The organism is Hydrogenophaga aquatica (genome assembly GCF_054780915.1).
In genome coordinates, this window is record NZ_BAAGVK010000003.1 from 53352 (window position 1) to 109720 (window position 56369).

General features: G+C 66.7%; 49 protein-coding genes (2 of these 49 cut by a window edge). 26 read left to right on the forward strand and 23 right to left on the reverse strand.

The annotated features are described in order from the left end of the window. The 6 genes in view from ACYVHH_RS03600 to garD are tightly spaced (at most 58 nt apart) and all read left to right on the forward strand, a layout consistent with a single transcriptional unit that may run on beyond the window. Positions 1–915, forward strand: partial view of a TRAP transporter large permease gene (locus ACYVHH_RS03600; protein WP_460563687.1) — the 3' portion only. Its footprint begins 369 nt before the window's first position; the window shows 915 of its 1284 coding nt (coding positions 370–1284); its start codon lies off the left edge, out of view; it ends in the stop codon at positions 913–915. Between the two features lie 7 nt (positions 916–922). After that, positions 923–2215 (forward strand): glucarate dehydratase family protein, encoded by a 1293-nt coding sequence (locus ACYVHH_RS03605; RefSeq protein WP_460563688.1) that lies wholly within the window; start codon positions 923–925, stop codon positions 2213–2215. A gap of 58 nt (positions 2216–2273) precedes the next feature. Next, the gene (locus ACYVHH_RS03610; protein ID WP_460563689.1) at positions 2274–3272 is read left to right on the forward strand and encodes a Bug family tripartite tricarboxylate transporter substrate binding protein; all 999 of its coding nucleotides are present in this window, start codon (positions 2274–2276) and stop codon (positions 3270–3272) included. A 31-nt stretch (positions 3273–3303) separates the two neighbouring features. Then, a complete protein-coding gene (gene kdgD, locus ACYVHH_RS03615; RefSeq protein ID WP_460563690.1) occupies positions 3304–4215 on the forward strand; it encodes a 5-dehydro-4-deoxyglucarate dehydratase in 912 nt (303 codons plus the stop codon). Then, positions 4215–5549, forward strand: coding sequence for a glucarate dehydratase (gene gudD / locus ACYVHH_RS03620; protein ID WP_460563691.1), 1335 nt, complete (start codon positions 4215–4217; stop codon positions 5547–5549). The genes kdgD and gudD overlap by 1 nt, the downstream gene beginning before the upstream one ends. A gap of 26 nt (positions 5550–5575) precedes the next feature. After that, positions 5576–7126, forward strand: coding sequence for a galactarate dehydratase (garD, locus tag ACYVHH_RS03625; protein ID WP_460563692.1), 1551 nt, complete (start codon positions 5576–5578; stop codon positions 7124–7126). A 361-nt stretch (positions 7127–7487) separates the two neighbouring features. On the opposite strand, the gene ACYVHH_RS03630 is transcribed toward garD, so the two are convergent. Next, complete coding sequence (locus ACYVHH_RS03630) at positions 7488–9050, reverse strand: methyl-accepting chemotaxis protein (RefSeq protein WP_460563693.1); 1563 nt, start codon at positions 9048–9050, stop codon at positions 7488–7490. A gap of 147 nt (positions 9051–9197) precedes the next feature. Here ACYVHH_RS03630 and ACYVHH_RS03635 point away from each other — a divergent pair, with 147 nt between their 5' ends. Further along, positions 9198–10202, forward strand: a complete 1005-nt coding sequence (locus ACYVHH_RS03635) for an aldose epimerase family protein (RefSeq protein ID WP_460563694.1) — start codon at positions 9198–9200, stop codon at positions 10200–10202. Between the two features lie 28 nt (positions 10203–10230). Further along, positions 10231–10833, forward strand: coding sequence for a DJ-1/PfpI family protein (locus ACYVHH_RS03640; RefSeq protein WP_460563695.1), 603 nt, complete (start codon positions 10231–10233; stop codon positions 10831–10833). Between the two features lie 17 nt (positions 10834–10850). On the opposite strand, the gene ACYVHH_RS03645 is transcribed toward ACYVHH_RS03640, so the two are convergent. Continuing rightward, entirely contained in the window at positions 10851–11381 is a 531-nt protein-coding gene (locus ACYVHH_RS03645) for a hypothetical protein (RefSeq protein ID WP_460563696.1), read from the reverse strand. A gap of 177 nt (positions 11382–11558) precedes the next feature. Between ACYVHH_RS03645 and fumC the strand changes: the two genes are divergently transcribed. Together fumC and ACYVHH_RS03655 are read left to right on the forward strand one after the other, a co-directional pair. Further along, positions 11559–12947, forward strand: coding sequence for a class II fumarate hydratase (gene fumC / locus ACYVHH_RS03650; protein WP_460563697.1), 1389 nt, complete (start codon positions 11559–11561; stop codon positions 12945–12947). An 82-nt stretch (positions 12948–13029) separates the two neighbouring features. Further along, on the forward strand, positions 13030–13824 hold the full coding sequence (locus ACYVHH_RS03655; RefSeq protein ID WP_460563699.1) for a glutathione S-transferase family protein: 795 nt from the start codon (positions 13030–13032) through the stop codon (positions 13822–13824). A gap of 24 nt (positions 13825–13848) precedes the next feature. Here ACYVHH_RS03655 and ACYVHH_RS03660 read toward each other — a convergent pair whose 3' ends face one another. Then, entirely contained in the window at positions 13849–16212 is a 2364-nt protein-coding gene (locus ACYVHH_RS03660; RefSeq protein ID WP_460563700.1) for a bifunctional diguanylate cyclase/phosphodiesterase, read from the reverse strand. Positions 16213–16439: 227 nt separating this feature from the next. Between ACYVHH_RS03660 and ACYVHH_RS03665 the strand changes: the two genes are divergently transcribed. Then, positions 16440–18398, forward strand: coding sequence for a sensor domain-containing diguanylate cyclase (locus tag ACYVHH_RS03665; RefSeq protein WP_460563701.1), 1959 nt, complete (start codon positions 16440–16442; stop codon positions 18396–18398). A gap of 87 nt (positions 18399–18485) precedes the next feature. Next, positions 18486–19364 carry a methylated-DNA--[protein]-cysteine S-methyltransferase gene (locus ACYVHH_RS03670; protein ID WP_460563703.1) on the forward strand — a complete coding sequence of 293 codons (879 nt, stop codon included), beginning with the start codon at positions 18486–18488 and terminating at the stop codon, positions 19362–19364. A gap of 6 nt (positions 19365–19370) precedes the next feature. Here the strand turns inward: ACYVHH_RS03670 and ACYVHH_RS03675 are convergent, their stop codons facing one another. The 7 genes from ACYVHH_RS03675 to purE all read right to left on the reverse strand — a co-directional run bounded on the left by ACYVHH_RS03675 (position 19371) and on the right by purE (position 25825). Then, positions 19371–20111, reverse strand: a complete 741-nt coding sequence (locus ACYVHH_RS03675; protein WP_460563704.1) for an ABC transporter ATP-binding protein — start codon at positions 20109–20111, stop codon at positions 19371–19373. Between the two features lie 11 nt (positions 20112–20122). Beyond that, on the reverse strand, positions 20123–21355 hold the full coding sequence (locus ACYVHH_RS03680) for an ABC transporter permease (protein ID WP_460563705.1): 1233 nt from the start codon (positions 21353–21355) through the stop codon (positions 20123–20125). A gap of 4 nt (positions 21356–21359) precedes the next feature. After that, a complete protein-coding gene (locus ACYVHH_RS03685; RefSeq protein WP_460563706.1) occupies positions 21360–22499 on the reverse strand; it encodes an efflux RND transporter periplasmic adaptor subunit in 1140 nt (379 codons plus the stop codon). A 65-nt stretch (positions 22500–22564) separates the two neighbouring features. Next, a complete protein-coding gene (locus ACYVHH_RS03690) occupies positions 22565–23041 on the reverse strand; it encodes an SAM-dependent methyltransferase (RefSeq protein WP_460563707.1) in 477 nt (158 codons plus the stop codon). A 26-nt stretch (positions 23042–23067) separates the two neighbouring features. After that, positions 23068–24114: an L-threonylcarbamoyladenylate synthase gene (locus tag ACYVHH_RS03695; RefSeq protein WP_460563708.1), complete on the reverse strand. Its 1047-nt coding sequence runs from the start codon at positions 24112–24114 to the stop codon at positions 23068–23070. Further along, on the reverse strand, positions 24105–25325 hold the full coding sequence (locus tag ACYVHH_RS03700; RefSeq protein ID WP_460563709.1) for a 5-(carboxyamino)imidazole ribonucleotide synthase: 1221 nt from the start codon (positions 25323–25325) through the stop codon (positions 24105–24107). Before ACYVHH_RS03700 ends, ACYVHH_RS03695 begins: the two co-directional genes overlap by 10 nt. Next, positions 25322–25825, reverse strand: coding sequence for a 5-(carboxyamino)imidazole ribonucleotide mutase (gene purE / locus ACYVHH_RS03705; RefSeq protein ID WP_460563710.1), 504 nt, complete (start codon positions 25823–25825; stop codon positions 25322–25324). The genes ACYVHH_RS03700 and purE overlap by 4 nt, the downstream gene beginning before the upstream one ends. Before the next feature lie 118 nt (positions 25826–25943). Here purE and trxA point away from each other — a divergent pair, with 118 nt between their 5' ends. Next, positions 25944–26888 (forward strand): thioredoxin, encoded by a 945-nt coding sequence (gene trxA / locus ACYVHH_RS03710; RefSeq protein WP_460563711.1) that lies wholly within the window; start codon positions 25944–25946, stop codon positions 26886–26888. Positions 26889–26913: 25 nt separating this feature from the next. Here the strand turns inward: trxA and ACYVHH_RS03715 are convergent, their stop codons facing one another. Then, a complete protein-coding gene (locus ACYVHH_RS03715; protein WP_460563712.1) occupies positions 26914–28560 on the reverse strand; it encodes a methyl-accepting chemotaxis protein in 1647 nt (548 codons plus the stop codon). A 68-nt stretch (positions 28561–28628) separates the two neighbouring features. Continuing rightward, a complete protein-coding gene (locus ACYVHH_RS03720; RefSeq protein WP_460563713.1) occupies positions 28629–30152 on the reverse strand; it encodes a CoA-acylating methylmalonate-semialdehyde dehydrogenase in 1524 nt (507 codons plus the stop codon). Between the two features lie 106 nt (positions 30153–30258). On the opposite strand from ACYVHH_RS03720, the gene ACYVHH_RS03725 reads away from it, so the two are divergent. Next, a complete protein-coding gene (locus ACYVHH_RS03725) occupies positions 30259–31209 on the forward strand; it encodes a LysR family transcriptional regulator (protein WP_460563714.1) in 951 nt (316 codons plus the stop codon). Here ACYVHH_RS03725 and ACYVHH_RS03730 read toward each other — a convergent pair. The 5 genes from ACYVHH_RS03730 to ACYVHH_RS03750 are packed head-to-tail and all read right to left on the reverse strand — an operon-like array spanning position 31200 to position 35492. Next, the gene (locus tag ACYVHH_RS03730) at positions 31200–33467 is read right to left on the reverse strand and encodes an autotransporter outer membrane beta-barrel domain-containing protein (RefSeq protein WP_460563715.1); all 2268 of its coding nucleotides are present in this window, start codon (positions 33465–33467) and stop codon (positions 31200–31202) included. The two genes, ACYVHH_RS03725 and ACYVHH_RS03730, sit on opposite strands and share 10 nt — an antisense overlap. Continuing rightward, on the reverse strand, positions 33443–34171 hold the full coding sequence (locus ACYVHH_RS03735; RefSeq protein ID WP_460563716.1) for a PilW family protein: 729 nt from the start codon (positions 34169–34171) through the stop codon (positions 33443–33445). Before ACYVHH_RS03735 ends, ACYVHH_RS03730 begins: the two co-directional genes overlap by 25 nt. Beyond that, positions 34168–34599 carry a hypothetical protein gene (locus ACYVHH_RS03740; protein ID WP_460563717.1) on the reverse strand — a complete coding sequence of 144 codons (432 nt, stop codon included), beginning with the start codon at positions 34597–34599 and terminating at the stop codon, positions 34168–34170. The genes ACYVHH_RS03735 and ACYVHH_RS03740 overlap by 4 nt, the downstream gene beginning before the upstream one ends. Further along, positions 34568–35029: a pilus assembly FimT family protein gene (locus ACYVHH_RS03745; protein WP_460563718.1), complete on the reverse strand. Its 462-nt coding sequence runs from the start codon at positions 35027–35029 to the stop codon at positions 34568–34570. Before ACYVHH_RS03745 ends, ACYVHH_RS03740 begins: the two co-directional genes overlap by 32 nt. A 28-nt stretch (positions 35030–35057) precedes the next feature. Continuing rightward, entirely contained in the window at positions 35058–35492 is a 435-nt protein-coding gene (locus ACYVHH_RS03750) for a type IV pilin protein (RefSeq protein WP_460563719.1), read from the reverse strand. A gap of 385 nt (positions 35493–35877) precedes the next feature. Here ACYVHH_RS03750 and ACYVHH_RS03755 point away from each other — a divergent pair, with 385 nt between their 5' ends. Then, the gene (locus tag ACYVHH_RS03755) at positions 35878–37068 is read left to right on the forward strand and encodes an MFS transporter (RefSeq protein ID WP_460563720.1); all 1191 of its coding nucleotides are present in this window, start codon (positions 35878–35880) and stop codon (positions 37066–37068) included. Here ACYVHH_RS03755 and ACYVHH_RS03760 read toward each other — a convergent pair. From ACYVHH_RS03760 to ACYVHH_RS03770, 3 genes are all read right to left on the reverse strand, one after another. Then, positions 37049–37957 carry a phosphoribosylaminoimidazolesuccinocarboxamide synthase gene (locus ACYVHH_RS03760; protein WP_460563721.1) on the reverse strand — a complete coding sequence of 303 codons (909 nt, stop codon included), beginning with the start codon at positions 37955–37957 and terminating at the stop codon, positions 37049–37051. The genes ACYVHH_RS03755 and ACYVHH_RS03760 overlap by 20 nt on opposite strands. 74 nt (positions 37958–38031) lie before the next feature. Beyond that, on the reverse strand, positions 38032–38949 hold the full coding sequence (locus tag ACYVHH_RS03765; RefSeq protein WP_460563723.1) for an aldose 1-epimerase: 918 nt from the start codon (positions 38947–38949) through the stop codon (positions 38032–38034). 4 nt (positions 38950–38953) lie between these two features. Further along, the gene (locus ACYVHH_RS03770; protein ID WP_460563724.1) at positions 38954–39877 is read right to left on the reverse strand and encodes an SMP-30/gluconolactonase/LRE family protein; all 924 of its coding nucleotides are present in this window, start codon (positions 39875–39877) and stop codon (positions 38954–38956) included. Between the two features lie 146 nt (positions 39878–40023). Here ACYVHH_RS03770 and ACYVHH_RS03775 point away from each other — a divergent pair, with 146 nt between their 5' ends. Beyond that, complete coding sequence (locus tag ACYVHH_RS03775) at positions 40024–40827, forward strand: SDR family NAD(P)-dependent oxidoreductase (protein ID WP_460563725.1); 804 nt, start codon at positions 40024–40026, stop codon at positions 40825–40827. A 30-nt stretch (positions 40828–40857) separates the two neighbouring features. Here ACYVHH_RS03775 and ACYVHH_RS03780 read toward each other — a convergent pair whose 3' ends face one another. Beyond that, on the reverse strand, positions 40858–41829 hold the full coding sequence (locus tag ACYVHH_RS03780) for a LysR substrate-binding domain-containing protein (RefSeq protein ID WP_460563726.1): 972 nt from the start codon (positions 41827–41829) through the stop codon (positions 40858–40860). A 112-nt stretch (positions 41830–41941) separates the two neighbouring features. Here ACYVHH_RS03780 and ACYVHH_RS03785 point away from each other — a divergent pair, with 112 nt between their 5' ends. The 9 genes from ACYVHH_RS03785 to dgoD all read left to right on the forward strand — a co-directional run bounded on the left by ACYVHH_RS03785 (position 41942) and on the right by dgoD (position 53562). Beyond that, positions 41942–43387 (forward strand): aldehyde dehydrogenase family protein, encoded by a 1446-nt coding sequence (locus ACYVHH_RS03785; protein ID WP_460563727.1) that lies wholly within the window; start codon positions 41942–41944, stop codon positions 43385–43387. Positions 43388–43489: 102 nt separating this feature from the next. Then, on the forward strand, positions 43490–44551 hold the full coding sequence (gene chvE, locus ACYVHH_RS03790; protein WP_460563728.1) for a multiple monosaccharide ABC transporter substrate-binding protein: 1062 nt from the start codon (positions 43490–43492) through the stop codon (positions 44549–44551). Between the two features lie 82 nt (positions 44552–44633). Continuing rightward, entirely contained in the window at positions 44634–46145 is a 1512-nt protein-coding gene (gene mmsA / locus ACYVHH_RS03795) for a multiple monosaccharide ABC transporter ATP-binding protein (RefSeq protein WP_460563800.1), read from the forward strand. Positions 46146–46174: 29 nt separating this feature from the next. Beyond that, entirely contained in the window at positions 46175–47329 is a 1155-nt protein-coding gene (gene mmsB / locus ACYVHH_RS03800) for a multiple monosaccharide ABC transporter permease (protein ID WP_460563729.1), read from the forward strand. 30 nt (positions 47330–47359) lie between these two features. Continuing rightward, the gene (locus ACYVHH_RS03805) at positions 47360–49096 is read left to right on the forward strand and encodes an IlvD/Edd family dehydratase (protein WP_460563730.1); all 1737 of its coding nucleotides are present in this window, start codon (positions 47360–47362) and stop codon (positions 49094–49096) included. A 63-nt stretch (positions 49097–49159) separates the two neighbouring features. Then, the gene (locus tag ACYVHH_RS03810; RefSeq protein WP_460563731.1) at positions 49160–50095 is read left to right on the forward strand and encodes a dihydrodipicolinate synthase family protein; all 936 of its coding nucleotides are present in this window, start codon (positions 49160–49162) and stop codon (positions 50093–50095) included. Positions 50096–50725: 630 nt separating this feature from the next. Continuing rightward, on the forward strand, positions 50726–51682 hold the full coding sequence (locus tag ACYVHH_RS03815; protein ID WP_460563732.1) for a 2-dehydro-3-deoxygalactonokinase: 957 nt from the start codon (positions 50726–50728) through the stop codon (positions 51680–51682). 24 nt (positions 51683–51706) lie between these two features. Continuing rightward, a complete protein-coding gene (locus ACYVHH_RS03820) occupies positions 51707–52363 on the forward strand; it encodes a 2-dehydro-3-deoxy-6-phosphogalactonate aldolase (protein WP_460563733.1) in 657 nt (218 codons plus the stop codon). A 50-nt stretch (positions 52364–52413) separates the two neighbouring features. Then, complete coding sequence (gene dgoD / locus ACYVHH_RS03825; RefSeq protein WP_460563734.1) at positions 52414–53562, forward strand: galactonate dehydratase; 1149 nt, start codon at positions 52414–52416, stop codon at positions 53560–53562. Positions 53563–53574: 12 nt separating this feature from the next. Here the strand turns inward: dgoD and ACYVHH_RS03830 are convergent, their stop codons facing one another. Together ACYVHH_RS03830 and gntR are read right to left on the reverse strand one after the other, a co-directional pair. Next, positions 53575–54666, reverse strand: coding sequence for a diguanylate cyclase domain-containing protein (locus ACYVHH_RS03830; protein ID WP_460563735.1), 1092 nt, complete (start codon positions 54664–54666; stop codon positions 53575–53577). A gap of 57 nt (positions 54667–54723) precedes the next feature. Further along, positions 54724–55749, reverse strand: coding sequence for an HTH-type transcriptional regulator GntR (gntR, locus tag ACYVHH_RS03835; protein WP_460563736.1), 1026 nt, complete (start codon positions 55747–55749; stop codon positions 54724–54726). A 146-nt stretch (positions 55750–55895) separates the two neighbouring features. On the opposite strand from gntR, the gene ACYVHH_RS03840 reads away from it, so the two are divergent. Further along, positions 55896–56369 carry the 5' portion of a gluconokinase gene (locus ACYVHH_RS03840; RefSeq protein ID WP_460563737.1) on the forward strand. It continues 75 nt past the right edge of the window, so only the first 474 of its 549 coding nucleotides appear in the window; the start codon lies at positions 55896–55898; the stop codon falls past the right edge of the window.

Consider the following 56369-nt stretch of genomic DNA (forward strand, 5'->3'; position numbering starts at 1 on the left):
GAGATGGAGAAGAAGGGCTACCCGCGCGACTTTGCCACGGCGGTCACGGTATCGGGTTCGGTGCAGGCCATCCTCATCCCGCCCAGTCACAACGCGGTCATCTATTCGCTCGCAGCAGGTGGCACGGTGTCCATCGCGGCGCTGTTCATCGCCGGGGTGCTGCCGGGCCTGCTGCTGGGGCTGACGCTCGCCGTCATGTGCCTGTTCATGGCCCGCAAGCGCAACTACCCCAAGGGCGAGGTGATTCCGATGCGCCAGGCGCTGAAGATCTGCGCCGACGCGCTCTGGGGCCTGATGACCATGGTCATCATCCTCGGCGGCATCTTGAGTGGCGTGTTCACCCCCACCGAGTCGGCCTCCATCGCGGTGCTCTGGGCCTTCTTCGTGACCATGTTCATCTACCGCGACTACCGCTGGAACGAGACACCCAAACTCGTGCACCGCACGGTCAAGACGCTGTCCATCGTGATGATCCTGATCGCGTTCGCCGCTAGCTTCGGCTACATCATGACGCTGATGCAGATTCCGCTGCAGATCACCACCGCGCTGACCACGCTCTCGGACAACCGCTACGTGATCCTGGCGCTGATCAACGTGCTGCTGCTGGTGCTGGGCACGCTGATGGACATGGCGCCGCTGATCCTGATCCTCACGCCCATCCTGCTGCCGGTCATCAAGAGCATTGGCGTGGACCCGGTGCACTTCGGCATGATCATGATGGTGAACCTGGGCATCGGCCTGATCACCCCGCCCGTGGGCGGCGTGCTCTTCGTTGGCGCGGCCGTGGCCAAGCTGCCGATGGAGCAGGTGGTCAAGGCGCTCGCGCCCTTCTTCTTCGCGCTGCTGCTGGTGCTGATCGCGGTCACCTACATTCCCGCGCTGTCGCTCTGGCTGCCCGGCCTGCTGTTGAACTGAGGTGGCCATGACGACACACGCCATCCGCCACGTCCGCGTCACGCCCATCGCGTTCCGCGACCCGCCGTTGCTCAACGCGGCCGGCATCCACGAGTCGTGGGCGCTGCGCTCGATCATCGAGATCGAAACCGACTCGGGCCTGGTCGGCATCAACGAAAGCTACGGCGACCTGCCCATGCTGGAGGCGCTGGCCAAGGCGGCGCCCGCGCTCAACGGCCTGTCGCCCTGGGCGCTGAACGAGATGGAAACGCGCGTCGCTGCGCTGGTGGCACCGCCACAAGCAGCTTCGTCCGAGTTCCTGGGTACGCAAATCTCACTGGCGCCGGGCACGCACGTGTCCAAGACGGTGGCCAAGGTGATCAGCGCTTTTGAAGTGGCCATGATGGACCTGCAGGGCCAGCTGGCCAACGCCCCCGTGGTGGACCTGCTGGGTGGCGCCGCGCGCGACGCCGTGCCCTTCAGTGCCTACCTGTTCTACAAGTACGCCGAGCACATTGAAAAGCCCTATGCGCCCGACCCCTGGGGCGAGGCCATCACCCCTGAACAGCTGGTGGCACAGGCTCGCCGAATGATCGGGCAATACGGCTTCAAGAGCATCAAGCTGAAGGCCGGTGCGCTGCCGCCCGAGCAAGAGGCCGCAGGCATTCTGGCGCTGGCCAAGGCCTTTCCTGGCGCGCCGCTGCGCATCGACCCCAACGCCAACTGGAGCGTGGCCACCAGCCTGCGCATTCTGGAGCAGCTGCGCGGCGTGCTGGAGTACTACGAAGACCCAGCCCCCGGCCTGGACGGCATGGCCGCCGTGGCCCAGGCGTGCGACGTGCCGCTGGCCACCAACATGGTGGTCACCGACCTGAAGGAATTCCGCCGCAACGCCGAGATGGGCTGCCCGGTGAAGATCGTGTTGAGCGACCACCACTACTGGGGCGGTCTGCGTGCCACCCAGCGCCTGGCGTTGATGTGCGAGACCTTCGGCCTGGGCCTGTCCATGCACTCCAACTCCCATCTGGGCATCAGCCTGACGGCCATGACCCACCTGGCCGCGTCGGTGCCGTTGCTGTCCTATGCCTGCGACACGCACTACCCCTGGCAGGACGACGAGGTGGTGCAGGGCGGGCGGCTGAAGTTTGAAGACGGCAGCCTGCGCGTGCCGCGCACCCCCGGCCTGGGCGTGACGCTGGACCGCGAGGCCCTGGCACGCCTGCACGACAACTACCTGAACACCACCATCCGCAACCGCGACGACCTGGCGCAGATGCGCAAGTACGACCCGGCCTTCACCGGGCGGCAGCCGCGTTTTTGAAGACCCTGATTCACCCGCCCCGACAACCTCCCGCCCAACCACACAAAGGAGACACGCCATGCAACGCCGCACTCTGATTCGCCATACCCTCGCCACCAGCACCGCCTTGCTGGCAGGCGCATTGACTACCCTGCCCGTTGCTGCCCAGAGCGGCTGGCCGACGGCCAAGCCCATTACCTACGTGGTGCCTTTCCCCCCCGGCGGCAACACCGATACCCTGGCCCGTCTGATTGCGCCCGCGCTGGCCACGGCACTGGGCACACCTGTGGTCATCGACAACAGGGCCGGTGCCGGTGGAAGCGTCGGTTCTGCCTCTGCCTCCCGTGCGCCTGCCGACGGCTACACGATTCTTGGTGGCACCATCAGCTCCCATTCCATCAACGTCAGCCTCTACACCAACCCTATCGGGTACGACCCGGTGAAGTCCTTTGCTCCCGTTGCCATGCTGGGTTCGGGCCCGCTGGTATTGGCTGTTCCGGCATCCAGCCCTTACAAAACGCTCAAAGACGTGCTGGCCGCCAGCAAGGCCAAGAACGGGGGGCTGACTTCAGCTTCGCCGGGCATTGGCACCTCGCCGCACATGGCCCTGGAACTGCTGGCCCATCAGACGGGCGTGAAATTCACCCATGCGCCGTACCGGGGCTCCGGGCCGGCCGTTCAAGATTTGCTCGGCGGGCAAGTGGACATGATGTTTGACACTTCACTGATCGTCGGTCCACACATCCAGACCGGCCGGCTGCGCCCGATCGCAGTCACCAGTTCCAAGCGGCTGGAGTCGCTGCCCGACGTGCCCACCATCGCTGAAGCCGGCCAGCGCGGGTTCGACATGGGTTCCTGGCAAGCCGTGTTCGCACCAGCCGGGACACCGCAGCCCATCGTGGACCGGCTGCACGCCGAAATCATGAAGATCGTTGCCACCCCCGAGGTGCAAGCGCGCCTGAAAGGGTTTGGCATGGTGCCGTCCAACATGAAGCCTGCCGAACTGGGCGAATACCAGAAAGCCGAAGTCGCCAAATGGGCCGAAGTGATCAAGGCCGCCGGCATCAAGGCGGAATAACTCACCATCTGACAAACACGAGTCACACACCATGCATCCTCAAGACCTCAAGAACATCATGTCCTCCGGCCTGCTGTCGTTTCCGCTGACGGACTTCGACGCGCAGGGCAACTTCAACCCGCGCGGCTACGCCGAGCGCCTGGAATGGCTGGCCCCCTACGGCGCAAGCGCCCTGTTTGCCGCGGGCGGCACGGGCGAGTTCTTCTCGCTGACTGCGCAGGAATACCCCGACATCATCCGCACCGCCGTGCAAACCTGCCGTGGCAAGGTGCCCATCATCGCGGGTGCAGGCGGTCCCACGCGCTTCGCCATCGAATGCGCGCAGGAAGCCGAGCGCCAGGGCGCGCACGGCATCCTGCTGCTGCCGCACTACCTGACCGAAGCCGGGCAGGAAGGCCTGATCGCCCACGTGGAGGCGGTGTGCAAGAGCGTCAAGTTCGGCGTCATCGTCTATAACCGCAACGTCTGCAAGCTCACGCCCGAATCGCTGGCCACGCTGGCCGAGCGCTGCCCCAACCTGGTGGGCTTCAAGGACGGCATTGGCGACATCGAGCTGATGTCCTCCATCTACATGCACATGGGCGACCGCTTTGCCTACCTGGGCGGCCTGCCCACGGCCGAGGTCTACGCCGCCGCCTACAAGGCGCTGGGCACGCCGGTGTATTCGTCGGCGGTGTTCAACTTCATTCCCAGGACGGCCATGGCCTTCTACGAAGCCGTGCGCACCGACGACATGGCGACCCAGCACAAGTTGCTCAAAGAGTTCTTCATGCCCTACCTGAAGATCCGCAACCGCGTGCAGGGCTATGCAGTCAGCATCGTCAAGGCCGGTGCCACGTTGGTGGGCCATTCGGCCGGCCCGGTGCGTGCGCCGCTGACCGACCTCAAGCCCGCCGAGATGGAAGAGCTGCAGGCGCTGATCGCCAAGCTCGGGCCCCAGTGATGAACGCCTCATCCGCCCCCGTCGTTTCGTCGATGCGCGTGATCCCGGTTGCGGGGCGCGACGGCATGCTGCTTAACCTGTCGGGCGCGCACGCGCCGTTCTTCACGCGCAACCTGGTCATCGTTACCGACAACGCTGGGCACACCGGCGTGGGTGAAGTGCCCGGTGGTGAAAAGATCCGCCAGACGCTGGAAGATGCCCGCCCGCTGGTGGAAGGCCAGTCCATCGGCAACCTGCAGGCCGTTCTGAACGCCATGCGCGTGAAGTTCGCCGACCGCGACAGCGGCGGGCGCGGCCTGCAGACCTTCGACCTGCGCACCACTATCCATGCCGTGACCGCCGTGGAGTCGGCCCTGCTGGACCTGCAAGGCCAACACCTGGGCGTGCCCGTGGCGGCATTGCTGGGCGAAGGCCAGCAGCGCGACGCGGTGCAGATGCTGGGTTACCTGTTCTTCGTGGGCGACCGGCTGAAAACCGACTTGCCCTACGTGAGCGAACCCGATAACGCCGACGACTGGTGCCGCCTGCGCCACGAGGCGGCCATGACGCCCGAGGCCGTGGTGCGCCTGGCCGAGGCCGCGCAGAAGCGCTATGGCTTCCAGGACTTCAAGCTCAAGGGTGGTGTGCTGAGCGGCGACGCCGAAGTGGAGGCCGTGACCGCGTTGCACGAGCGCTTCCCCGAGGCGCGCGTGACGCTGGACCCCAACGGCGGCTGGCTGCTGAAGGACGCCATCCGCCTGGGCCACAAGATGCGCGGCGTGGTGGCCTACGCCGAGGACCCGTGCGGCGCAGAAGAAGGTTTCAGCGGCCGCGAGGTGATGGCCGAGTTCCGCCGCGCCACCGGCCTGCCCACCGCCACCAACATGGTGGCCACCGACTGGCGCCAGATGGCCCATTCGCTGGCGCTGCAGAGCGTGGACATTCCGCTGGCCGACCCGCACTTCTGGACCATGGCGGGCAGCGTCCGCGTGGCGCAGACCTGCCGCGACTGGGGCCTGACCTGGGGTTCGCACTCCAACAACCATTTCGACGTGTCCCTGGCCATGTTCACCCACGTGGGCGCGGCTGCGCCGGGCAAGGTCACGGCCATCGACACGCACTGGATCTGGCAGGATGGCCAACGCCTGACCAAGGAGCCGCTGAAGATCGAAGGCGGCTACGTGCAGGTGCCCCAGAAGCCGGGCCTGGGCGTGGAGCTGGACATGGCCGAGGTGGAAAAGGCCCACCAGCTCTACATGCAGCACGGCCTGGGCGCGCGTGACGACGCCATCGCCATGCAGTACCTGATACCCGGCTGGAAGTTCGACCCCAAGCGGCCCTGCCTGGTGCGTTGAATGGTGCTTTGAAGCGAGAGAACACCATGTCAGAGCCCATTGCCCCCCGCGCCATCCGCATGCACCCGGCGGACAACGTGGCTATCGTCGTCAACGACGGCGGCCTGCCGCGCGGTGCCACGCTGCCCGGCGGCCCCACGTTGGTGGACGCCGTGCCCCAGGGCCACAAGGTGGCGCTGCAAGACCTGCCCGCTGGCAGCGAGGTGCTCCGCTACAACGTGGTCATCGGCCACACGGCGGTGGACATTGCCGCTGGTGGCTGGGTGAACGAGCAGCGGCTGCGCATGCCCGCAGCCCGTTCGCTGGAAGGCCTGCCCGCGCCGCAGCCGCCCGCCGAACTGCCGCCGCTGCAGGGACACACCTTCCAGGGCTACCGCAACGCCGACGGCAGCGTGGGCACGCGCAACCTGCTGGCCATCACCACCACCGTGCAATGCGTGGCCGGGGTGCTGGACGTGGCGGTGGAACGCATCAAGAAAGAACTGCTGCCGCACTACCCCAACGTGGATGGCGTGGTGGGCCTGGAGCACACCTACGGCTGCGGCGTGGCCATTGACGCGCCCGACGCCATCATCCCCATCCGTACGCTGCGCAACCTGGCCAGCAACCCCAACTTTGGCGGCGAGGTGATGGTGGTGAGCCTGGGCTGCGAAAAGCTGCAGCCCGAGCGTTTGCTGCCGCCTGGCAGCATTCCGATTGCCGACGAGCGCGACGCTGGGCTGGACGTGGTCTGCCTGCAGGACGACAAGCACGTGGGCTTCATGTCGATGATCGACAGCATCCTGGCCCAGGCGCGCGTGCACTTGGAGCGGCTCAACCGCCGCCAGCGCGAGACCTGCCCCGTGTCGGACTTGGTGGTGGGCGTGCAGTGCGGCGGGAGCGATGCGTTTTCTGGCGTGACGGCCAACCCGGCGGTGGGTTTTGCCACCGACCTGCTGGTGCGCGCGGGCGCCACGGTGATGTTCAGCGAGAACACCGAGGTGCGTGACGCGGTGGACCAGCTCACCCGCCGCGCCGCCACGCCCGAGGTGGCGCAGGCGATTGTGCGCGAGCTGGGCTGGTACGACGCCTACCTGGAGCGCGGCCAGGTGGACCGCAGTGCCAACACCACGCCGGGCAACAAGAAGGGTGGCTTGTCGAATATTGTGGAAAAGGCGATGGGCTCCATCGTCAAGAGCGGCACGGGGCCTATTCACGGGGTGATTGCGCCAGGAGAGAAGGTGCGTCAGAAGGGCCTGATCTTTGCCGCCACGCCCGCGAGCGATTTCATCTGCGGCACGCTGCAGCTGGCTGCGGGCATGAACCTGCACGTGTTCACCACGGGGCGGGGCACGCCCTATGGGCTGGCCGAGTGCCCGGTGATCAAGGTGGCGACGCGCGATGATCTGGCGCGGCGCTGGCACGACCTGATGGACCTGAACGCGGGGCGCATTGCCAGCGGCGGCGCGAGCATCGAGGAGCTGGGCTGGGAGCTGTTCCACCTGATGCTGGACGTGGCCAGCGGCAAGCGCACGTGGGCGGAGCAGTGGAAGCTGCACAACGCGCTGGTGCTGTTCAATCCGGCGCCGGTGACTTGATCTTCGTCTGGTTGCTGTATAGACCTCGCTTGCTGCGGCAGGCCTGGCCCTGCGGGGGCTCATGCTGTGTCGGTCGGCGCCCTGGGCGCCGACTCCGCTGCGTCCACCTGTCTGGGGCCGGTGCGGTGGAACTCACTGCGCGCTTGCAGCGCTCCGTTCGAACAGCCACCGCAAGTCAGTGACGAAGCGCGCTAAAGCGCGCCCGGCCCCAGACAGGCGGTCACAGCCGCCACAGAAATCGCCCCCACAGCGCCAGGCGTGCCGCAACCAACCAGCATGGTGGAGCGCCAGCCCCTGTGCGCACACGCCTTGACCGCCAATAACCTGAGCACGCAAACCTTGGCCGCACACATCCTGAAGGTCACCCCACCGTCAGCAGCCTCTGCCCCGCTGGCAAGGCAAAGCGCCTGACCAGCCCCTCCATCAACGTCACTTGATCGTGCAGCGACGCCGTGGCCGCCGCGCTCTGCTCCACCAGGGCTGCGTTCTGCTGCGTCATGCCATCCAGTTCGGTCACGCTCGCGTACACCTGCTGCATGTCGCGCATCTGGCTGCCGGTGGCGTGCGACACCTGGGTCACGATGTCACTCACCTGCTGCACGGCATTCACCAGTTGCTGCATGGCCTGCCCCGCGCCGTCCACCAAATCCGCAGCCCGGTTCACGCCATCCACCGAATTGCCGATGAGCGCCTTGATCTCCTTGGCTGCCTCGGCGCTGCGCCCGGCCAGCGCGCGCACTTCCGCCGCCACCACGGCAAAGCCCCGGCCCGCCTCGCCCGCGCGTGCGGCTTCCACGGCTGCGTTCAGCGCCAGGATGTTCGTCTGGAAGGCAATGCCGTCGATCACACCGATGATCTCCACCACCTTGCTGGACGACGCATGGATCTCGTGCATCGTGCTCACCACGTCGCCCACCGTCTGCCCGTTGGCCTGCGCAACCTGGTAAGCAGACTGCGCCAGTTCGCTGGCATGCCGGCTGGCCTCGGCCGCTTCGCGCAGGCTGGTGTTCAGGTGGTTCATCACCCCTGTGGTCTGCTGCAGGTTGCTGGCGGTGTGCTCGGTGCGGTCCGACAGGTTCTGGTTGCCGCTGGCGATCTCGGCGCTGGCCAGGCTGATGTTGCTGGCCGAGCCGTGCACTTGCTCCAGCAGTGCCGCCAGCGACGCCACCATGCCCTGCAGCGCGCGCAGCACGTCACCCATCTCGTCGCGCCGCGTGGTGTCCATGCGTACCGCCAGGTTGCCCTGGCCGATGGCGTTGGCCGTGTCCACAATGCGCTGCAGCGGCTCGCACACGTTGCGCTGCAGCAGCCGCGTGCCCAGCGAAATGCCCACGGCGATGAAGGCCATGATGCCTGCCACCATCCACACCGTGCGCATGCGCTCCTGCCCCGCCTTGTCGCGCAGGGCCGTGGCGCCCGTTTCGGTGAGCGCCACCAGCTGGCGCAACGCCTTGGTGAAGGCTTGCAGCCGGGGTTGCACCTCTTGCCGCACATGGGCCTGCACGGCGGCCATATCACCCGTGGCGTGCAGGCTGCGGGCCTGTTCCAGCGCCTGTGCCAGGGCCGCTTCGCGCGCCAGTACGTTGGCCAGTTCGCGTTGTTCGTCGGGGGCCTGCAGCAGGCGGCCCAGTTCGGCCTTGAGCTGGCCGATGGCATTGGCCGTGGGGGTGGCGTCGGTCAGCAAAAGCTGTGCGGCGGTGTCGTCGGCCGCCAGGGCTGCGCCTACCTGGCGCATGGCATTCGCCTCGGCCAGGCCGCTCCAGCGCGCCGCGCCTTCCAGCTTGGCCTGCTGCTCACTTTGCTGGCGGGCGGTCTCGGCTTGCGAACGCACCGTCCGCACGGCCGAACCGGCAGACATGGCAATCAGCGCCACCGTCACCACCAGCGTAGGCAACCACAGTTTGACGGCAATACTCAAGCGCATCGGGTGACTCCTGATGAAAAAACGAACGATCGTTCGATATCTTGCGACAGACTTGCGCCGCGCAAACATCGGTCAGGCGACAAATGGCGCCGTTTGCCCCCGTCAGTGCGGGAAAATACCTAACGTTCAACCACACCGTTGCCACCCATGCCCGCCCTGCTCGACCCCCACTCTTTTGCTGGCCTGGTGGACGGCTGTCCCGTCAGCCTGTACTTCCTGCGCAACGACAGCGGCATGACCGTGGCCATCACCAACATGGGGGCCAAGATCATGCAGGCGCAGGTGCCCGACCGCCATGGCCAGCCTGGCGACGTGGCTCTGGGGTATGGTGGCCTGAACGAGGTGCTGGCTGGCTCCCCTTCGCTGGGGGCCTTCGTGGCGCCCTATGCCGGGCGCATTGCGGGGGCGCGTTTCACGCTTGACGGGCACGAGTACCGCCTGGGGGCCAACGAAGGCCAGCACTGTTTGCATGGCGGCCCGCGCGGCTCACGCCACCAGGCTTTTGACATGGTGACGTACAACGACACGGCGCTGGTGCTGCGGTTGCGCATGCCTGCACAGGAAACGGGCTTCCCCGGCACGCTGGCCCTGCGTCTGACCTACCGTCTGGGTCAGGGCAACGAACTGCTGATCGAGCACGAGGCAACCTGCGAAGGCCTGCCCACACCGGCCAGTTTCACCAGCCACGGCTACTTCAACCTGGGGCTGCCGGAACAGCGAACCATCGACGGCCACTGGCTGCAGGTGCTGGCCGACGAAACGCTGGCCACCACGCCAGACAATGTGCCCACGGGCGAACGCCACCCCGTGGTCGGAACCGCGCTCGACCTGCGCCGCCCCCGCGAACTGGCCGAATCCGGCGCTTTCGACCATGCCTATGTGCTCCAGCCGGCCCAGCCGGGGCAACTGCGCCTGTGCGCCCGCCTGGGTTGCGAAGCCACTGGCCGCGTGATGGAAACCTGGTCCACCGAGCCGGTGATGCAGCTCTACACCGGTGACAAGCTGGGGCTGCCGCACGGCCCGCGCATGGGCGTGTGCCTGGAGCCGCAGCAGTTTCCCAACGCGCCGCACTGCCCGGGCTTCCCGCTCAACCTGGTGGCGCCTGGGCGGCCGTACCGGGCGGTCACGGCGTACCGGTTCATCGTGACCTAGGCAACCTCTTCAAACACGCCAGCCACCCATGCACATCGCCATCCTCACCTTCGACGGCTACAACGAGCTCGACTCCCTCATCGCCTACGGCATCCTCAATCGCGTGAAAAAGCCGGGCTGGCGCGTGTCCATTGCAAGCCCCACGGCGCAGGTGCAGTCCATGAACGGGCTGGTGCTGCAGGCCCAGGCCACGCTGGCCGACGCCTGCGCGGCAGACGCGGTGATTGTGGGCAGCGGCATGAAGACCCGCGACGTGGTGGCCGACCCGGCGTTGATGGCCCAGCTGAAGCTGGACCCGGCGCGGCAACTGCTGGGCGCGCAATGTTCGGGCACGTTGGTGCTGGCCAAGCTGGGTTTGCTGGGCGCCGTGCCCGCGTGCACCGACCTCATCACCAAACCCTGGGTGCAGGAGGCGGGCGTCGAAGTGCTGGACCAGCCGCTCTTTGCCAGCGGCAACGTGGCCACGGCGGGCGGCTGCCTGGCATCCACCTACCTGGCGGCCTGGGTGCTGGCGCGCCTGGAAGGCGTGGACGCCGCGCAAAGCGCCCTGCACTACGTGGCCCCGGTGGGCGAGAAGGAAGCCTATGTGCAACGGGCCATGGGGCATTTGATGCCGTACCTGGCGGCGTAACGCCAGGCTGCAAGTTGCTAGAAGCAGCTGTGTCCGGTCACAAGTCCAATACTCGTAACTTTCGACGGAGCGCCAAGCAGGCACTCAAGGTCCTTTAGCGTCGCTGGAAATCCAAAGGCACATCTTTTATCCGCTGTTCTGACCAATTCCTCTATCGACCATCCGCAGGCGCCCAGTTCGAGTCTCGTGGCGTTGTCGTAGAAATTCATGAATGAATGTCTTCCAACCAGAGCGCCGGGTGTGAAGGCAGGATGCCAGATCGCATGGTCGGTGTCGCCGATCTTGGCAACTTCCAGTCCGTGTTGATCCAGTCCACCAAATGCCGCATCCCGTGAACTTATCCACACTCCGTCCGGCAAGCGGATATCGAACATCGGCGATGACTTGAGATTGATCCAAAGGCGATGTACTGGATTTTCCGGATTCCCGGCATAGCGCCATGCCTCGGCGACGACTGCACCATCTTTCTCGTAGAAATAATGTTCCACATGCTGGGGCAGCGCACAGCCACCCATGCCCATGGCCCAAACCAGAAGCAGCGCGAACAATATGGGTTGCCGATTTGCTCGTCGGATGCAGTGCATACCGTACCTCCGATGAATACGTTAGTCACATGATGGCTAGGCAGGTGACAAACGATTATTGCCCTGTATTTTCCCGCCCATCAGCCACATCACCCAAACCCCCCGCCCAGGCGTAGCATTCCCCACAAGGAGGGCCACGCCATGCCAGCCACCCGTGAAGAACGCGACACCCTGGGCGCCATCAAAGTGGACGCGCGCCGCCTGTGGGGCGCGCAAACCCAGCGCTCGCTGGAGCACTTCGCCATTTCCACCGAACGCCTGCCCACTGCCTTCATCCGCGCCCTGGCTGTGGTGAAGGGCGCGTGCGCCACCGTCAACCAAGCGCTGGGCCTGCTGCCGCCAGACAAGGCGCAGGCCATTGCCCAGGCCGCGCGCGAGGTGGGCGAAGGCCATCTGGATGCAGAGTTCCCCTTGTCCGTCTGGCAGACCGGCTCGGGCACGCAGACCAACATGAACATGAACGAGGTGCTGGCCAACCGGGGCTCCGAGCTGCTGGGCGGCGGCCGGGGCGCGCAGCGCCTGCTGCACCCCAACGACGACGTCAACCTCGGCCAGTCGTCCAACGACGTGTTTCCCACCGCCATGCACGTGTCTGCCGCGCAGGCCATCACCAGCAACCTGCTGCCCGCGCTGGACGGGCTGCGCGCCACCCTGCAAGGCAAGGCCCAGGCGTTTGACAGCATCGTCAAGATGGGCCGCACGCACCTGCAAGACGCGGTACCGCTTACGCTGGGACAGGAATTCTCGGGCTACGTGGCGCAGCTGGACCAGGCGCGTGCCACCATACAGGCCTGCCTGCCGCCGCTGTGTCAGCTGGCCATAGGCGGCACGGCGGTGGGCACCGGGCTCAACACCCACCCCGCCTTTGGCGAGCGGGTGGCCGCCGAGCTGGCGCGCACCTACGGCCTGCCCTTTGCCCGCGCGCCCAACGCCTTTGCCGCACTGGGCGCGCACGACGCGTTGGTGCTGGCGCACGGCGCGCTCAAGGCGTTGGCGGTGGCGCTGGTCAAGATCGCCAACGACGTGCGCTGGCTGGCATCAGGCCCCCGGGGCGGGCTGGGCGAAATCACCCTGCCCGAAAACGAGCCCGGCAGCTCCATCATGCCCGGCAAGGTCAACCCCACGCAGTCCGAGGCGCTGGTCATGCTTTGCGGCCAGGTCATGGGCAACGACGCGGCCATCACCTTCGGCGCGGCCTCGGGCAACTTCGAGCTGAACGTGTGCAAGCCCCTGATTGCCCACAACCTGCTGCAGAGCATCCGGCTGCTGGCCGACGGCATGCGCAGCTTCGACGTGCACTGCGCGCGCGGCATCGAGGCCGACCGCGAGCGCATCGCGCAAACGCTGTCGCGCTCGCTCATGCTGGTCACGGCGCTGGTGCCGCACATGGGGTACGACCGCGCCGCCCAGGTGGCCAAGCTGGCCCACCGCGACGGCATCACGCTCACCGAGGCTGCGCTGGCCCTGGGTTACGCCACGCCAGAAGAGCTGGCCCGCTGGCTGGACCCCCGGGGCATGCTGGGGCAGTAGGAGGCCTTTGCTTTGGCCTGAATTTTGTCGACAGTGTTGACAAGACGCGTCACCTCTCGGCCTTCAGGCAGAATCAACGGCCATGGCCGTTCCTGTAGTCCACCACATTCCCGTCTGTCCGTTCAGCCAGCGCCTGGAAATCCTCCTGGCGCTCAAACACCGGCGCGACGCGGTGGAGTTTCGCGTGGTTGACATCACCCGCCCACGCGACCCGGAACTGCTGCGCAAGACGCGTGGCACCACCGCGCTGCCGGTGCTGGAGCTGCCCGATGGCCGGGTGATCAAGGAAAGCCTGGTCATCCTGCAGTACCTGGAAGACACCATTCCCGAACCCCCCGTGGCCCAGTGCGACCCTTACCGCCGCGCCGTCGAGGGCATGCTGTGCCGCCTGGAAGGGCCGTTTGGCAACGCGGGTTACAGCTTCGTCATGAACCAGGAGCCCGCCAGGCGCGATGCGCTTCGCGACGAGCTGCTGCGGCAATATGCGCTGCTCGACGACTTCCTGCTGGCACATGCCCCGCAGGGCACCTGGCTGTTCGAGGACTTCGGCTGGGCCGAGCTGGTGTTCACGCCCTTCTTCATGCGGTTCTGGTTCGTCGAGTACTACGAAGGCTTTGACCTGCCCGACGAGCGCCGGTACGACCGCGTGCGCGCATGGCGAGACGCGTGCCTGGCCCATCCGGCGGCGCAGCAGGTGAGCCGCGAGGAGATTGTCAAGCTCTATTACGACTACGCGCTGGGTGTGGGCAATGGCAACCTGCCACCCGGGCGCAGCCGCTCGTCCTTTGTGTTCGAGCCGCACTGGCGCACACGCCCCTGGCCGCCTGCCGGTAAACGCGGGCGGCACGCCACCGACGCCGAGCTGGGGCTTGCCTGACGCGGCAGGGCTCCCGCGACGGCCTTACTGTGTCAGCAGTTTCTCGAACTCCTCCAGCGGCATGGGTTTGCCGAACAGGTAGCCCTGGAAGAAGCGGCAGCCCGCATTGACCAGGAACTGGTGTTGCTCGGCGGTTTCCACGCCCTCGGCAATCACCATCAGCTCCAGGCCCGCGCCCAGGTTGATGATGGTGCGCGCAATCGATGCATCGTTGCGGTTCACCGTCACGTCCTTCACGAAGGACTGGTCGATCTTCAACTGCGTCAGCGGCATCCTCTGCAGGTAGGCCAGCGACGAGAAGCCCGTGCCGAAATCGTCCAGCGAGAAGCGCACCCCGCGTGCGCGCAGGGTGTTCATGCGGCCGATGGTTTCTGCGATGTCGCTGGCCAGGATGCTCTCGGTCAGTTCCAGCTTGAGTCGTGACGGGTCAATGCCTGTTTCCTTGAGCAGCCGCAGCACCTGGTCGACGTACGACGGACTGTCGAATTCCCGCGCGCTCACGTTGACCGCCAGCACCAGGTGCGCCATGGCCGGGATGTCCTGCCAGCGGCGCAGCGTCTCGCACGCCCGCCGCATGACCCACAGGCCGATCGGGATGATGAGCCCGGACGCCTCCGCCGCGGGAATGAACAGAGAAGGCGGCACCATGCCCACGCCCCTCCGTTCCCAACGGATCAGCGTTTCTGCGCCTATCACCCGCCCGTCCAGGTTCACCTGGGGCTGGTACACCAGGCGCAGCTCTGTGGGGATGGCTCGTGCCAGGTCCTCTTCCAGGGCCACCTGCTCGGCCAGCCTGTCCTGCATCCTGCGGTCGAACATCATGGCCTTGACGTACTCGCTGGCCTTGGCTTCCGCCAGTGCCAGGTCAACCTGCTTCAGCAGTTCGGAAGCAGAAGTCTGCTCGCGCCCGTCAAACACCAGGTAGCCAGCCGAGGCCTTGCACATCTGTTCATTGCCATCGATCAGGACGGGGGTGTCCAGCACGGCCAGCATCTGCTCGGCGAACACGCGGGCCGCTACCGCCGCGCGTTCCTGGCTGGTGCCCAGGTCTGGCAGCAGCAGCGCGAACTCGTCCGCACCCAGCCGCGCCAGGCTGCCGGATGTGCCTACCGCCGAGCGCAGGCGCTGCGTCACTTCCAGCAGGATGTGGTCGCCCGCATCGTGCCCCTGGGTGTCGTTGAGCTTGCGGAAGTCGTCGATGTTCATCACCACCAGGCCGCCCAGATGCCCCCGTCCCGCCACCGCGGCGAGGACCGCGCGCACATCGTCCAACAGGCGTTTGCGGTTGAGCAGCCCCGTCAGCGCGTCCAGGCTGGAAAGGTCTCGCATCACGTTCGACACGAAGAGCGTTTCGTCCCCCGTCTTGGCGCGGCCTGCCTGCGGGGCGGCGGGGCTGGGCGCGGCGCCCACGCGCAGCGAACGGGCCATGTCCGCCAGGGCCAGCAGGGGTCTGGCCATCCAGCCCGCCACGAACCAGGTCAGGCCCGCGAACGCTACAGCGGCCAGCACGGCCCAGAGCAGCATCTCGCGGCGGTTTTCCAGCACGGCCGCGAAAGCGCTGTCCCGTGGCTCCCGCAGCAGCACGCTCCAATGAACGAGGCCATCGCCATTGCTGGCCGCCGACATGCGCACCAGTGTTTCCACGAATGGCTGGCGCGCCGCCTCGTCCGACAGGTATCCGGCCAGGTCGCTGGACGTCACTGACGAGGGGGTGAACAGCCAGTTGCCGTCCACGTCGGCTATCAGCACTTGGGTGTCGCGCAACCCTATGCCCGACGTGGCCGAACGGATTGCCTCCTCGGCCCAGTCCCAGTACAGGTGCCCGCCCAGCACGGCACCGCCGGTGTCGTCCACCGTCATGGCTATGTCGACAAAGCGAGGCAACTCGCCACTTTCCCCCCGCTTGACGAAGGGCGCCAGCAGCTTGGCTTCGTGCGGGTCGCCGAAGTAGACGCCATTGCGGGCTTGCTGGAACCAGGGGCGTTGCGCCACGGACACCCCTTCCAGCAGACTGTCCGAGGCAACGATGACCTTGCCCGACGCATCCGCCAGGCCGATCCAGGCGTAGGCGGGGGTGGATGCCTTGACCCGGTCGATCAGGCGGCGGAACTCACCGGTCTGGCTGGGGGGGCGGTCGGCAATGGCCTGGGCGAGCACGGCCAGTTCGTCGCGCCGCGAGCGGATGTCCTGCTCGATGAGGTGGGCTATCGTTTGCGCGGAGGCGTGCAGCCTCTGCTGTACCGTTTCGCGCTCTCTCTGTTCCGCGCGGTGGCCCATCAACAGCACCAGCGCGACGCAGAAGACGAAGCCCGATGCACCCATCAGCAGCGTCAGCCGTGCGCGAACGCTGCGTTGCGGGTCCAGTCTCGCAAGTAAGCTCCCCAGCATGCCCAAGGTTCCTCTCCTGTCGAGTCGGCAGTTGGTTGGGATGGCGCCTGCCGCCAACCCTCCAGGCAATGCCTCCCAGGGGTTGCGTGGCAACAATGACGTGAATGCCGTTGATTGTCAAAACCATTTATACAGTATGGTCATACCCATGTGCCCGGGTAGGTGAATCACTTTCCATTTGGATCAAATCGCCTAAGTGGCGACAATTTGCGCATCACAAGAATCAATTGCTGACACCCCACGTGCAGACTTTCCGTTTGAGCCTTCGCATCTGGTTGTTCGGGTTGTCCTTGCTGGCCACCCTTCCTGTTCTTGCGCTCTCGCTGGTGGTGGTGTGGGAATTCAGGGCGTTCCAGCAGCGCACGGTGGTCGAGCAACTGGAAGCGCGCTCGGACGCGCTGACGCAGTCGATTGCCGAGCGGCTGAAGGCCGCCGTGGGAAGCATGGAAGCCCTGGCCGAGTCCGATGCCGCCCTGGCGCAGGACGTGCCGCGCCTGTACGAGCATGCCGTGCGCGTGAGCAGGCGAGCCCCCGACATCCATTCCATCACGCTGGTGGACGGCGCGGCCAACAAACTGTTTTACACGGCCGTGCCTTTTGGGGTTGCGTTGCCGCGGGCACATGCGTCTGAGCTGATCGAGGAAGCGCTGCGCACGCAAAGCCCCAACGTTTCAGGGGTGTTCGATTCGCCCATCAACCCGATCAAGGTGGTGGCTGTCACGGTGCCCATCATCCGCCAGGGCCAGGCCACCCAGGCCCTGCGTGCCATTCTCACGGCGGATTCCATCAACCACTACATCGCCAGCGACCGTCTGCCGCCGAACTGGATTGCGGGGGTGGCCGACCGCAACGGCAACATCGTGGCGCGCAGCCAGGACCCCCACATCCACGTGGGCCAGAAGTCCAGCAGTTCCTTTCAGTCCGCCATCATCAGCGGTACCCGGGGCGTGTTTCCGGGGTCCACGATCGAAGGCATTCCAACGATCCACAAGGTGCAGCCCATTTTCGGGCTGGACTGGTACCTGGGCGTGGCCGTGCCGCTGTCGGTGCTCAATGCGCCGGTGCAGGCCATGTTGCTGCACATCGCCGTGTTGAGCGTACTGTGGCTGGGGCTGTCGGTTCTCGTCTCGATCTTGTTCGCGGGGTACGTGGTGCGGCAAATGCAGCTGGTTTCGGGCGCCATGGAACACGGCCTTGCCGAGATGCCGCGCGGGCGGCGCATCCGTATCCGCGAGCTGTTCGAGATGCTGCAGCGCTTTCGGGACGCCAAGCGCACCGAGGCGGCGGTGCGTTCCGACCTGGGCCTGGCCGAAACCCAGCGTGACGAGGTGCAGGACCTGTACGACCGTGCGCCCTGTGGCTACCACTCGCTGGACAAGGACGGGCGGGTGGTTCGCATGAACCAGACCGAGCTGTCATGGCTGGGCCGCACCCGTGAAGAGGTACTGGGCCGGCACTACACCGAGTTCCTGACCGAAGAGAGCCGGCAGACGTTTGCCGAGACCTTTCCGAAGTTCGCACGCGAGGGGCAGATCAAGGATCTGGAGATGGAGCTGGTCAAGGGTACCGGCTCGCCCATGCCCGTGTTGCTGAGCGCCACGGCCATCCGTGACGAGGAGGGCGGCTTCCTGGCGAGCCGCTCGATGGTGTTCGACAACACCGAACAGAAGATGAACGAGGCGCAGCTGGAGCGTCTGGCGCGCACCGATGCGCTCACTTCGCTGAGCAACCGGCGCGACTTCTACGAAAGGGCACAGCACGAGTTGGCCCGTGCCAAACGCTCGGGCAAGGCGTTTTCGCTCATGCTGCTGGACGTGGATTTCTTCAAGAAGATCAACGACCAATACGGCCATGCGGGGGGCGACGAGGTGCTGCGGCGCCTGAGCCGGGTGCTGGGCGAGCTGCTGCGCGAGGTGGACACGCCCGCACGGCTGGGCGGCGAGGAATTCGTGGTGCTGATGCCCGAGACAACGCAGGACGGTGCCCGGCTCGTGGCCGAGCGCGTGCGCGAGCGGATGGAACACACCGCCGTGGACCTGAGCGATGGCCGCCAGATACGGTTCACGGTGTCGGTTGGCCTGTCGCAGTGGGCCGAGGGCGAAGACGACGTCGACGTGCCGCTGCACCGCGCGGACGAAGCGCTGTACCGGGCGAAGGCGGGAGGCCGCAACCAGGTGCGTGACTGAAGCGAAGCCACCCCGCATCTGCGCAAGAACCGGATTGCCCACACGCTGCTGCACGGCTATCGTGTGGGCACACCTGTTTGCCTTGCCATGACCTTTTCCACCCCCGACCGCCAGTTCGCGCTTGTTGCCCGGGCCATCGCCCACATCCGCGAGAACGCCCGCGCGCAACCCTCGCTGGAGCAGATTGCTGCGGCAGTGCATGTGAGCCCCTGGCACCTGCAGCGCACCTTTGCCGAATGGGCAGGCATCTCGCCCAAGCGCTTCCTGCAGTACCTGACCAAGGAACACGCCAAGCGCCTGCTGGCGCAAAACGTCGACAACCCGAGTGCCGACAACCTGAGCGTGACTGACAGCCTCGGCCTGAGCAGCCCCAGCCGCCTGCACGAGCTGATGGTGAGCTGCGAGGCCATGACGCCCGGTGAATACAAGCTGGGCGGCCGGGGCCTGACGCTGGGCCACGGCTTTGCGCCCTCACCCTTCGGGCGCGCGCTGGTGGCCTGGACGCCGCGCGGCGTGTGTCACTTTGCTTTCTGCACCGGCGGCGACGAGGCCATGGTGGTCGAGCTGGCTGCCTTGTGGCCCCGCGCCACGCTGGCGCGTGACGACGCCGGTGCCGCGCGATGGCTGCAGCAGATTTTTCCCGCCACGCCCACGCGCGGCACGGTGCACTTGGTGCTGCGCGGCACCAACTTCCAGATCAAGGTGTGGGAGGCGCTCATCCACACCGAATTTGGCCAGGTGCTGTCCTACCAGCAACTGGCAGGGCGCATCGGCCAGCCGCGTGCCAGCCGGGCCGTGGGCAGCGCCGTGGCGGCCAACACCATCGGCTTTCTCATTCCTTGCCACCGCGTCATCCGCGAAAGCGGCGACACGGGCGAGTACCGCTGGGGCGCGGAGCGCAAGCTGGCGCTGCTGGGGTGGGAGGCGGGGCGGCGAGAGGCGGTGGAGGGCGTTTTCCAAGACTGAGTAAATTTACTCAATGCTTGGATTTGTTCTTGGCGGCGTCACCGGCTCGTCCCGGTCAATCTGCCCGTCCACCAGTTCCACCAGCCGGTCGCAGCGCGCGGCCAGGTGCGGGTCGTGCGTGACGATGACGAAGGTGGTGCCGCGTTCGGCATGCATGCGCCGCATGAGTGCGAACACTTCGGCAGACGATGCCTGGTCCAGGTTGCCGGTGGGTTCGTCGGCCAGTACCAGGGGCGGGTCCAGCGCCATTGCCCGGGCAATGGCCACGCGCTGCTGCATGCCGCCTGACAGTTCTGCCGGGCGCTTGTTCTCGGCATGCGCCAGGCCCACCTGGGCGAGCAGGTCGCGGCCACGCTCGCGTTGGGCGGCGCTCACGTGGCCGTCGCTCATCAGGGCGGGCAGGGTCACGTTCTCCAGCGCGGTAAAGGCGGGCAGCAGGTGGTGGAACTGGAACACGAAGCCCAGGGTGCTGCGCCGCCGCAGGGTCAGCCCCGCGTCGCTCTGGCCGCGCATCTCCTGGCCCATCAGGCGGTAGCTGCCGCTGGTCATGGGTTCCAACAGGCCCAGTATGTTGAGCAGCGTGCTCTTGCCCGAGCCCGACGGGCCCATCAGCGCCACGAATTCGCCGCGCGCCACGCGCAGGTCTATGCCGTGCAGCACCTCCTGCTCGCTGGGCAGGCCGGGGTTGTAGGTCTTGCGCAGGCCTTGCAGGGCGATCAGCGCTTCGGCGTCCGGGCGGGTGTTCATGGCGCGTGCATTCACAACCTTATGGCTTGCGCCGGGTCCATGGCGGCGGCGCGCCGGGCCGGGGCAATGGCGGCCAGCACGCCGCACACGGTGGCAATGAATGCCACGTTCAGCCCCGTGCGCCAGGGCAGGGTGATGTTGAACAGCGGCAGCCCGTCGGAGCCCTTGACGAAGTGGGTGAACGCCCAGATGAGCGCCACGGCCAGCGCCAGCCCAAGGGCTGAGCCGAGCGCGCCCACCACCGCGCCTTGCAGCAGGAAGACGCGCAGTATCTGTTCGCGCGTGGTGCCCATGGCGCGCAAGATACCGATCTCGCGGCTCTTTTGCACCACCGACACCACCAGCACGCTGGCAATGCCCAGCACCACCACCACCAGCACCACGCCCCGGATGATGGCGGTGCTGACGGACTGCGCGTTCAGCGCCGAGACGAGCTGGGCGTTGTTCTCTTGCCAGCTTTCCACCTTGTAGGGATGGCGCTGGCGCAGTTCATTGGCCAGGGCCTGTGCGGTCCACACGTCGTGCACCTTCAGGTCGAGCTGGGTGGCGCCGCCCGGCAGGCCCAGCAGGCTTTGCGCGGCCCGCAGCGGCACGATCACCGTGCGGCGGTTGAGGTCGCGCACACCCAGGTCCACCAGAGCGGTCACGCGCACCACATCGCTCACGCTGCCGGTCTGCAGGGTGAAGCGGTCGCCCGCGCGCACGCCCAGGTCGGCCGCCAGTTCGCGCCCCACAATGGCTTCGCCCGGGCCCAGGCGCGCCTGCCCTGCCACCACGCGGCTGCGCAGGTCCACGATGCGGTCGTAGCGGTCCAGGTCCACACCCATCACGGCAATGGACTGCGTGGCCTCGCCGCGCAAGGCCAGCCCGGCGCCAGACACCATGGGCGACACCGCCGCTATCTGCGGCTCAGCCTCCAGCACCGGCACCAGGGCCTGCCAGTTGATGACGGAGCGCGGGCGCTGGGCGCGCGGCTGCGTGTCGCTGAGCACCTGCGTGCCGCTGGCGGGGAGGGCTGCGGGCAGTACCACGTCGTCGGGCGAACGCAGGTTGATGTGCGCCTGGGTGCCCAGGGTCTTGGCCAGGGTGCTGGCTTGCAGGCCATTGATCAGCGCCGAGATGTAGGCCACCACGGCCACCCCTGCCGCCACGCCCACGATGATGAGCAGCGTCTGCATGCGGCCTTCGCGCAGGAAGCGCAAGGCCACGCGCCATTCGAAGCCCAGCCAGATCCAGGGCGCCATGGCGTCAGCGGCCCATGGCGTTGGTGAGGGCGGAGGCCGCGCCACCTGCTTGTGCGTTCCCCGCCGTGGCAGTGGCGGTGCTGGCGGGCACCAGACGGGCGTTAACGCGCTGGCCTGCCTGTACCTTGTTGCCCAGCAGGACGGTGTCGCCGTCGGCTAGGCCTTCCAGCACCTCGGCCGCCTCCAGCGTGCGCAGGCCCAGGCGCACGTCGCGGGGCTGGGCCCGGCCGTCCAGGGCCAGCAGCACGCTGCCACGGTCCCCGGCAGGGGCGCCGCGCAGGGCAACCAGGGGCAGGGTCAAGGCGTTGTCGCGACGGGCGGTCTCCACCTCCACCGACAGGGTCATGTCCTCACGCAGGAAGGTGGGCGCGGGCCCGGCCAGGTCCAGCGTCACTTCAATGGCGCCGCGCTGCGCATCCACCGCCGCGCCCAGCGCCGACACTTTGGCCGCAAAGGGCTGGCCGGGGAAGGCGTCGGCCACCACGGCGGCGGGCTGGCCGGTCTGCAGCTGTTCCAGGAAGCGCTCGTCCACCTGGGCCTTGAGCTGCGTGGGCCCGGCCAGCGCCAGGGTCAGCAGCGCCTTGCCCGGCTGCACGATCTGCCCAGGCTCCACCTGGCGCAGCAGCACGCGGGCGGGTGCGGGGGCGCGAATGTCCGTCTGTCCCAGCCGCGCCTGCGCGGCCAAGGTGGCGGCGCGCGCGGCGGCCAGTTGGGCACCCGCCACGTCTTGCGCGCGGCGGGTCTCGTCCAGCCGCGAAGCGCTGATGAACCCCCGGTTCACCAGTTCCTGGGCGCGGTCGAATTCGGCACGTGCCGCCTTGACGGTGGCTTCGGCCTGCCGCTCGCTGGCCTGGGCCTGTGCCAGCGCGGGGCGCAGTTCGTCCTGCTCCAGCCGTACCAGCACGTCGCCCTGGCGCACATTGGCCCCCTCCTGCACCAGCACCTGGGCCACGCGCCCGGTGACGGTACTGCCTACGTCTACGCGCGAGAGCGTGGCCATGCGGGCAGAGAACTGCACCGTGCGTACCAGCGGCGCGGCCTGCACGCGCAACGCGTCCACCTGCTGCGGGCGCCAGGCCAGCCACGCGGCGGCGCCCGCCACGGCGCACAGGCCCAGCAGTGCAATGGTCCAGCGGCGTTTCACAGGAGTGTTTCGGGTGGTTGATGCATGCCTGCCATGTTAGCCGCAAGCGGCATCCCCCCACGGGTTTACCAATAGTGGGTCATCAGCTCCTGCGACCAAGCGGGCTGGCTCACTTCACCGCGCGGCAGGTAGCCCGTCCACACCGGTTTGATGTCAAGCAGCGGCGTGCCGTCCACGGCGTCCAGCCCCTCAACCTCCACCGCCAGGCCATCCACACCCAGTACGCGGCAGATGGACGCGCCGATGCGGTTGGGCCGCATGCGCCCGCGCTGCGCGAAGATGCCCACGGCGGGCCAGTCGCTGCGGCCCCGGGGGTGGCGAGCGCCGGTTTCGGTGGGCTCATGGGCGTCCACGTGGAAGTAGAAAAGCACCTCCACGTGCGAGAGATCTTCCACGCCGCGCAGGCTTTCGGGTGTGAAACGTGCGGGGTCAAGCTCCAGGCGACAACGGTTGCTGCCCCAGCCGTCCTTGGTGGCCTCGCGCCGTCCACCGCGCACCAAGCCTATGGGTGTCATGGTGATGGAGGCGGGGACGTCGGGCATGCAGGAGCTCCCGTCTGGCCGGGTATTCAGGCCGCAGCGCGCTGCAGGCGGTCGCGCACGCCGTCCCAGGCGGCGTCTTCGGGCGGCGTCTCCACCCAGATGAGCTTGGTGTCGTGCCGGTCCAGCGCACGCAGCACGGCGAACAGCTCCTGCGCGCAGGCGCAGGCCTGCACAGGCATGGGTTCGATGCGCACGTGCGGGCTGGCGCTGTGCACAGGGGTGCGTGCGTACACGGCAATGTGGCGGGCGTCGGCGCCCAGCAAGTCCAGTGCAGCTTGAATTTCCGGGGCACTCATCAGGCGCACGCGGGCACTGGGTGCGTAGTGCGACGCCAGTGTGCCCGAGGCGCGCGGCGCGGCCTCGTCGCGTTCGGCCAGGGGAACGCCAGCGGCTTCTTCCAGCGCACTCACGGGGATCATCCCGGGGCGCAGCAGCACCGGCCGGCCGCGTGAGCAGTCCACAATGGTGGATTCGATGCCCACCGGGCAGGGGCCGCCGTCGAGGATGATGAGCGCGTCGTCGTCCAGCAGGGCCTGGAATTCGTCTTGCACGTGCGCGGCAGTGGTGGGGCTGACGCGCCCGAAGCGGTTGGCACTGGGCGCGGCCAGGCCTTGGATACCCGCCGTCTGGCAGGCCTGTAGCAGCGCCTGGGCCACCGGGTGCCCCGGGCAGCGCAGGCCAATGGAGTCTTGCCCGCCCGCAGCGGCCAGGCCCACGCCGGGCTGGCGCGGCAGGATGACGGTGAGCGGCCCCGGCCAGAACGCGGTCATCAACCGCTCGGCAAAGGCAGGCACGTCTTGCGCGTAGTGCTGCACGGCCGCCTGCCACTGGGCGGTGCTGCCCCCGGCCACGTGCACGATCAGCGGGTGGTCCTTGGGGCGGCCCTTGGCAGCGAAGATGCGCTCCACCGCCTCGGGCTGGTCGGCGTCGGCCGCCAGGCCGTAGACGGTTTCGGTGGGCATGCCCACCAGGGCGCCGCGCCGCAGCGCGTCCACGGCGCACGCCAAGGCCTCCTCGGCGCTCTCGGTTGCAGAGCCGCCAAGCAGTGCCCGGGCGTCCAGCGTCAATGCCATGGCGCTATGCCCAGAATGCGCGCGGCCTGGGCGGCGGTGTCCTGCACCTGCGCCAGCGTTGCGCCGGTGATGTTGAGGTGGCCCATCTTGCGCCCCGGGCGCGCGTCCAGCTTACCGTACAGGTGCAGGTGGGTGCCAGGCAGCGCCAGTATGGCTGCCCATTCGGGCGTGCGGGGCTGGCCGTCATGGAACCACAGGTCGCCCAAAATGTTGAGCATGACGGTGGGGCTGTGCAGGCGCGGCGCCACCAGCGGCAGGCCGGCCATGGCGCGCACCTGCAGCTCGAACTGCGACACGTCGCAGGCGTTGAGGGTGTAGTGGCCGCTGTTGTGCGGGCGTGGTGCCATTTCGTTGACCACCAGCGCGCCGTGGGCGCTGCCGTCGTCGATGACGAAATACTCCACGCACAGCACGCCCACGTAGCCCAGTTGGTGGGCAATGGCCTCGGTGGCCTGGCGCGCCCGCTGTGCCAGTTCGGCGGGCACGTTGCCTTCAAACACCTCGGTCACGGCCAGAATGCCGTCGCGGTGCAGGTTGCGCTGCACCGGGAATCCCACCACCTGTCCGTCGGCGCCACGCGCCACGATGACCGACAGCTCGGCCTTGAGCGGCAGAAGCTTTTCCAGCACGCAGGGCACGCGGCCCATGCGCTCCCAGGCGGCAGCAAGTTCAGCACGGTCTTTCACGCGGGCCTGGCCCTTGCCGTCGTAGCCCAGGCGCGCGGTCTTCAGAATGCCGGGCAGCAGATCGGCGGGCACGGCCTGCAGCAGCGCTTCGTTTTCGATGGCGGCGTAGGGCGCGGGGCCCACACCACCGGCCTGTGCGCAGGCCACGAAATGGGCTTTTTCGGCAATGCGGTCTTGCGCCACGGCCACGGCGGTGGCCGCCGGGGCCACGGGGCGGTGCGCGCCCAGCGTCATCAGCGCCGGGGCGGGCACGTTCTCGAATTCGGTGGTGATCGCTTCGCAGCGCTGCATCAGCTGCGCCAGGCCTTGCTCGTCCTCGTAGCCGGTCTGCACGTGGTAGTGGCTCACCAGGCCTGCGGGGCTGGCCGGGTCGGGGTCCAGCACAGCGGTGAAGTAGCCCATCTCCTGGGCGGCCTGCACGAACATGCGGCCCAACTGGCCACCGCCCATCACGCCCAGCGTGGCCATCTGGCCGTTGGCGCCCATCTGGCCGGGCAGGATGGTCTTGCGTGCGCCCTGGCTCATGCGGCCTCCGGCGGGGGCAGGGTCATGGCGCGCGCGGCCTCGGTCTGCGCGGCGCGGAAGGCCTGCAACTGCTGCAGCAGCGCCGGGTCTTCGTTGGCCAGCATGGCCACGGCAAACAGCGCTGCGTTGGCAGCACCGGCTGCGCCGATGGCGAAGGTTGCCACCGGAATGCCCTTGGGCATCTGCACAATGCTGTGCAGCGAATCCACGCCCGACAGTGCCTTGGTCTGTACCGGCACACCCAGCACCGGCACCGTCGTCTTGGACGCCAGCATGCCCGGCAGGTGGGCCGCGCCGCCTGCACCGGCCACAATGGCCTTCAGGCCCCGGCCCGCCGCAGCTTCGGCGTAGGCGAACATGTCATCGGGCATGCGGTGCGCCGAGACGACCCGTGCCTCGTGGGCCACGCCAAACTGTTGGAAAATCTGAACCGCGTGCTTCATGGTCTCCCAATCGCTGTTGGAACCCATCACCACGCCGACTTGCACCTTTGCGCTCATTGCCGCTCCATGAAAGTTGGGATTTTACGTTTCGCCCCCACTTGAGGCGACAATGCCGCTGCACGGCCACACCGTGCCCCCGTGCGTACCCCTTAGCCCATTCCCTTGCCGCACTGCCATGATCGACGTCACCATTGCCAACTTTGAAACCGAAGTCATCGAGGCTTCCCAGCACGTGCCGGTGCTGGTGGACTTCTGGGCGCCCTGGTGCGGCCCCTGCAAGTCGCTGGGCCCCGTGCTGGAAAAGGTGGAAGCTGCCTACGGTGGGCGGTTCAAACTGGTCAAGATCAATTCCGACGACGAGCAGCAGCTCGCGGCGGCCTTTGGTATCCGCAGTATTCCCACCTGCGTGCTGATGGTCAACGGCCAGCCGGTGGACGGCTTCATGGGCGCCTTGCCCGAAGGCCAGGTCAAGGCCTTTCTGGACAAGCACCTGCCTCCGGCAGACGAGGTACAGGAAGAAGCCCTGGCGCCCGAGGCGGACGACGCCCCGGAAGGCAGTCTGCTGGAAAAACTGGCCCATCAGTTGGCGCAGGATCCGTCCAACAACGACGTGCGCTTTGAATACGTGAAGCACCTGATCGCCGAAGGTCACTTCGAGGAAGCCGAGGTGGCACTGGCCCCGGCCCTGGCGCAAATCCCGCTGCAACTGCGCTTCGAGGCGCTGTCGCACTGGCTCAACGCCCTGCTCTTCACCGGCAACGACCCGCGCGGCCAGTGGACCATCGCCCAGTTCGACGAGGCCATTGCCCAGAACAAGCGCGACTTCGACACCCGCTTCGCCAAGAGCCGCGTCCTCATCGCCATGGGCGACTGGCCCGCCGCCATGGAAGAGCTGCTGGAAATCATCATGCGTGACAAGCAGTGGGCCGAGGAAGCCCCGCGCAAGACCTACGTGGGCCTGCTGGAACTGATGACGCCGCCCAAGCCGCGCGACGCGGGTGCGGTGCCGGGCAAGACGGCAGGCGGCATTGAACTGGCCAGCCATGCCGCCGCTGCGCAGGACCCGCAGGCGGAACTGGTGTCGCGCTACCGCCGCAAGCTCAGCATGGCGTTGAACTGAGCGCGCTGCAGAGGCCTGGCGGTGTTCAGGCCGGCAGCTGCAGGCGCGGCTTGCTCAGCAAGGGCAAGCTGGCTTTGCGGCTTGATGTGGCCACGGTCACGGACTCCGTGACTGCGTGAGCCTGGTTCAACCGGAACACCGACACCGCCTCCACCATCTGCGCGGCCTGCTGCTTCAGGCTTTCGGCCGCGGCCGAGCTTTGCTCCACCAGCGCGGCGTTCTGCTGCGTGGTGCGCTCCATGTCGCCAATGGCTTGGCTGATCTGGCTCACGCCTTCACTCTGTTCCACGCTGGCGCTGCTGATTTCACCCACGATGTCGGTCACGCGCTGGATGGCCACGACGATTTCCTGCATGGTCTCGCCCGCCTGATCAACCAGCGTGCTGCCCTGCTCCACCCGCGCCACGCTGGTGTTGATAAGTTCCTTGATCTGGCGTGCTGCTTCGGCGCTGCGCTGCGCCAGGCTGCGCACCTCGCCCGCCACCACGGCAAAGCCGCGTCCCTGCTCCCCGGCGCGCGCTGCCTCCACGGCGGCGTTGAGCGCCAGGATGTTGGTCTGGAAGGCGATGCCGTCGATGACGCTGATGATGTCGGCGATCTTGCGTGAGCTGTCGTTGATCTCGCGCATGGTCGTCACGACCTGGTGCACCACGTCGCCGCCACGGGTAGCGATGGCCGACGCGCCCTGGGCCAGCTGGTTGGCCTGGCGGGCGTTGTCGGCGTTGTGCCGCACGGTGCCGTCCAGCCGCTCCATGGACGCGGCGGTTTGCTCTAGTGCGGCCGCCTGCTGCTCGGTCCGCACCGACAGGTCTGCGTTGCCCTGGGCGATCTCGGCGCTGGCGGTGGCCACGCTGTCGGCGTTGTGGCGCACCGTGGTCACCACCCGGGTGAGGCTGGCCTGCATCTCGCGCAGGTGCGACATCAGGCTGGAGTGGTCGCCCGAGCGCAGGCGAATGGCCGCCGTCAGGTCGCCGCGCGCCACGCCCTGCACCAGGTCGGCCGCCGCGCCGGGTTCGGCGCCCAACTCTCGCACCAGACCGCGCACCGTCATCCAGCCCAACGCCACCGCCAGGGCCAGGCCCGCCGCAACGGCGCCGATGGCGATGGCCCTGATGCCTTGGTAACGGCCCGTGGCGTTGTCGTATTCCTGCCGGGCCTGGTCGATCTGCAGCTGAGCCAGCGCGTCCATGTCGTGCTTGGCCGATTCGTACAGCTGCGGCAGGGTGCGGCCCAGCAGCTGTTTGGCTTGCGAAAGATCGTAGGTCGCCACCGCCTGCATGGTGGGGTTGAGGCCTTCGTTCAGGAACTTGCTGTAGTTCTCGTTGAACTGCTGCACCAGCTTCGCCTCGTCGTCCGAGAAGGGGCCCGTCGAGTAGTTCTTCCACAGGTCGGCGATCTCTTCGGTGCTCTTCCTGATGATCTGTTGCGCCGCTTCGATGTTCTCAGGTGTGGGGATGGCCAGCGGCATGGTCACGGCCAGGCGGCTGGCGAGCAGATCGGACTGGATGCGGCCCAGGTAGGTGGCGGGCACCGTGCGGTCCAGATAGACCACGCGCAGCCCTTCGTTGGCGCGGGAGATGCCGTACAGGCCCAGCAGGCCAATACCCAGCAACAGCACGGACAGCAAGCCGACAAGCAGGCTCAGGCGGGAGGAGATCGTGAGTTTTTTCATGCGCACAACGAAAAAAGGGTGACCGCCCATCTTAGAGAACGATCACCCCGGCTGGTATCGGGAAATTCCTACTTGGATGTAGGCATCACGAATTCCGCGCCCTTGGCAATGCTCTCGGGCCAGCGCTGCATGATGGACTTCTGCTTGGTGTAGAAGCGCACGCCTTCTTCGCCATAGGCATGCGTGTCGCCAAAGAGCGAACGCTTCCAGCCGCCGAAGCCGTGCCAGGCCATGGGCACGGGGATGGGCACGTTGATGCCCACCATGCCCACCTGGATGCGGCGGGCGAATTCGCGCGCCACGTTGCCGTCGCGGGTGAAGCAGGCGGTGCCGTTGCCGAACTCGTGGTCGTTGATGAGCTGCACAGCCTCGGCGAAGTCCTTCACGCGCACACAGGCCAGCACCGGGCCGAAGATTTCTTCCTTGTAGATGCGCATGTCGGGGGTGACGTGGTCGAACACCGTGCCGCCCAGCCAGAAGCCGTTCTGGCACCCGTTGCCAGCGCGTTCGCCATCAAAGCCCCGGCCATCGACCAGCAGCTTGGCGCCTTCCTTCACGCCCTGTTCGATGTAGCCAGTGATGCGCTGGCGCGCCACGTCGGTCACGATGGGGCCCATTTCGGCGGCCAGGTTCATGCCATCGAGCACCTTGAGTTCCTTGGTGCGTTCGATCAGCTTGGGCATGACCTTCTCTGCCACGTCGCCCACCAGCACAGCCACCGAGATGGCCATGCAGCGCTCGCCAGCGGAACCAAAGGCGGCGCCGATCAGCGCGTCCACCACCTGGTCGATGTCGGCGTCGGGCATGACGACCATGTGGTTCTTGGCGCCGCCCAGGGCTTGCACGCGCTTGCCGTGGCGCGCACCGGTTTCGTAGATGTAGTTGGCAATGGGGGTGGAGCCCACAAAGCTCACGGCCTTGACGTCGGGGTGGTCCAGCAGCGCGTCCACGGCCACCTTGTCGCCTTGCACCACGTTGAACACGCCGTCGGGCAGGCCTGCCTGCTTGAGCAGGTCGGCAATGTAAAGCGAGGGCGAGGGGTCGATCGGGCTGGGCTTGAGCACGAAGGTGTTGCCGCAGGCAATGGCCACGGGGAACATCCACATGGGCACCATCACTGGGAAGTTGAACGGGGTGATGCCCGCCACCACGCCCAGCGGCTGGCGCATGGTCCAGTTGTCGATGTTGGTGGAGACCTGTTCGGTGTAGTCCCCCTTGAGCAGTTGCGGAATGCCGCAGGCGAACTCGACGATCTCGATGCCGCGCGTGACTTCGCCCTGCGCGTCGGTGAAGACCTTGCCGTGCTCGGCGGTGATCATGCGGGCCAGCTCGTCGCGGTGCTGGTTGAGCAGCTCCAGGAACTTGAACATGACACGCGAGCGGCGCAGCGGCGGGGTGTCGGCCCAGGCCGGGAAAGCTGCTTGCGCGGCGGCCACGGCGGCAGCCACGTCGGCGGCTTCGCCCAGGCGCACCTGACGCGCCACCACGCCCGTGGCGGGGTTGAACACGGGCTGGGTGCGCTCGCTCTGGCCTGCGGTGCGTTGGCCAGCAATGTATTGCGCCACTTCGGCGTTGTCGGTGTAAGGGGTCATGCGGGTCTCCATATCAAGGGGAATGGCTGCCAGTGTAGGGAGCGTGCCCTTGCCTGCCTAGACGAAATGCCTGAACACATTGTTCTGTTTGATGAACAATAGAGACATGAAAGACGAAAAAATCCACGCCTACTGGGGGCATCTGCACTGGCTCACGGTGCTGGCGCAGCACGGCAGCTTCACGGCGGCTGCCGCGCGCCTGGGTGTGAGCAAGGCGGCCATGAGCCAGCGCGTGGCCGAGCTGGAGCGTGTGGCCGGGGTGCCGCTGGTGCGCCGCACCACGCGCAGCGTGCGCCTGACGGAGGCGGGCCAGCGCCTTGTGGACGAGGTGCGCGGGCCGTTCGAGCACATCGCGCAGACCTTTGACGAGGTGAGCGACCAGGCGGCGCAGCCACGTGGCCTGTTGCGCGTGACGGCACCGGTGGCGCTGGCGCGGCAGCAGTTGGTGCCACACTTGGCGGCCTTCCTGCGGCAATACCCCGACATCCGGCTGGAGCTGGACCTGTCAGACCGGTTGAGTTCGCTGGCCACCGAGGGGTTTGACCTGGCCATTCGCCACACCGCGCAGCCGCCCGACACGCACGTGGCCTGGCGCCTGTGCGGCACGCGCAGCGTGCTGGTAGCCAGCCGTGCCTACCTGCGCCGCCAGGGCACGCCGGTTCAGCCCGAAGACTTGCTGCAGCACAACTGCCTGCACTACCCGCGTGCGCCCGCCACCCCCACCTGGACCTTCGAGGCCCTGGAAGGCGTTCGTGCTGGGGAGCGCCAGACGCTGCCGGTCACGGGTTCGCTGTCAGCCAACAACAGTGAGGCCCTGCGCGACGCCGCACTGGCCGGGCTGGGCGTGGCCTTGTTGCCCGACTTCAGCGCGCAGCAGGCGCTGCGCGCCGGGCAGTTGGTGCAGGTGCTGCCCGGCTGGAAGCCCGTGGGCGCCTTTGCCGAGCATCTGTACGCGCTGCGGCCCTACGCGCCGTACGTGCCCCGTGCCGTCACGGCGCTGGTGGAATACCTGCGGCAGGCGCTGGCGGCGGGGTTCGGGGAGGAACTTCAGCGGTAGCTGGTCCAGAAGACACGGGTCTGGTTCAGGGGGTGAGCGGGGCCGCCAGGGCCGCCGGGCCCTTTGTCTTCTTCACAGCCGTGAACCGGGTCCATGCACACGTTGTCGTCGGCATTGAAGGTGCTCGGCGTGTTGCGCAGGTCGATCACGGTCTTGCCGCTCCAGGTGTTGGCCCGCGTGTTGTTCCAGCCGCTGGTCGTCGTGCCCAGGCCACTGACGAGGATGATGCCGTGTACCGTCGTTCCCCCGCTGGTGGTCAGGCGGTCGCCAGCAAGCACGTTCCCGTAAATCTCGTTGGCAGCATCCAGTGCGATCAAACCGCCTACGTAGGTGCCAGGCGTGCTGTAGCCGCCTGCAATCAGGGCGGCGTTACCCAAGCTCTTCGACACAAACTGGTGATTGGTGAAGTCGCAGAACTGTTTCGGGTACATCCCGGCGAGCCGGCTGTCGCGGGTGAGGGCGTAATTCCCGACGCCTGTATCGCTGCACACCACGCTGTAGCCTGCGTAGTTGGGCGCGTAGACCTTGGTTGAACCCGATGTGTTGATGCTGCCTGCGACAGCGAAGGTGTTGAAGTACACACCGACGCCCAGGTTCAGGTCCCGGTCGAACCACACCACGCCTGGCGCGAGTGACTGACCGTTCAATGACCACTTGTTGCTCCACGCAGAGGGGGCTTCGATGCACCCGTTCTGGGGGCTGTAGCCCTGGCACAGGGTGCGGGCAGTGTGCCATTCGGAATCTGCGCACATGCCGCTGCTGTTGACACTGGTGCAAAGGTGGTCTGGGTAGTAGTTGTAATCGCGGTAGACCGTGCCCAGGTAGTAGGTGCCGTCAGCCACGCCAGACACGTTCTTCACCGTGACCTTGCGCTTGCCATCCTCGTAGGTGAACACGAAGTTGGCGGAATCTTTCAGGGTGTAGACGTCCACCGTTGGGGCTGACGGGGCAGGGAAATCGATATCTGCCACTTTCATCTTGGGGACCGACACCTCGAGCGAAGAATCCTGTGTGATGAGGACGCGGGTGCCGTCTGGTGCGGGTGAGATGTTGCCCTTGACGGAGCCCCCGTAGGCCACGTTGCCGTTCACGTAGCTGAAGTTTCCCCCGCCTTTCACCGTGCCTTGCACACCCACCCACCACGTGCCATTCAGGGTGATGTTGCCCTGGGCGGTCAGCGTCTGGACATTGCCATTCTCCGACAGCGTGGCGTTACCCCGGGTGTTGATCACGGTGTTGTAGTTGGGGCCTTTGTAGAGCACGTTGCCATTGGCATTGATGAGGATGTTCAGGTTGCTCAGCGCCGCGTTGCCGCCGCCCAGCGAGGACAGGTAGTCCACATTGCCTTGCGCATTGACGGTCTTGGCCAGATTGCCGCCGCTCTTGACCACGACGTCCCCTTGGGTTTCCAGGTAGTCGACCACCGTGGCATTGCCCTCAAGGGTCACGTTGCCGTTGGCCTTGACGGTTGCCACGGCTGCGCTGAAGTTGTCGCCAGCCGCGTTGTTCTGCAGGGTGACCGAGCCCTTGACCTGCGCCAGCCCCGCGGTTGCGCCACCCGTCATGAGGAGGTTGCCGTTGGTGCAGATCTCGTTCACAAAGACGGATGAACCGATGGATACGTTGCCGCCAGCACATATCTTGGATATGGTCTGGATGCTCGCGCCGCCGCCGTTGCCCAGGTCCACGTTGCCCGACACCCAAAGCTCGCGGTTTTCTCCCAGCACTTCAATGCCGCCCGTCATGTTGAGGTCGCCGTTGATGTAAAGCTTGGTGGCGGCGTCTGCGCCACCGCCACCGTTCGGGCCTGGGCCAGCGGGTGGCCCGGCAGGGTTGGCGCCTGCCGATGGCACCGCGAACATGACGCGTACCGTGGCGTTGGTGCCCACCCCTGTTCCCGTGATGTCGGCAACCACGCGGAATTCGGTGCCCGCCAAGGCGCTGGAGACGATCTTGGCGTCCACGTTGGCCAGGCCGTTGACCGCCAGTGGCCCGGCGCGCAGCGCCTGAAGCTCGTCGGCTGTCAGCATGCTCAGGTAGCGGCGAACTACTTCCACGCCGTCCCAGGCGCGGGTAACGGCCTGGGTGTTGGCGTGCAGGCTGGTCTGCTGGTCTTGTGCTGAACGGATGGAGTGCATCCCCACGGCGGTGAGCGCCAGAGCCCCCATGCCCGCCAGCATCACCAGCAGCACGTTGATGAAACCCGCCTGCGCACGGCGCGGCAGCGGGCGGTTCACTGGCAGATGTTGGGTACGCATGATGTGACCGAGGAGGAGAGGTTGTCCATGCTCTGGCCCGCAGACACGATGACCCGCAGCCCCGGGCCTGCGGCCATCCGCCCATAAGGCGCGCAGGAAGGTACGCGTTGCACACCGAACTGAATGGCTTTGCCAGCGGCGGAAAGCGTTCCGGCCTGCACGACGGGGATGATTTCATTCGCGTGCCAGGTGCTGGACCAGCTGGACGCGTCGGTGCAGGTCTTTTCTGCCAAGCGGAAAAGACCGCCGTTGGTGGCGAACAGCCCGGTGCACTTGCTGGCGCCCGCGTCGTCCTTGAAGTGCCAGAAAACGGCGTTGCCGTTCACGGCCGCTGCGCCTGCGGCTCCGATGGCGACGGCATCGCCGCTCATGGAGGTGCTGTCGTCGGCCGCGAAACCAGCACCGTTGGCCAGGACAAAGTCGGTGTTGGCTGTGCCAGCAGGGCCTGCCGCACCGTCAATGCAGCTGTTGCCAGCCGGGGCCTCCACTCCCCAGCCCGCGCGTTGCATTTCCAGTTCCGACACCAGCAAGGCGGTGGCCACCTGCCCGTCCAGCGCGCTGTTTGTCCGCGTCTGAATGACGGCCTTGGCCTGCGTCTTGAAAATGCTCATGATGGACAGCGCGGCGAACAGGCCCAGCATCAGCCCCACCATCGTTGCGATCAGGCTGATGCCAGCTTGCCTGGCCCGGCTTGGCAGCGTCATTGCGACACCTCGATGGTGCCCGCGCCCCCGAACAACGCTTGCGAAGTCACCGACAGGGTGATGCGGTTTTCCAGCGAGTGGTCCATGGTGACTGTCTTGCCGCCCACGGTGACGTTGTCTCCAGCCCGGCTGCCGCACTGCACCGTCACGTCCAGGGCTTGCCCGCCAACGTTGACCAAAGGGGTGGTGTTGCATAGCGCGGGCCCCAGCTGGGACAGCATGCTGCGCATCTGCACGGCCGCCAGGTTCTGCATGCCTCCCTGCGTCTGGACGACGGTGGCACGCGCCGCAACGTAGGCTGGACCCAGCCCGATGACGCAGGCCAGCAGCATGGCCACCAGGGCGTCCAGCAGCACGTCACCCTTTTGGGTGGTACGGTTGCGAACGCCGCTGCGTTTACTTGCCGCCGAGACTTTTATCCACAACATGGCTGCTGCCTCTTGAAATAGTGATGCTCAGACTGGTCGAACAAGCCCCGTAAGCGGTGGGAACGCCCCGGTTGTTCAGGGCGATGCAGGAGAAATCGCTCTCGCCCGTCTTGACCTGGGTGCCCGGGTGGCCTGCCAGACTGGCGCGCCAAGCGGCATTGGTGCCGCAAGTGAATGCCGTGCTGCTGACGCTCTGGGCGTAGATGACGCCGTTGGCAATGCACATGGCGGCGGCTGGTGCGTTCAGGGCCTGGTTGGTTTCGTTGCGCAGTGCCAATGCCCGTGTCTTGGCAAAAGCCTGGGTGACCTGTCCGCTGGCTTCGTTGACGCGGGCGTCGTCAATCCAGCTCTGGGTCAGTGACGTACCCAGTGCGGCAATGGCAGCCAATATGGCCAGGGTGACCAGCAGTTCTATCAGGGTGAAGCCCATGCTTCCCCTTCGATAGGGGCGTGTGGTGTCAGAGCCAGCCGTTGCCCGCAATGTCGCAACCATTGGATGCCCTGGTGTTGTCTTGCGTGAGAGTCAGCGCGCAGCCTGAGACGACGGAAGTCGCGCCCGTTGCCTTCAGGGTGTAGGTGGTGCCGCTCTGTGCCGAAATCGTGTAGGTGAAATCGTCGGCCTGGGCCGGGGTCCAGTTGCTCAGTGCCGTTTTGGTGGCCGCGGTGGTGGTGGTGGCCGCCGGGTATGCCAGTTTCTGCTGGTAGTTGTTTTCCATGGCCAGCGCCATGGCGGTCAGGTCGCTCTGCGCCGCACGGATTTTTTGGCGTTTGACGTAATTGCTGTAGCTCGGCATGGCAATGGCCGCCAGAATGCCAATGATGACGACCACGACCATGATTTCAATGAGCGTGAATCCCCGAACGAACCTGGTGCGAAAGAGTTTGTTGCCCATAGATCAATAACATGGAATATTGATTTGGGCATTTGTCACATTTATGAGAAATCGCCCAAAAAAATTCTATCTATGCCATGGTTTTGGGTGGGAAAAAGTTCCAGTCGGTTTTTAATTGATAGGTATTTGTCTGAATTTTTTGAAGTGACGTATTAATTTTTTGATTTTTCTATTGATTGACTAGGCAAAATTCACGAATTGGCTCATGAAAGGCGTTGTCGATTTCTGTGTCCATTTCGCCATTCGTCACATTCCTTTTGGGCAACAAAAAACCCGGATCGCTGAAGGGCGCCGGGCCGTTCTTGAAGACCCAGAAGCGGTTGGGCCCAGCCATGACGTTCAGGTGGTAGCCATGTGGCTCCGGGTGTGGCTTACAGTCGGCACCATGTCAACCCTGTCTGCGCGCACTTCGGTGGTGGTCCGGCTGGGCGTCGCGCAGACGCTGGCGTGGGCCTCTTCTTACTACCTGCCTGCCGTGCTGGCTCCGGCCATGGCGGCCGACTTGAGGGTGTCGCCTTCGCTGGTGTTCGGCGCTTTCTCGGTGGCGTTGGTGGTGACCGCGCTGTGCGGGCGCTGGGCCGGACGGCTGATCGATCGGTACGGCGGGCGGCCGGTGCTCGTGGGTACCAATGTGCTGTTTGCCGCCGGGCTGGCTGGCATGGCGCTGGCCGAAGGGCCCTTGGGCCTGGGGTTGGCCTGGGTGGTGATGGGCTTGGCGATGGCGGGAGGGCTTTACGAAGGGGCTTTCAGTGCACTGGTACGCCTGTACGGGCACGAGGCCCGCAGCAGCATCACCGGCATCACGCTGATCGCGGGCCTGGCCAGCACGGTGGGCTGGCCGTTGAGCGCCTGGGCCGAGCAAGCCTGGGGCTGGCGTGGTGCATGCCTGCTGTGGATGGGCCTGCACCTGCTGGTTGCCTTGCCGCTGAATGCTTCGCTGCCGCGCGCCACCCCGCACGTGCCAGTGCCGCAGTCCGACGGCGGCGCAGCATCTGGCAGCGCCAGTGCGGCCTTGTCCTCACCCTGGCCGACGGTACTGCTGGCCACCGTGTTCGCGCTGGCCTGGTTCGTCAGCACGGCCATGGCCGCGCACCTGCCACGCCTGTTGCAGGCGCATGGCCTGACGCTGGGTGTGGCGCTGGGGTTGGCCGCACTGGTGGGACCGGCCCAGGTGGCCGGGCGTTTGCTGGAGTTTGGCCTGTTGCGCAAGGCGCACCCGCTGCTGTCGGCCCAGTTGGCCACGTTGACACATCCCGTGGGGGCACTGCTGTTCATGGGCCTGGGCGCGCCTGCGGCTTGGCTGTTCACCGTGCTGCATGGGGCGGGCAACGGCATCCTTACCATCGCCAAGGGCACGTTGCCACTGGCGATCTTCGGCGCGCAAGGCTATGGCGCGCGCCAGGGTGTGCTGATGGCCCCGGCGCGGCTGGCACAGGCGCTGGCGCCGTTCCTGTTCGGGCTGGTGCTTGACCGCTTCGGCGGCACCGTGGCGCTCTGGGTGTCGTCCATGGCGGGGTTGACAGCCCTGTGCGCGCTGCGCTGGCTCCAGCGCGGGCTCAGCCCAGCAGCCGCTTGAGCGCTTCCTGGTACTTGGCGGCGGTCTGCTCGATCACCTCGCGTGGCAGGCGCGGCGCGGGGGCAGTCTTGTTCCAGGGGCGGCCGTCCACGTGGGCGGTTTCCAGCCAGTCGCGCAGGAACTGCTTGTCGAAGCTGGGCGGGTTGCTGCCTTCAGCGTAGCTGTCGGCGGGCCAGTAGCGCGAGCTGTCGGGCGTCAGCACCTCATCCATGAGCACCAGGGTGCCGTCCTTGTCCAGGCCGAATTCGAACTTGGTGTCGGCAATGATGATGCCCTTGGTGGCGGCGTATTCGGCGGCAGCCTGGTACAGGCGGATGGAGATGTCGCGGATCTTGGCAGCCAGCTCGGGGCCGATCATCTCCACCGTCTTTTCGAAGGTGATGTTCTCGTCGTGCTCGCCCATTTCGGCCTTGGCCGCCGGGGTATAGATGGGCGCGGGCAGTTTGCTGGCGTTCTTCAGGCCCTCGGGCAGGGGCACGCCGCACACGCTGCGGCTTTCCTGGTATTCCTTCCAGCCGCTGCCAGCCAGGTAGCCGCGCACCACCGCCTCCACGGGAATGGGCTTGAGCCGTTTGACCAGCATGGAGCGGCCGCGCACCAGCGGTTTTTCCGCGTCGCTCACCACGCTTTCAGGGTCTTGGCCGGTGAGGTGGATGGGGCAGATGTTCTGGCCTTTGGGGCCGAGCAGGTCGAACCAGAACAGGCTGAGGCGCGTCAGCAGTTCGCCCTTGCCGGGAATGGGTTCGCCCATGATCACGTCGAACGCGCTGATGCGGTCGGATGCGACCATGAGGATGCGGTCGTCGCCCACGGCGTAGTTGTCGCGCACCTTGCCGCGCGCGAGCAGGGGCAGGGAAGTCAGGGCCGAGGTGTGCAGGGCTGTGGTCATGGTCGGGATTCCGGGAGTGCGCAACAAAAAAGCCCGTTGAACGGCCAACGGGCTGTGGGGACTGTTCGGGCCAATTATCGCAAGAAACCCCAGCGCAGGCGCAGTTGCATTTCCTCCCCGGGCTGCAGGGTGATCCAGCCCGGCTGGCCGGGCAGATGCGCCGCGTTGATGGGGTGGCTGACTGGCTCGAAGCAGAAAACGTCGCTGTCCCCGGGGGTGTAGAGGATGGCGTCCAGCCGGTTGGGCGCGCCGGGGGCCAGCAGTTCTGCGCTGACCTGCAAGGTCAGGTCGCGCTCGGGCCAGCGCAGCAGGGCTTGGCCGCGCCAGTGGGCGTAGGCGTTGTCGATCACCGCGCCGCTGGGCTGCACGCCGTGGTTCAGGTTCCATCCGGGCGGGAAGTCTCGGGTCAGGGCGGTGGGCAGCTTGTGGGGGCCAGCGAGCCACACGCCATCCACCGCGGCCTGCACGCTGCACTGCGGCGTGCGCGTGAACCAGGGATGGATGCCCACGCCAAAGGGCAGTGAGCGTTCGCCCAGGTTGCGAACGCTCAAGGTCTGCAGCAGCCCGCCTGGCACCAGCTGGAAGGTTTGCATGGCCAGGTGGTGGTAGGGCGAACCCCGGTGGTGGCGCGACGTGAGGGACATCGTTGCCGTGCCGGGGCCGGTTCGTTGCAGTGCCCAGGGCTGTTGCCAGCCGTCGCCGTGGATGGGATACGGGTCGAATTGGGTGTTGGGCTGCAGCGGGTGGAAGGTACCCGCGTGGGTGAAGCCGCCGCCGCCAATCCGGTTGGACCAGGGCACCAGCGGGTAGCAGGCCATGTCGCCCGGGTCGGGCATGGCGTCGCTGTTGTCTTGGTGGCGCCAGGGCCGCCACAGGTCCAGCGGTTGCCCATCGCGCAGCCATTGCCACGCGGCCACGCTGCCACCTGCGGCGGGGCACAGCGCCAGGCGTTGTTCGGCGTGTTCCAGCCAGTGCAGGGTCGGGGTTGCCATGGGGTCACCCTGCGAAGCGGTTGGCCAGCTTACCGGGTTCTGCTACGTCGAAGGCGAACAGCCCACCCGCCAGCGGCTCACGGGCCAGGGCCTCGGCGTCCAGCCCCACGCGGGCTGAGGTGACGTAGAGCGTGCGCAGGTCTGCCCCGCCAAAGGTACAGCTGGTGACCTGGCTGACCGGCAGCGTGATGCGGCCCAGCTCGCGAGCGCTGGCCGGGTCGTGGCACGACACGCAGCTGCCGCCCCAGTGGCAGATCCAGATGCGGCCGGCAGCGTCGGTGCACATGCCGTCGGGCACGCCGTCATCTGGCCCGAACTGCAGCCAGACGCGGCGGTTGGCCAAACTGCCTGTGGCGGCGTCGAAGTCGTAGGCCAGCACGCGGCCGTTGACGGTGTCGTTGAACAGCAGGGTGCGCTGGTCGACCGTCCAGGTGGGCCCGTTGGTGACGGCAAAGCCGCTGTCGTGGCGGGTGGCCTGGCCGCTGGCGTCCACGCGGTACAGCGAGCCGGTGGGTTGTTCGCAGCCAAAGTCCATGGTCCCGGCCCAGAAGCGCCCTGCGGCGTCGCACTTGCCATCGTTGCAGCGGTTCCCCGGCAGGTTGGCGTCCAGCGGGCACAGGTAGTGTGGCGGGGTGCCGGGGTCGGCCGGGCTCCACAGCGCCAGGCCACGGCGCAGGGCCAGCACCAGGCCGGGTGTGCTGGCGCGTTCGGCCAGGGCCGACACCTCTTCGGCGAACTTCCACGAATCCCGCGCACCAGTGGCCAGGGTGAGCCGGTGCAACTGGCGGCCCAGGATGTCCACCCAGTACAGCGCCTGTTCGCCCGGCGACCAGACCGCGCCTTCGCCCAGCTCTGCGCCCGCATTCCACACACAGGCGCCTGCGCCAGTGGCGGGCATGGCCAGGGGAAGGGGGGTGGGCAGGGTCATGGCGGTCTCCTGTGTTGTCGTCGGCGTTGCGGCTGTGTGCCTAGGCGCTTGACGTTCGGGGGATTATCAGGGCATAGTGATAACTCTTTGAGAATTTTTATTGATCAATTGATATACAAATTGCAATGACAAACGAGACATCCCCCATGCGCGCAACGCCCGGCTTGCGCCCCGTGCCCGAGCGCCAGCAGCGCGCCAGCTACCCCAGCCTGCGGGGCAAGAGCGTGTTCATCACCGGCGGTGGCAGCGGCATTGGCGCGGGCATGGTGGAGTCCTTTGCCCAGCAGGGCGCCCAAGTGGCCTTTGTGGACGTGGCCGCGCAGGCCAGTGAAGCCCTGTGCCAGCAGCTGGAACAGCAGGGCCTGCCGCGCCCGTGGTGGAAGGTGTGCGACGTGAGCGACGTTCGCGCGCTGCAGGCCGCCGTGGCCGAGGCCGCCTCTGCGAATGGCGACATCGAGGTGCTGGTGAACAACGTGGCCAGCGACCAACGCCACAAGCTGGAGGACGTGACCCCCGACTACTACGAAGACCGCATGGCCATCAACGAGCGCCCGGCCTTTTTCGCCATACAGGCGGTGGTGCCTGGCATGCGGCGGCTGGGGCGTGGCTCCATCGTCAACCTGGGGTCCACCGGGTGGCAGGGCAAGGGGGGCGACTACCCCTGCTACGCCATCGCCAAATCGTCGGTCAACGGGCTCACGCGCGGCCTGGCGCGCCCGCTGGGCAAAGACCGCATCCGCATCAACACCGTGTCGCCCGGCTGGGTGATGACCGAACGCCAGATGACCCTGTGGCTGGACGCTGCGGGCGAAGAGGACATCAAGCGCAACCAGTGCCTGCCCGACAAGCTCATGCCGCACGACATTGCCGCGATGGTGCTCTTCCTGGCGTCGGACGACGCCGAGATGTGCACGGCGCAGGAGTTTCTGGTGGATGCGGGGTGGATCTGACCGGGGCATACCCCCGGCCGGGCAGGTTGCTCAGGGGCTGGCCCACTCGTGATCGATCTTGCGGCGGTACAAGTCCTGGCAGGCCGCCTGCAGCGCACGCATCATCACCCGCGCACCGGGCGAAGGCAGCTGGTCGCGCCGCGTGATGATGCCGAAGGCGTCCATGCTGCACTGCATTTGCAGCGGCAGCAGCGCCGCCATGCCGTGCGAGGCGTAGTACTGCCCCACGGCGCAGCTGAGCACGGCGATCATGTCGCTTTGCTCCAGCATCTTGGTCACGAACAGCAGTGACGAGGTTTCGATCACGTTGATGGGCGGCGTGAGGCTTTCTTCCTGGAACATCAGGTCGAAGCGGTGGCGCAGCACGCTGCCTGCGGGCGGCGCGATCCAGCCCGCTGAGGCGACGTCGCGCAGCGTGAGTCCGGTGACCGACAGCAAGGGGTGCCCGCTGCGCACCAGCGCACAGATGGGCTCTTCGGCCAGTTGCTCGTAGCGGTACATGGCCTTGTCGTGCTCGGCGCTGAGGCGCGCCACCACCATGTCCAGCTTGCCCTGCGCCAGGCGTTGCATCAGCACCGGGCTGGTCTCGATGTCCAGCGACACGCGCAGGTTGGGGTGGTCCTGCTTGATCTGCGAAATGGCGCGCGGCAACAGTGTGATGCCTGGGGTGGTGATGGCGCCAATACCCACCTGTCCGAACAGTCCGGCCTTGAGCGCGGTGATCTCGTCGTAGGCCTGGCCCAGGTTGGCCAGCACCATGCGCGCGTGGCGGATCATCGATTCGCCATACCAGGTGGGACGCATGCCCCGCGGCAGCCGCTCGAAGAGCTCCACCTCCAGCACGTCCTCCAGGTCCTTGAGCAGCTTGGAGGCGGCGGGCTGCGTCATGTTCAGCACCTGGGCCGCGCGGTGGATGTTGCCTTCTTCGGCCAGCGCCACGAGCAGCAACAGCTGGCGGGTCTTGAGCCGAGCGCGGATGAACCAGTGGGTGTAGGGAGCCATGGCAAGTCCTGAGATACCAAAAAAAGTATCAAAACTCAGAAATATTTCATTAGACGGCTATTAGACCAAAACCTAGACTGCCGATCCACCACAGACAAGGAGCGGCGGCAAGATGCGCGAAGCCACAGAGGAGATCAGGCACTACATCAACGGGCGTTGGGTGAACGGGGTGACCATGGGCCGCCGCGAGAACCCTTCCGACACCCGCGAGACTGTGGCCGAGTACGCCCGTGCCGACCGTGCGCAGGCCGAGGAGGCCATCCGCGCCGCAGCCGACGCCCTGCCCCAGTGGAGCCTGAGCACACCGCAGCGCCGCTTTGATGCGCTGGACCAGATTGGCAGCGATCTGCTGGCGCGCAAGGACGAACTGGGCCGCCTGCTGGCCCGCGAGGAGGGCAAGACCCTGCCCGAAGGCGTGGCCGAGGTGGCACGCGCCGGGCAGATCTTCAAGTTCTTTGCGGGCGAGGCGTTGCGCATCCAGGGCGAGACGCTGGCTTCGGTGCGCCCCGGCGTGCAGGTGGACATCACCCGCGAGCCGGTGGGTGTGGTGGGGCTGATCGCACCGTGGAACTTTCCCTTCGCCATTCCGGCCTGGAAGATTGCCCCGTCCCTGGCCTATGGCAACACGGTGGTGTTCAAGCCCGCCGAACTGGTGCCCGCCTGCGGTGCCGCCCTGGCCGAAATCATCAGCCGCGCGCAACTGCCTGCGGGCGTCTTCAACTTTGTGGTGGGCAGCGGCCGCGAGGTGGGGCAGACGCTGGTGGACAGCCCGCTGGTCAACGCCATCAGTTTCACCGGCTCGCAGGGCACGGGCGAGCAGATTCTGCGCGCCACGGCGGCGCGCGGCGCCAAGGTGCAGCTGGAGATGGGCGGCAAGAACCCGCTGATCGTGCTGGCTGATGCCGACATGGACATTGCCGTGGACTGCGCGCTGCAGGGTTCGTTCTATTCCACCGGGCAGCGTTGCACGGCATCGAGCCGCTTGATCGTGGAGGCTTCGGTGCATGACGCCTTTGTGCAGAAGCTGGCACAACGCATGGCCGCGCTGAAGGTGGGCAACGCGGTGGAGCGCGGCACCGACATTGGCCCCGTGGTGGACGCGCACCAACTGGCGCAGAACCAACGTTACCTGGACATTGCCAAGGCCGAAGGCGCCGAACATGTGTGCGGCGGCGAGCGCGTGGAGGCGGCTACCCCTGGCCACTACATGCGCCCGGCGCTGTGGCTGGCGCAGGCGCAGCACCGCATTGCGCAGGAAGAGATTTTTGGCCCGGTGGCCGCCGTGCTGCGTGCCGACGATTATGACCACGCGCTGGCCCTGGCCAACGACACGCCTTTCGGCCTGTGTGCGGGCATCTGCACCACGTCGCTCAAGCACGCCATGCACTTCCGCCGCCACGCGGCGGTGGGCATGACCATGGTCAACCTGCCCACCGCCGGGGTGGACTTCCACGTGCCCTTTGGCGGGCGCAAGGGCTCCAGCCATGGCCCGCGCGAGCAGGGCCGCTACGCCGCCGAGTTCTACACCACGGTCAAGACCGGCTACCTGCGTGCCTGAAGGAGCCCATCCCGTTTTTCACCGCAGCTTCCACTTCAACCCCTGCCCGACTGGACTGCGGCCAGAGAGGCAAGACAACTCCAAGCTCAAGGAGACAAACCGATGAAACGCCTGTTCCTCAAAACCCTGGTTGCCGCGATGACGCTGCCCCTGTTCGGCGTGGCGCACGCGCAGAGCAAGGGCCTGGTGGCAGTGTCCATGCCCACCAAGTCGTCCGCCCGCTGGATCGCCGACGGCGACAACATGGTGAAGTACCTGAAGGAAAAAGGCTACGCCACCGACCTGCAGTACGCCGAGGACGACATCCCCAACCAGCTCGCGCAGATCGAGAACATGGTCACCAAGAAGCCCAAGGTGCTGGTGATCGCCGCCATCGACGGCACCACGCTGACCGACGTGCTGAAGAAGGCGCACGACGCGGGCGTGAAGGTCATCGCTTACGACCGCCTGATCAAGAACAGCCCGAACGTGGACTACTACGCCACGTTTGACAACTTCCAGGTGGGTGTGCTGCAGGCGCAGTCCATCGTGGACAAGCTGGGTCTCAAGGGCGGCAAGGGCCCCTTCAACATCGAACTGTTCGGCGGCTCGCCCGACGACAACAACGCCTTCTTCTTCTACAACGGCGCCATGAGCGTGCTCGACCCGTACATCAAGAGCGGCAAGCTGGTGGTGCGCAGCAAGCAGATGGGCATGGACAAGGTGGGCACGTTGCGCTGGGACGGCGCCGTGGCCCAGGCCCGCATGGACAACCTGCTGTCGGCCTTCTACGGCAAGGACAAGGTGCACGCCGTGCTGAGCCCGTACGACGGCCTGAGCATCGGCATCCTGTCTTCGCTCAAGGGCGTGGGCTATTGCACGGCGCAGCAGCCCTGTCCCATCGTCAGCGGCCAGGACGCCGAGATCCCCTCGGTCAAGTCCATCCTGCGCAACGAGCAGTACTCCACCATCTTCAAGGACACGCGTGAACTGGCCAAGGTCACGGTCAGCATGATCGACGCGATGATGGGCGGCAAGCAGCCCGAGATCAACGACACCAAGACCTACAACAACGGCGTGAAGGTGGTGCCCTCCTACCTGTTGAAGCCCGTGCCGGTAGATGCCTCCAACTGGAAGCAGGTGCTGGTGGACAGCGGCTACTACAAGGAAACGCAGATCAAGTGATCTGATGTGACACGCCCCCAGCGCGTGGCGCGGGGGGGCATTTCCCATAGGAGACAGCGTGGCGGACAACACGATCCTGAGCATGCGCAACATCGGCAAGACGTTCCCGGGCGTCAAGGCGCTGGACAACGTCAACCTGACGGTGCGCGCTGGTGAGATCCATGCGGTGGTGGGCGAGAACGGTGCGGGCAAATCAACCCTCATGAAGGTGCTCAGCGGGGTCTACCCGTACGGCAGCTACGAGGGCGAGATCCATTTCGAAGGGCAACTGCAGCGCTTCGAGAGCATCCGCGACAGCGAGGAGCGCGGCATCATCATCATCCACCAGGAGCTGGCGCTGGTGCCCATGCTCTCGATCACCGAGAACATCTTCCTGGGCAACGAGCCCGCCCGCGCAGGCGTGATCGACTGGCACACCGCCCATGCGCGCACCCGCGAACTGCTGGCCCGCGTGGGCCTGAAGGAGCGACCCGACGCCACCGTGGGCAAGCTGGGCGTGGGCAAGCAGCAGCTGGTGGAGATTGCCAAGGCGCTGGCCAAGCGCGTGAAGCTGTTGATATTGGACGAGCCCACCGCCAGCCTGAACGAGACCGACAGCGCGGCCCTGCTGCAACTGTTGCTGGAGCTGAAGGCGCAGGGCATTGCCTGCATCCTCATCTCGCACAAGCTCAACGAGATCACCCAGGTGGCCGACCAGATCACGGTGATCCGTGACGGCACGACCATCGAGACGCTGGACTGCGCCGAGGGCGCGGTGAGCGAGGACCGCATCATCCGCGGCATGGTGGGGCGCGACATGGCGCACCGCTACCCGCAACGCCACCCGCAGATCGGTGACGTGATCTTCGAGGTGCGCGACTGGCATGTGCGCCACGAACAGTACGCCGACCGCGAGGTCATCAAGGGCGTGGACTTCAACGTGCGCAAGGGCGAGATCGTGGGCATTGCGGGCCTGATGGGCTCGGGGCGCACCGAGCTGGCCATGAGCATCTTCGGGCGCTCCTACGGGCAGCGCATCAGCGGCCAGGTCTTCATTGACGGGCAGGCGGTGGACGTGTCCACCGTGGGCAAGGCCATCCGCCACGGCATTGCCTACGTGACGGAAGACCGCAAGGGCTGCGGCCTGGTGCTGGAGCAGGAGATACGCAAGAACGTGACGCTGGCCAACCTGCCCAAGGTGGCGAGCCACGGCGTCATCGACGAAAACGCAGAGGCCCAGGTGGCGCAGGGCTACCGCGAGTCGCTGCGCATCCGCAGCTCGGGCATCGAGCAGTTGGCAGTGAACCTGTCGGGCGGCAACCAGCAGAAGGTGGTGCTGAGCAAGTGGCTGTTCACCAAGCCTCGCCTGCTCATTCTGGACGAGCCCACGCGTGGCATTGACGTGGGTGCCAAGTACGAGATCTACACCATCATCGACGAACTCGCCCGCAATGGCGAGGGCATCTTGATGATCTCTTCCGAGATGCCCGAGCTGCTGGGCATGTGCGACCGTATCTATGTGATGAACGAGGGCCGCCTGGTGGCCGAGCTGGGCCGCGAAGAGGCCAGCCAGGAACGCATCATGCGCGCCATCGTGAACGCTACCCCAGCGTGACTTCACCCATAACAAAACGAGACCCTGCCATGAAACTCGGCTTCCTCAAAAACAACCTGCGCGACTACGGGCTGCTTATCTCCCTGGTTGCGATCATGGGGTTCTTCCAGTTCCAGACCGACGGCATCCTGATGCAGCCGCTGAACCTGACCAACCTGGTGCTGCAGAACAGCTACATCGTGGTCATGGCGCTGGGCATGCTGCTGGTGATCGTGGCCGGGCACATCGATCTGTCGGTGGGTTCGGTGTGCGGTTTCATCGGCGGCCTGGCGGCGGTGCTGATCGTGCAGTACGAATGGGGCGTGGCGCCCACGGTGGTGGTGTCGCTGCTGGCGGGTGCGCTCATCGGCGCGGCGCAGGGCTGGTTCGTGGCCTACGCGCGCATCCCGTCGTTCATCGTCACGCTGGCGGGCATGCTGGTGTTCAAGGGCCTGGCGCTGGCGCTGCTGCAGGGCCAGTCGGTGGGGCCGTTCCCCACCGAGTTCCAGCGCATCAGCACCGGCTTTTTGCCCGACCCGTTTGGGGGTGAGGAGCTGCGCGTGCTGTCGCTGATCATCGGCGTGGCGTTGGCGGCGGCCCTGGCGTGGGTGGAATGGCGCAAGCGCTCCAAGGCGGTGGCGCACGGCATGGAAGTCGAACCCATGGGCTTCTTCGCGGCGAAGAACCTGCTGTTCGCGGGGGTGATCGTCTACCTGTGCTGGCAGCTTTCCACCTACAAGGGCCTGCCCAACGTGCTCATCCTCATGGGTGTGCTGATCCTGCTCTACCAGTTCGTGACCAACCGAACCACCATCGGCCGGCGCATCTACGCCCTGGGCGGCAACGAGAAGGCGACGCGCCTGTCTGGGGTGAACACCTCGCGCCTGGCCTTCCTGGCCTTCGTGAACATGGGCGTGCTGGCGGCGGTGGCGGGGCTGATCTTCGCTGCGCGCCTGAACACGGCCACGCCCAAGGCGGGCCTGGGTTTCGAGCTGGACGTGATCGCGGCCTGCTTCATCGGCGGTGCGTCGGCCTCGGGCGGGGTGGGCAAGGTGGTGGGCGCGGTCATCGGCGCTTTCATCATGGGCGTGATGAACAACGGCATGTCCATCCTGGGCATCGGCATCGACTACCAGCAGGTCATCAAGGGTCTGGTGCTGCTGGCGGCCGTGTTCCTCGACGTCTACAACCGCAACCGCGCCTGAACCCTCTCCCTCAACCAGAAAGCCCCCCAAATGACCACGCCCCCCAAGAAGAAACTGCGTTCGGCCGAGTGGTTCGGCACGAACGACAAGAACGGCTTCATGTACCGCAGCTGGATGAAGAACCAGGGCATCCCGGACCACGAGTTCGACGGGCGCCCCGTCATCGGCATCTGCAACACCTGGAGCGAGCTGACGCCCTGCAACGCGCACTTTCGCAAGATCGCCGAACACGTCAAGCGCGGTATCTACGAGGCGGGCGGTTTCCCGGTGGAGTTCCCGGTGTTCTCCAACGGAGAGTCGAACTTGCGGCCCACGGCCATGCTCACGCGCAACCTGGCGGCCATGGACGTGGAAGAGGCCATTCGCGGCAACCCCATCGACGCGGTGGTGCTGCTGGTGGGCTGCGACAAGACCACGCCCGCATTGCTGATGGGCGCGGCCAGTTGCGACGTGCCCGCCATTGTGGTGACGGGCGGGCCCATGCTCAATGGCAAGCTGGAGGGCAAGGACATTGGCTCGGGCACGGCGGTGTGGCGCCTGCATGAAGAGTTCAAGGCGGGCGAGATTTCGCTGCACCAGTTCCTGGCGGCGGAAGGCGGCATGTCGCGCTCCGCAGGCACCTGCAACACCATGGGCACGGCCAGCACCATGGCCTGCATGGCCGAAGCGCTGGGCACCTCGTTGCCGCACAACGCGGCCATTCCCGCCGTGGACGCGCGCCGCTACGTGCTGGCGCACATGTCGGGCAAGCGCATCGTCGAGATGGCGCACGAGGGGCTGACGTTGTCCAAGATCCTGACGCGCGAAGCGTTCGAGAACGCCATCCGCGTCAACGCCGCGATCGGTGGCTCCACCAACGCGGTCATCCACATCAAGGCCATCGCCGGGCGCATGGGTGTGGCCCTGGAGCTGGACGACTGGACGCGCATTGGCAAAGGCACGCCCACGCTGGTGGACCTGCAGCCCTCGGGCCGTTTCTTGATGGAAGAGTTCTACTACGCCGGTGGCCTGCCCGCCGTGCTGCGCCGTCTTGGCGAGGCGGGCCTGCTGCCTCACCCCGACGCGCTCACCGTCAACGGCCAGAGCCTGTGGCAGAACGTCCACGACGCGCCCATCTACAACGACGAGGTGGTGCGTCCGCTGGACAAGCCGCTCATCAAAGACGGCGGCATTTGCGTGCTGCGCGGCAACCTGGCGCCGCGCGGGGCGGTATTGAAGCCGTCTGCCGCATCGCCCCACCTGCTCAAGCACCGGGGGCGGGCGGTGGTGTTCGAGAACTTCGAGCATTACAAGGAACGCATCAACGACGAAAGCCTGGAGGTGGACGCCGACTCGGTGCTGGTGATGAAGAACTGCGGCCCGCGTGGTTACCCTGGTATGGCCGAGGTGGGCAACATGGGCCTGCCGCCCAAGCTGCTGCGCCAGGGCATCAAGGACATGGTGCGCATCTCTGACGCGCGCATGAGCGGCACGGCCTACGGCACCGTGGTGCTGCACGTGGCGCCCGAGGCCGCTGCCGGTGGCCCGCTGGCCGCCGTGAAAGATGGCGACTGGATCGAGCTGGACTGCGACCAGGGCCGCCTGCACCTGGACATCTCTGACGCCGAACTGGCCGAGCGCTTGCAAGCCCATGTGCCACCCGCGCCGCCCATGAAAGGCGGTTACCAGCAGCTCTACCTGGACCGCGTGCTGCAGGCCGACGAGGGTTGCGACTTCGACTTCCTGGTGGGGTGCCGCGGTGCTGGCGTGCCGCGCCATTCGCATTGACATGAAACACCCCCTGCGTCGCTTCGTTTTTCATCTCTCCCATTCGATTCAGGAACCCTGAACATGTCTGCTCATTCCGCCCGCGCGCCGCGTTACCGTGGCATCTTTCCGGTGGTGCCCACCACGTTTTTTGAGGACGGCACGCTCGACCTTGAAAGCCAGAAACGCTGCCTGGACTTCATGATCGACGCCGGGGTGGATGGTCTGTGCATCCTCGCCAACTTCTCCGAACAGTTCTCGCTGTCGGACGACGAGCGCGAAGTCATCACCCGCACCGCGCTGGAGCACGTGGCCGGGCGCGTGCCGGTGATTGTCACCACCACGCACTACGGTACATCGGTGTGCGCGGCGCGCAGCAAGCGCGCGCAGGACATGGGCGCGGCCATGGTGATGGTCATGCCGCCCTACCACGGCGCCACCTTCCGCGTGCCCGAGGCGCAGATCTACGAGTTCTACGCCCGCGTGTCGGACGCCATCTCCATTCCCATCATGGTGCAGGACGCGCCCGCCAGCGGTACGGTGTTGTCGGCCCCCTTCCTGGCGCGCATGGCGCAGGAGATCGAGAACCTGGCCTACTTCAAGATCGAGGTGCCCGGTGCGGCCAGCAAGTTGCGTGAGTTGATCCGCCTGGGGGGCGACGCGATTGAAGGGCCCTGGGACGGCGAAGAGGCCATCACGCTGCTGGCCGACCTGGACGCTGGTGCGACCGGAGCGATGACCGGCGGCGGTTTCCCGGATGGCATTCGCCCGATCATCGAGGCACACCGCCAGGGGGATGCGGACTTGACGTTCAGCCTGTACCAGCGTTGGCTGCCGCTGATCAACCACGAGAACCGCCAGGGCGGCATTTTGACGGCCAAGGCCCTGATGAAGGCCGGTGGCGTGATTGCCTGCGAGGCGGGGCGCCACCCTTTCCCGGCGATGCACCCGGAGGTGCGCCGTGGGCTGCTGGACATTGCCAAGCGGCTGGACCCGCTGGTGCTGCGTTGGGGGCGGTGAGGTGGTTGACGGCTTTTCTGCGTCGCTTTTTGGCGGGCTGCGGCAGACCGCGCATGCTGCGGCAGGCCTGGCCCTGCGGGGGCTCATGCTGTGGCGGTCGGCGCCCTGGGCGCCGACTCCGCTGCGTCCACCTGCCTGGGGCCGGTGCGGCGGAACTCACTGCGCGCTTGCAGCGCTCCGTTCGGACAGCCGCCGCAAGTCAGTGACGAAGCGCGCTAAAGCGCGCCCGGCCCCAGACAGGCGGCCACAGCCGCCCCAGAAATCGCCCCCGCAGGGCCAGGCTTGCCGCAGCCACCAAGAATGGCAGTGCACAACCGTTGGTGTGCCTACATTGCTTCTACCAAGGCGTGTGCGCCCAGGGGTTGGCGCGCCTTGCGAGGTGCCGAGAAGCGCAGGTGCCGTGGCCAGCGCGCGCAGCGCGCTTCGTCCTCTAGCTTGCGGCGGCTGTTTGAGCGGAGCGCTGCAAGCGCGCAGCGAGTTCCGCCGCGTGGCCACGGCATCGAGCATCGCAGGGGAGCCGGTGCTGCGCACCGGCCGCCTCGTTGAAGCGCCAGCGCCTGGGCGCACACGCCTTGGCCGCCAAAACGCCAAGAGCACCACACGCCTCGGTTCGTCAACAAAGGGGAACGCATGACCCCCGCACTGATCGCCCTGGACTGGGGCACCAGTTCCCTGCGCGCCTACGCCCTGGGCCCAGGCGGCCAAGTACTCGCCAGCCGCCGCAGCGAACACGGCATCATGAGCCTGCCTGCCGCACCCGAAGGCACGCCAACCAGCGAACGTTTCGAGCAGGCCCTGCAGCAACTCTGCGGCGACTGGCTGCAAGCCCACCCCGGTGTGCCGCTGCTGGCCTGCGGCATGGTCGGCAGTGCGCAGGGCTGGCAGGAAGCCGCCTACCAGCCGTTGCCCGTGCATGCCGCAGACCTGGCCCGCACCTTCACCGAAGTACCGCGCCCCAATGCATCAGCCCTGCGCATCGTGCCCGGCCTCATCCAGTGGGGTGACCTGCCCAACGTCATGCGCGGCGAGGAAGTGCAGATCGCCGGTGTGCTGCAAAGCCTGGCCGACGAAGGCGCGCTGCCCGAGCGCCTGATCATTGGACTGCCGGGTACCCACAGCAAGTGGGCGTTGGTGGAGTCCGGTGCCGTCACGCGGTTCGAGACCTTCATGACCGGCGAAGTCTTCGCCGCCCTGCGCCAGCACACCATCCTCGGTCGCACCATGGCCGCCAGCGCCGCGCACGACGCACTGACCTTCACGCGCGGCGTGCGCGTGGCCTGTTCGCCCGAAGGGGCCATGGGCGTGCTCTCCAACATCTTCAGCTGCCGCACGCTGGGGCTCACCGGCCGCCTGACGGGCGATTCGCAGCCCGACTACCTCTCGGGCCTGCTCATCGGCCACGAGGTGGCGGCCCTGTCGCGTGCGCTGCTGGGCGAAGGCCTGCCCGTGGTCCTGTGCGGCGAGCCCGACCTGTGCCGCCGCTACGCCGCCGCCCTGGAGGTGCATGGCTTCGACTCACCGCAGATCCGATCCGAGGTGACGCCGCTGGGTCTGTGGCGCATCGCCCAGGCTGCCGCCCTTGTGTAACCAGACCACTCCGCAGGCACCACGATGACCTTGCCCGAATCCTTCCGCCAGGCCCTGCAGCAATGCGGCCTCATCGCCATCCTGCGCGGCATCCGGCCTGAAGAGGCTGCCGCCATCGGGCGCGTGCTGTACGACGCGGGTTTCCGTCTGATCGAAGTGCCGCTGAACTCGCCCGAGCCGCTGCGCAGCATCCGAACCTTGCGCGACGCCCTGCCTGCCGATGCTCTGGTGGGTGCGGGCACCGTGCTGCGGTCCGAGTCGTGCGCAGAGGTGGCCGCTGCCGGGGGCCAGATTGTGGTGATGCCGCACAGCGACGCCGCCGTGATCCGTGCAGCCAAGGCCGCTGGCCTGGCCTGCGCGCCTGGCGTGGCCACGCCCACCGAGGCGTTCGCCGCGCTGGCGGCGGGCGCCGACGTGCTCAAGATGTTCCCCGCCGAGACCCTCGGGCCTGTGGGCCTCAAGGCCTGGCGCGCGGTGCTCACGCCGCCTATCGCCATCGTGCCCGTGGGGGGTGTGGTGCCCGCATCCATTGCGGTCTACATGGCGGCGGGGGCCTCGGGTTTCGGCCTGGGCTCGGCGCTGTACCGCCCCGGTGATGCGCCTGAGAAGGTTGCCAGCCAGGCCCAGGCTTTCGTGGATGCCTGGCGCGCCGCCCATCCCAACACCCGCGCTCACGCCTGACCCGCAAGCCCATTCCATCCGGCACCAGCCGCAAGCCCCCTCCAAACACCATGAAGATCACACGACTGACCACATACCTGGTGCCCCCGCGCTGGTGCTTCCTCAAGATCGAGACCGACGAAGGCATCACCGGCTGGGGCGAGCCCGTGCTGGAAGGCCGCGCCCACGCCGTGGCGGCGATGGTCGAAGAACTTTCCGACTACCTCGTGGGCAAGGACCCGCGTCACATCGAAGACCACTGGACGGTGCTCTACCGCGGGGGGTTTTACCGGGGCGGCGGTGTGCACATGAGCGCACTGGCGGGCATAGACCAGGCGCTGTGGGACATCAAGGGCAAGGCGCTGGGCGTGTCCGTGTCCGAGCTGCTGGGCGGGCATGTGCGTGACCGCATCCGCGTGTACAGCTGGATTGGCGGCGACCGCCCGAGCGAAACTGCCGAGGCCGCACGCAAGGCCGTGGCCCGGGGCTTCACGGCGGTGAAGATGAACGGCACCGAAGAGCTGCAGTACATCGACACCTACGACAAGGTGGAGCGCTGCATCCAGAACGTGGTGGCCGTGCGCGAGGCCGTGGGCCCCAACGTGGGCATAGGGGTGGACTTCCATGGCCGCGTGCACAAGCCCATGGCCAAGGTGCTGTTCAAGGAACTGGAGCCCTACAAGCTCATGTTCATCGAAGAGCCCGTGCTCAGCGAACACCACGAGGCGCTCAAGGAACTGGCCCACCTGTCCAGCACCCCCATTGCCCTGGGCGAGCGGCTCTACACCCGGTGGGACTTCAAGCGCATCCTGGCCGAAGGCTATGTGGACATCATCCAGCCCGACCCGTCGCACGCAGGTGGCATTACCGAAACGCGCAAGATCGCTGCCATGGCCGAGGCCTACGACGTGGCGCTGGCGCTGCACTGCCCGCTGGGCCCCATCGCGCTGGCGGCCAACCTGCAGATCGACGCGGGCTGCTACAACGCCTTCATCCAGGAGCAGAGCCTGGGCATCCACTACAACCAGGCCAACGACCTGCTGGACTACGTGGCCAACCCCGAGGTGTTCGCCTACCAGGACGGTATGGTCACCATCCCCACCGGGCCAGGCCTGGGCATCGAGGTGAACGAGGCCTACGTGCAGGAACGCGCGGCCGAAGGCCATCGCTGGCGCAACCCGGTTTGGCGGCACAAGGACGGCAGTTTCGCCGAATGGTGAGGGACGGGGGCGTCAGATGGCCAGCGCGGCGTCGGTGCCCGCCATGTCTTTGGCATGGCTTCGGCGCACCTGGCGTTCTGCCTTGTTTTTGTAAAGTGCGGCGTCTGCCTGCTCCAGCCAGTGCTCGTAGCTGTGCCACGACGGTTCGGCCATGGCCACGCCGAACGACAGGCGCACGCCTGTGCTGCGCCCCGGGATGTGAAGGGTATTGTCGAGTTGTGCCTGCACGCGGTCGGCGTACAGCATGGCCTGATCGGCGTCGGCATCGCTGAGCAGCACCACGAATTCGTCGCCCCCGAGCCGCGCGACCGCATCCCCCGCTCGCGCGCAGTGGGTCAGCGCGGCGGCCACGTGCCGTATCACCACGTCGCCCACCGCATGCCCATGCCTGTCGTTGATGGTCTTGAAGTCGTCCACGTCGCAGATCAGCAGCGTCAGGTTCCGGGGCTTGCGCTGGAACTGCCGGAACGCCAGTTGCAGCGCATGGTCGAAGTAGCGGCGGTTGTGCACGCCGCTGAGGGCATCGTGTTCGCTCAGGAAGCGCAACTCGCGCCGACTGTGCTTGAGCTGCATGGCCTGCTTGAACATCAGCTGCCCCATCAGCCAGGGGTAGGCCAGCAGCAGCGGCAGCGTGGCGAGCTGTACGGCCACACTGCTCTGCGGGGCCCAGTGGGCACCCCAGAACAGCACGCCCAGGCCCGCGCCGGTCAGGTGACCGGCCCAGCCCAGCGCCAGAAAACGCAGCCCGCCCACGGTGACGTTGCTGAGCGACGTGGCCATCAGCAGCGCCGCAGTGGGCATGGGCTGGAAGTGGATGGCCGCCATCCAGAACCCGACGTGTGCAGAGTCAAGCCACAGATTGAGCCGCTCTGCCTTCAAGGGGTCGGGCGACCGGGACGCGTGCAGGTAGGCGATCTGCGGCCAAAGGGCGATGGTGACGAACGTCGCCACCCAGTACATGGGGTGGTTGCCGCGTTCAAGCATCGCCGCCAGGATGGCGATGGCGCACAGCGTGACGCCTGCAACGCGGGGCCAGCGGTTGCGCCGGACCAGTTCCAGCCCCTGGGGTTTGTTGCTAGTGTGATCGTTGCCCGGCGCACTCATGATGCCGGCATGTTACCGACACTCGCCGTTGGCAGTCATGGGGGTTAGCGAGCAGTCTCAGCTGCTGCCGCGCACCAGCAGCTCAAAACCCAGGTCCAGGCACGGCTGCGCGACCGTTTCCCCCTGCATCAGGGCCAGCAGCATGTCCGCGCTGGCCTGGCCCACGGCGCGGCGCGGGGTGCGCACGGTGGTCAGCGGCGGCACCATCTGGTCGCTGCCCGACAGGTCGTTGAAGCCCGCCACCGCAAGCCGCCCGGGCACCGGTATGCCCAGGCGCAGCGCCGCCAGCAGCCCACCCTGGGCCAGGTCGTCGTTGCAGAAGAACACGGCATCCACGTCCGGGCGCAGGCGCAGCAGTTCCTCCAGCAGTTCACCGCCCAGCCGCATGGAAGAGGGCTCGGCACTCAGCAGTTCCAGCTTCGGGTCGTACAGGCCAGCCTGGCGCAGGCAGCGCCGGTAACCCTCGGCGCGCTGCAGGGTGCGGGGGTCCAGCTGGGCGGCCACGAAGGCGATGCGCCGGTGTCCGCGTTCCAGCAGGTGGCGGGTGATGGCCTCGCCAGCGTCCTGCTGCGAAAAACCCACGCAATGCACGCCAGGCGCGCGCGTCAGCTCCATCAGGTACACACAGGGCACGCCACTGGCCGTCACGAGCTGCCGGGCCGCCTCGGTGCGGTCGAAGCCCGTCAGCAGCAGGCCAGCCGGGCGCTGGGCCAGGTAGCTGCGCAGCAGCTGCTCTTCTTCCTGCGGCTCGTAGTGCGTCACGCCGATCAGGGGCTGGTAGCCATGGGGCAGCAGCGTGGCATGGACCGCTTCGATCACATCGACAAACAGCGCGTTCGACAACAGCGGCACCAGGACCGGAACCTGGGTGCTGCGCTGCGACGCCAGGGCGCGCGCGGCCGGGTCGGGCACATAGCCCAGGGTGTCGGCCGCGTGTTTGACCCGGTCGACCAGCTCTTGGGTCACCCCCCGTTCGCCCCGCAGGGCACGGGATGCGGTGATGGGGCTGACGCCAGCGCTGTGCGCGACATCGGCCAGGGTCACGCGCCCGCTGCGGCGCCGTTTGCGTTCGTGAGGAGGCAAGGGTTTTCCCGGTGTTCTGTGAAAAACGGTTGGCGTAGGATAGCGCTAACAATTTGGGATGGCAAGGCCGTTATCATTGCATGCCTCCTGAATTTTCGGGCCGTGTCGACGGTCTTTTTTTGAATCCCATTGGATAGCGCTACCAAATGACTTTTCCTTCATCATCACCTCGCCTTGTCGTGATGGGCGTGGCGGGCTGCGGCAAGTCCAGCCTGGGGCAGAGCTGCGCCGAGGCGCTGGGCCTGCCCTTGCTGGAGGGCGACGATTTCCACTCCGCCGCCAACGTGGAGAAGATGCGCAGCGGCGTTCCCCTGAACGACGAGGACCGGGCCGAATGGCTCGACGCGCTGGCGCTGCGCCTCCAGGTGCTGCCGGCGGGCGGCATCCTGACCTGCTCCGCCTTGAGACAGCGCTACCGTGACCATTTGCGCCTGGCCGCGCCTGGCCTGCGCTTTGTGTTCCTGGCACTCACCCCGGAAGAGGCGCGCAGGCGCGTGGCCGCCCGGCCTGCGCATCTGTTTCCCGTCAGCCTGGTGGCCAGCCAGTTCCAGACCCTGGAAGACCCGCGCGCCGAGCCCGGCGTGCTGACCCTGGACGCCATGCGCCCGCTGGCCGAACTC

Excerpts from the sequence above, each read along its gene's own strand:
- ACYVHH_RS03605 (WP_460563688.1), top strand. The coding sequence starts at position 923 with ATGACGACACACGCCATCCGCCACGTCCGCGTCACGCCCATCGCGTTC.
- ACYVHH_RS03610 (WP_460563689.1), top strand. The coding sequence starts at position 2,274 with ATGCAACGCCGCACTCTGATTCGCCATACCCTCGCCACCAGCACCGCC.
- kdgD (WP_460563690.1), top strand. The coding sequence starts at position 3,304 with ATGCATCCTCAAGACCTCAAGAACATCATGTCCTCCGGCCTGCTGTCG.
- gudD (WP_460563691.1), top strand. The coding sequence starts at position 4,215 with ATGAACGCCTCATCCGCCCCCGTCGTTTCGTCGATGCGCGTGATCCCG.
- garD (WP_460563692.1), top strand. The coding sequence starts at position 5,576 with ATGTCAGAGCCCATTGCCCCCCGCGCCATCCGCATGCACCCGGCGGAC.
- ACYVHH_RS03630 (WP_460563693.1), bottom strand. The coding sequence starts at position 9,050 with ATGCGCTTGAGTATTGCCGTCAAACTGTGGTTGCCTACGCTGGTGGTG.
- ACYVHH_RS03635 (WP_460563694.1), top strand. The coding sequence starts at position 9,198 with ATGCCCGCCCTGCTCGACCCCCACTCTTTTGCTGGCCTGGTGGACGGC.
- ACYVHH_RS03640 (WP_460563695.1), top strand. The coding sequence starts at position 10,231 with ATGCACATCGCCATCCTCACCTTCGACGGCTACAACGAGCTCGACTCC.
- fumC (WP_460563697.1), top strand. The coding sequence starts at position 11,559 with ATGCCAGCCACCCGTGAAGAACGCGACACCCTGGGCGCCATCAAAGTG.
- ACYVHH_RS03655 (WP_460563699.1), top strand. The coding sequence starts at position 13,030 with ATGGCCGTTCCTGTAGTCCACCACATTCCCGTCTGTCCGTTCAGCCAG.
- ACYVHH_RS03660 (WP_460563700.1), bottom strand. The coding sequence starts at position 16,212 with ATGCTGGGGAGCTTACTTGCGAGACTGGACCCGCAACGCAGCGTTCGC.
- ACYVHH_RS03670 (WP_460563703.1), top strand. The coding sequence starts at position 18,486 with ATGACCTTTTCCACCCCCGACCGCCAGTTCGCGCTTGTTGCCCGGGCC.
- ACYVHH_RS03675 (WP_460563704.1), bottom strand. The coding sequence starts at position 20,111 with ATGAACACCCGCCCGGACGCCGAAGCGCTGATCGCCCTGCAAGGCCTG.
- ACYVHH_RS03680 (WP_460563705.1), bottom strand. The coding sequence starts at position 21,355 with ATGGCGCCCTGGATCTGGCTGGGCTTCGAATGGCGCGTGGCCTTGCGC.
- ACYVHH_RS03690 (WP_460563707.1), bottom strand. The coding sequence starts at position 23,041 with ATGCCCGACGTCCCCGCCTCCATCACCATGACACCCATAGGCTTGGTG.
- ACYVHH_RS03695 (WP_460563708.1), bottom strand. The coding sequence starts at position 24,114 with ATGGCATTGACGCTGGACGCCCGGGCACTGCTTGGCGGCTCTGCAACC.
- ACYVHH_RS03700 (WP_460563709.1), bottom strand. The coding sequence starts at position 25,325 with ATGAGCCAGGGCGCACGCAAGACCATCCTGCCCGGCCAGATGGGCGCC.
- purE (WP_460563710.1), bottom strand. The coding sequence starts at position 25,825 with ATGAGCGCAAAGGTGCAAGTCGGCGTGGTGATGGGTTCCAACAGCGAT.
- trxA (WP_460563711.1), top strand. The coding sequence starts at position 25,944 with ATGATCGACGTCACCATTGCCAACTTTGAAACCGAAGTCATCGAGGCT.
- ACYVHH_RS03715 (WP_460563712.1), bottom strand. The coding sequence starts at position 28,560 with ATGAAAAAACTCACGATCTCCTCCCGCCTGAGCCTGCTTGTCGGCTTG.
- ACYVHH_RS03720 (WP_460563713.1), bottom strand. The coding sequence starts at position 30,152 with ATGACCCCTTACACCGACAACGCCGAAGTGGCGCAATACATTGCTGGC.
- ACYVHH_RS03725 (WP_460563714.1), top strand. The coding sequence starts at position 30,259 with ATGAAAGACGAAAAAATCCACGCCTACTGGGGGCATCTGCACTGGCTC.
- ACYVHH_RS03730 (WP_460563715.1), bottom strand. The coding sequence starts at position 33,467 with ATGCGTACCCAACATCTGCCAGTGAACCGCCCGCTGCCGCGCCGTGCG.
- ACYVHH_RS03735 (WP_460563716.1), bottom strand. The coding sequence starts at position 34,171 with ATGACGCTGCCAAGCCGGGCCAGGCAAGCTGGCATCAGCCTGATCGCA.
- ACYVHH_RS03740 (WP_460563717.1), bottom strand. The coding sequence starts at position 34,599 with ATGTTGTGGATAAAAGTCTCGGCGGCAAGTAAACGCAGCGGCGTTCGC.
- ACYVHH_RS03745 (WP_460563718.1), bottom strand. The coding sequence starts at position 35,029 with ATGGGCTTCACCCTGATAGAACTGCTGGTCACCCTGGCCATATTGGCT.
- ACYVHH_RS03750 (WP_460563719.1), bottom strand. The coding sequence starts at position 35,492 with ATGGGCAACAAACTCTTTCGCACCAGGTTCGTTCGGGGATTCACGCTC.
- ACYVHH_RS03755 (WP_460563720.1), top strand. The coding sequence starts at position 35,878 with ATGTCAACCCTGTCTGCGCGCACTTCGGTGGTGGTCCGGCTGGGCGTC.
- ACYVHH_RS03760 (WP_460563721.1), bottom strand. The coding sequence starts at position 37,957 with ATGACCACAGCCCTGCACACCTCGGCCCTGACTTCCCTGCCCCTGCTC.
- ACYVHH_RS03765 (WP_460563723.1), bottom strand. The coding sequence starts at position 38,949 with ATGGCAACCCCGACCCTGCACTGGCTGGAACACGCCGAACAACGCCTG.
- ACYVHH_RS03770 (WP_460563724.1), bottom strand. The coding sequence starts at position 39,877 with ATGACCCTGCCCACCCCCCTTCCCCTGGCCATGCCCGCCACTGGCGCA.
- ACYVHH_RS03775 (WP_460563725.1), top strand. The coding sequence starts at position 40,024 with ATGCGCGCAACGCCCGGCTTGCGCCCCGTGCCCGAGCGCCAGCAGCGC.
- ACYVHH_RS03780 (WP_460563726.1), bottom strand. The coding sequence starts at position 41,829 with ATGGCTCCCTACACCCACTGGTTCATCCGCGCTCGGCTCAAGACCCGC.
- ACYVHH_RS03785 (WP_460563727.1), top strand. The coding sequence starts at position 41,942 with ATGCGCGAAGCCACAGAGGAGATCAGGCACTACATCAACGGGCGTTGG.
- chvE (WP_460563728.1), top strand. The coding sequence starts at position 43,490 with ATGAAACGCCTGTTCCTCAAAACCCTGGTTGCCGCGATGACGCTGCCC.
- mmsA (WP_460563800.1), top strand. The coding sequence starts at position 44,634 with ATGCGCAACATCGGCAAGACGTTCCCGGGCGTCAAGGCGCTGGACAAC.
- mmsB (WP_460563729.1), top strand. The coding sequence starts at position 46,175 with ATGAAACTCGGCTTCCTCAAAAACAACCTGCGCGACTACGGGCTGCTT.
- ACYVHH_RS03805 (WP_460563730.1), top strand. The coding sequence starts at position 47,360 with ATGACCACGCCCCCCAAGAAGAAACTGCGTTCGGCCGAGTGGTTCGGC.
- ACYVHH_RS03810 (WP_460563731.1), top strand. The coding sequence starts at position 49,160 with ATGTCTGCTCATTCCGCCCGCGCGCCGCGTTACCGTGGCATCTTTCCG.
- ACYVHH_RS03815 (WP_460563732.1), top strand. The coding sequence starts at position 50,726 with ATGACCCCCGCACTGATCGCCCTGGACTGGGGCACCAGTTCCCTGCGC.
- ACYVHH_RS03820 (WP_460563733.1), top strand. The coding sequence starts at position 51,707 with ATGACCTTGCCCGAATCCTTCCGCCAGGCCCTGCAGCAATGCGGCCTC.
- dgoD (WP_460563734.1), top strand. The coding sequence starts at position 52,414 with ATGAAGATCACACGACTGACCACATACCTGGTGCCCCCGCGCTGGTGC.
- ACYVHH_RS03830 (WP_460563735.1), bottom strand. The coding sequence starts at position 54,666 with ATGAGTGCGCCGGGCAACGATCACACTAGCAACAAACCCCAGGGGCTG.